At 59.5% G+C, this 54,425-nt stretch carries 59 protein-coding genes; 34 read left to right on the forward strand and 25 right to left on the reverse strand.

Translation table 11 applies throughout. From position 1 onward, the window contains the following. The first annotated feature begins 102 nt into the window (after positions 1-102). The 5 genes from Q9Q94_RS13100 to Q9Q94_RS13120 all read left to right on the forward strand — a co-directional run bounded on the left by Q9Q94_RS13100 (position 103) and on the right by Q9Q94_RS13120 (position 3,032). Positions 103-330: a DUF2788 domain-containing protein gene (locus Q9Q94_RS13100; RefSeq protein ID WP_305980534.1), complete on the forward strand. Its 228-nt coding sequence runs from the start codon at positions 103-105 to the stop codon at positions 328-330. Between the two features lie 69 nt (positions 331-399). Further along, positions 400-717, forward strand: a complete 318-nt coding sequence (locus Q9Q94_RS13105) for a pyrimidine/purine nucleoside phosphorylase (RefSeq protein ID WP_305980535.1) — start codon at positions 400-402, stop codon at positions 715-717. Between the two features lie 145 nt (positions 718-862). Then, positions 863-1,357 carry a YajQ family cyclic di-GMP-binding protein gene (locus tag Q9Q94_RS13110; RefSeq protein WP_305980536.1) on the forward strand — a complete coding sequence of 165 codons (495 nt, stop codon included), beginning with the start codon at positions 863-865 and terminating at the stop codon, positions 1,355-1,357. Between the two features lie 121 nt (positions 1,358-1,478). Next, positions 1,479-2,717, forward strand: a complete 1,239-nt coding sequence (locus tag Q9Q94_RS13115) for a nucleoside recognition domain-containing protein (protein ID WP_305980537.1) — start codon at positions 1,479-1,481, stop codon at positions 2,715-2,717. Positions 2,718-2,807: 90 nt separating this feature from the next. Further along, positions 2,808-3,032 carry a hypothetical protein gene (locus Q9Q94_RS13120; RefSeq protein WP_305980538.1) on the forward strand — a complete coding sequence of 75 codons (225 nt, stop codon included), beginning with the start codon at positions 2,808-2,810 and terminating at the stop codon, positions 3,030-3,032. Here Q9Q94_RS13120 and Q9Q94_RS13125 read toward each other — a convergent pair. The 6 genes from Q9Q94_RS13125 to Q9Q94_RS13150 all read right to left on the reverse strand — a co-directional run bounded on the left by Q9Q94_RS13125 (position 3,023) and on the right by Q9Q94_RS13150 (position 7,229). Continuing rightward, positions 3,023-3,976, reverse strand: coding sequence for a hydrolase (locus Q9Q94_RS13125; RefSeq protein WP_305980539.1), 954 nt, complete (start codon positions 3,974-3,976; stop codon positions 3,023-3,025). The genes Q9Q94_RS13120 and Q9Q94_RS13125 overlap by 10 nt on opposite strands. Positions 3,977-4,009: 33 nt before the next feature. Further along, positions 4,010-4,453, reverse strand: a complete 444-nt coding sequence (locus Q9Q94_RS13130; RefSeq protein WP_305980540.1) for a nuclear transport factor 2 family protein — start codon at positions 4,451-4,453, stop codon at positions 4,010-4,012. A gap of 44 nt (positions 4,454-4,497) precedes the next feature. Beyond that, positions 4,498-4,938 (reverse strand): YiiD C-terminal domain-containing protein, encoded by a 441-nt coding sequence (locus Q9Q94_RS13135; RefSeq protein WP_305980541.1) that lies wholly within the window; start codon positions 4,936-4,938, stop codon positions 4,498-4,500. A gap of 14 nt (positions 4,939-4,952) precedes the next feature. Continuing rightward, positions 4,953-6,002 carry a lipopolysaccharide heptosyltransferase II gene (gene waaF / locus Q9Q94_RS13140; RefSeq protein ID WP_305980542.1) on the reverse strand — a complete coding sequence of 350 codons (1,050 nt, stop codon included), beginning with the start codon at positions 6,000-6,002 and terminating at the stop codon, positions 4,953-4,955. Between the two features lie 44 nt (positions 6,003-6,046). Further along, positions 6,047-6,244: a zinc-finger domain-containing protein gene (locus Q9Q94_RS13145; RefSeq protein ID WP_305980543.1), complete on the reverse strand. Its 198-nt coding sequence runs from the start codon at positions 6,242-6,244 to the stop codon at positions 6,047-6,049. Between the two features lie 64 nt (positions 6,245-6,308). Further along, positions 6,309-7,229 (reverse strand): branched-chain amino acid transaminase, encoded by a 921-nt coding sequence (locus Q9Q94_RS13150; protein ID WP_305980545.1) that lies wholly within the window; start codon positions 7,227-7,229, stop codon positions 6,309-6,311. A gap of 131 nt (positions 7,230-7,360) precedes the next feature. Here Q9Q94_RS13150 and Q9Q94_RS13155 point away from each other — a divergent pair, with 131 nt between their 5' ends. The 3 genes from Q9Q94_RS13155 to Q9Q94_RS13165 are packed head-to-tail and all read left to right on the forward strand — an operon-like array spanning position 7,361 to position 9,893. After that, positions 7,361-7,810 (forward strand): NUDIX hydrolase, encoded by a 450-nt coding sequence (locus Q9Q94_RS13155; protein WP_305980547.1) that lies wholly within the window; start codon positions 7,361-7,363, stop codon positions 7,808-7,810. 11 nt (positions 7,811-7,821) lie between these two features. Further along, complete coding sequence (mnmA, locus tag Q9Q94_RS13160; RefSeq protein ID WP_305980548.1) at positions 7,822-8,949, forward strand: tRNA 2-thiouridine(34) synthase MnmA; 1,128 nt, start codon at positions 7,822-7,824, stop codon at positions 8,947-8,949. Further along, the gene (locus tag Q9Q94_RS13165) at positions 8,946-9,893 is read left to right on the forward strand and encodes a DMT family transporter (RefSeq protein WP_305980549.1); all 948 of its coding nucleotides are present in this window, start codon (positions 8,946-8,948) and stop codon (positions 9,891-9,893) included. Before mnmA ends, Q9Q94_RS13165 begins: the two co-directional genes overlap by 4 nt. Positions 9,894-9,916: 23 nt before the next feature. On the opposite strand, the gene Q9Q94_RS13170 is transcribed toward Q9Q94_RS13165, so the two are convergent. The 6 genes from Q9Q94_RS13170 to radC form a co-directional block, all read right to left on the reverse strand. Next, the gene (locus Q9Q94_RS13170; protein WP_305980550.1) at positions 9,917-10,519 is read right to left on the reverse strand and encodes a phosphatase PAP2 family protein; all 603 of its coding nucleotides are present in this window, start codon (positions 10,517-10,519) and stop codon (positions 9,917-9,919) included. Positions 10,520-10,694: 175 nt separating this feature from the next. Further along, complete coding sequence (locus Q9Q94_RS13175) at positions 10,695-11,933, reverse strand: DUF1015 domain-containing protein (RefSeq protein ID WP_305980551.1); 1,239 nt, start codon at positions 11,931-11,933, stop codon at positions 10,695-10,697. 41 nt (positions 11,934-11,974) lie between these two features. After that, positions 11,975-13,048, reverse strand: coding sequence for a 3-deoxy-7-phosphoheptulonate synthase (locus tag Q9Q94_RS13180; protein WP_305980553.1), 1,074 nt, complete (start codon positions 13,046-13,048; stop codon positions 11,975-11,977). 142 nt (positions 13,049-13,190) lie between these two features. After that, complete coding sequence (rpmG, locus tag Q9Q94_RS13185; RefSeq protein ID WP_305980554.1) at positions 13,191-13,358, reverse strand: 50S ribosomal protein L33; 168 nt, start codon at positions 13,356-13,358, stop codon at positions 13,191-13,193. Positions 13,359-13,396: 38 nt separating this feature from the next. After that, positions 13,397-13,633, reverse strand: coding sequence for a 50S ribosomal protein L28 (gene rpmB, locus Q9Q94_RS13190; RefSeq protein WP_305980556.1), 237 nt, complete (start codon positions 13,631-13,633; stop codon positions 13,397-13,399). 91 nt (positions 13,634-13,724) lie between these two features. Beyond that, on the reverse strand, positions 13,725-14,402 hold the full coding sequence (gene radC / locus Q9Q94_RS13195; protein ID WP_305980557.1) for a DNA repair protein RadC: 678 nt from the start codon (positions 14,400-14,402) through the stop codon (positions 13,725-13,727). An 88-nt stretch (positions 14,403-14,490) separates the two neighbouring features. Here radC and coaBC point away from each other — a divergent pair, with 88 nt between their 5' ends. Continuing rightward, positions 14,491-15,675: a bifunctional phosphopantothenoylcysteine decarboxylase/phosphopantothenate--cysteine ligase CoaBC gene (gene coaBC, locus Q9Q94_RS13200; protein ID WP_305980558.1), complete on the forward strand. Its 1,185-nt coding sequence runs from the start codon at positions 14,491-14,493 to the stop codon at positions 15,673-15,675. Positions 15,676-15,709: 34 nt separating this feature from the next. Further along, positions 15,710-16,159, forward strand: a complete 450-nt coding sequence (gene dut, locus Q9Q94_RS13205; protein WP_305980559.1) for a dUTP diphosphatase — start codon at positions 15,710-15,712, stop codon at positions 16,157-16,159. Positions 16,160-16,334: 175 nt separating this feature from the next. On the opposite strand, the gene Q9Q94_RS13210 is transcribed toward dut, so the two are convergent. Beyond that, positions 16,335-18,554 (reverse strand): NADP-dependent isocitrate dehydrogenase, encoded by a 2,220-nt coding sequence (locus Q9Q94_RS13210; RefSeq protein WP_305980560.1) that lies wholly within the window; start codon positions 18,552-18,554, stop codon positions 16,335-16,337. Positions 18,555-18,928: 374 nt separating this feature from the next. Between Q9Q94_RS13210 and Q9Q94_RS13215 the strand changes: the two genes are divergently transcribed. Continuing rightward, complete coding sequence (locus tag Q9Q94_RS13215; protein WP_305980561.1) at positions 18,929-19,510, forward strand: tetratricopeptide repeat protein; 582 nt, start codon at positions 18,929-18,931, stop codon at positions 19,508-19,510. Positions 19,511-19,590: 80 nt separating this feature from the next. Then, positions 19,591-20,979 carry a Si-specific NAD(P)(+) transhydrogenase gene (sthA, locus tag Q9Q94_RS13220; protein WP_305980562.1) on the forward strand — a complete coding sequence of 463 codons (1,389 nt, stop codon included), beginning with the start codon at positions 19,591-19,593 and terminating at the stop codon, positions 20,977-20,979. Between the two features lie 177 nt (positions 20,980-21,156). Here sthA and Q9Q94_RS13225 read toward each other — a convergent pair whose 3' ends face one another. The 4 genes from Q9Q94_RS13225 to Q9Q94_RS13240 all read right to left on the reverse strand — a co-directional run bounded on the left by Q9Q94_RS13225 (position 21,157) and on the right by Q9Q94_RS13240 (position 25,299). Then, positions 21,157-21,372: a hypothetical protein gene (locus Q9Q94_RS13225; protein WP_305980563.1), complete on the reverse strand. Its 216-nt coding sequence runs from the start codon at positions 21,370-21,372 to the stop codon at positions 21,157-21,159. Further along, the gene (locus Q9Q94_RS13230; RefSeq protein ID WP_305980564.1) at positions 21,369-23,162 is read right to left on the reverse strand and encodes a glutamine--tRNA ligase/YqeY domain fusion protein; all 1,794 of its coding nucleotides are present in this window, start codon (positions 23,160-23,162) and stop codon (positions 21,369-21,371) included. Before Q9Q94_RS13230 ends, Q9Q94_RS13225 begins: the two co-directional genes overlap by 4 nt. A gap of 145 nt (positions 23,163-23,307) precedes the next feature. Continuing rightward, positions 23,308-24,426: an alanine dehydrogenase gene (gene ald / locus Q9Q94_RS13235; protein WP_305980565.1), complete on the reverse strand. Its 1,119-nt coding sequence runs from the start codon at positions 24,424-24,426 to the stop codon at positions 23,308-23,310. 63 nt (positions 24,427-24,489) lie between these two features. Further along, positions 24,490-25,299 carry a helix-turn-helix domain-containing protein gene (locus Q9Q94_RS13240; protein ID WP_305980567.1) on the reverse strand — a complete coding sequence of 270 codons (810 nt, stop codon included), beginning with the start codon at positions 25,297-25,299 and terminating at the stop codon, positions 24,490-24,492. 100 nt (positions 25,300-25,399) lie between these two features. On the opposite strand from Q9Q94_RS13240, the gene Q9Q94_RS13245 reads away from it, so the two are divergent. Further along, positions 25,400-26,593 (forward strand): MFS transporter, encoded by a 1,194-nt coding sequence (locus tag Q9Q94_RS13245; RefSeq protein ID WP_305980568.1) that lies wholly within the window; start codon positions 25,400-25,402, stop codon positions 26,591-26,593. Positions 26,594-26,696: 103 nt separating this feature from the next. Here Q9Q94_RS13245 and Q9Q94_RS13250 read toward each other — a convergent pair whose 3' ends face one another. Next, positions 26,697-27,695 carry a 2-hydroxyacid dehydrogenase gene (locus Q9Q94_RS13250; RefSeq protein ID WP_305980569.1) on the reverse strand — a complete coding sequence of 333 codons (999 nt, stop codon included), beginning with the start codon at positions 27,693-27,695 and terminating at the stop codon, positions 26,697-26,699. Here Q9Q94_RS13250 and Q9Q94_RS13255 point away from each other — a divergent pair. Further along, positions 27,694-27,828, forward strand: a complete 135-nt coding sequence (locus Q9Q94_RS13255; protein WP_305980571.1) for a hypothetical protein — start codon at positions 27,694-27,696, stop codon at positions 27,826-27,828. The genes Q9Q94_RS13250 and Q9Q94_RS13255 overlap by 2 nt on opposite strands. Positions 27,829-27,940: 112 nt before the next feature. Beyond that, a complete protein-coding gene (locus Q9Q94_RS13260; RefSeq protein ID WP_305980572.1) occupies positions 27,941-28,969 on the forward strand; it encodes a patatin-like phospholipase family protein in 1,029 nt (342 codons plus the stop codon). A 19-nt stretch (positions 28,970-28,988) separates the two neighbouring features. Here Q9Q94_RS13260 and Q9Q94_RS13265 read toward each other — a convergent pair whose 3' ends face one another. Together Q9Q94_RS13265 and map are read right to left on the reverse strand one after the other, a co-directional pair. Further along, positions 28,989-31,565, reverse strand: a complete 2,577-nt coding sequence (locus Q9Q94_RS13265) for a [protein-PII] uridylyltransferase (protein WP_305980573.1) — start codon at positions 31,563-31,565, stop codon at positions 28,989-28,991. Between the two features lie 3 nt (positions 31,566-31,568). Then, a complete protein-coding gene (gene map, locus Q9Q94_RS13270) occupies positions 31,569-32,408 on the reverse strand; it encodes a type I methionyl aminopeptidase (protein ID WP_305980574.1) in 840 nt (279 codons plus the stop codon). 298 nt (positions 32,409-32,706) lie between these two features. Here map and rpsB point away from each other — a divergent pair, with 298 nt between their 5' ends. From rpsB to Q9Q94_RS13365, 19 genes are all read left to right on the forward strand, one after another. Then, positions 32,707-33,456: a 30S ribosomal protein S2 gene (gene rpsB / locus Q9Q94_RS13275; protein WP_305980575.1), complete on the forward strand. Its 750-nt coding sequence runs from the start codon at positions 32,707-32,709 to the stop codon at positions 33,454-33,456. 95 nt (positions 33,457-33,551) lie between these two features. After that, positions 33,552-34,451, forward strand: coding sequence for a translation elongation factor Ts (gene tsf, locus Q9Q94_RS13280; RefSeq protein WP_305980576.1), 900 nt, complete (start codon positions 33,552-33,554; stop codon positions 34,449-34,451). A gap of 14 nt (positions 34,452-34,465) precedes the next feature. After that, positions 34,466-35,179, forward strand: a complete 714-nt coding sequence (pyrH, locus tag Q9Q94_RS13285) for a UMP kinase (RefSeq protein ID WP_305980577.1) — start codon at positions 34,466-34,468, stop codon at positions 35,177-35,179. Positions 35,180-35,190: 11 nt separating this feature from the next. Further along, positions 35,191-35,748, forward strand: a complete 558-nt coding sequence (gene frr / locus Q9Q94_RS13290) for a ribosome recycling factor (protein WP_305980921.1) — start codon at positions 35,191-35,193, stop codon at positions 35,746-35,748. A 34-nt stretch (positions 35,749-35,782) separates the two neighbouring features. Continuing rightward, entirely contained in the window at positions 35,783-36,550 is a 768-nt protein-coding gene (uppS, locus tag Q9Q94_RS13295) for a polyprenyl diphosphate synthase (RefSeq protein ID WP_305980578.1), read from the forward strand. 11 nt (positions 36,551-36,561) lie between these two features. After that, complete coding sequence (locus Q9Q94_RS13300; RefSeq protein ID WP_305980579.1) at positions 36,562-37,386, forward strand: phosphatidate cytidylyltransferase; 825 nt, start codon at positions 36,562-36,564, stop codon at positions 37,384-37,386. Between the two features lie 15 nt (positions 37,387-37,401). Further along, positions 37,402-38,598, forward strand: coding sequence for a 1-deoxy-D-xylulose-5-phosphate reductoisomerase (gene ispC / locus Q9Q94_RS13305; protein ID WP_305980922.1), 1,197 nt, complete (start codon positions 37,402-37,404; stop codon positions 38,596-38,598). Beyond that, complete coding sequence (gene rseP / locus Q9Q94_RS13310) at positions 38,595-39,953, forward strand: RIP metalloprotease RseP (protein WP_305980580.1); 1,359 nt, start codon at positions 38,595-38,597, stop codon at positions 39,951-39,953. Before ispC ends, rseP begins: the two co-directional genes overlap by 4 nt. Then, on the forward strand, positions 39,953-42,298 hold the full coding sequence (bamA, locus tag Q9Q94_RS13315) for an outer membrane protein assembly factor BamA (protein WP_305980581.1): 2,346 nt from the start codon (positions 39,953-39,955) through the stop codon (positions 42,296-42,298). The genes rseP and bamA overlap by 1 nt, the downstream gene beginning before the upstream one ends. 10 nt (positions 42,299-42,308) lie before the next feature. Further along, positions 42,309-42,806 carry an OmpH family outer membrane protein gene (locus Q9Q94_RS13320; protein WP_305980582.1) on the forward strand — a complete coding sequence of 166 codons (498 nt, stop codon included), beginning with the start codon at positions 42,309-42,311 and terminating at the stop codon, positions 42,804-42,806. Between the two features lie 7 nt (positions 42,807-42,813). Continuing rightward, on the forward strand, positions 42,814-43,842 hold the full coding sequence (gene lpxD, locus Q9Q94_RS13325; protein ID WP_305980583.1) for a UDP-3-O-(3-hydroxymyristoyl)glucosamine N-acyltransferase: 1,029 nt from the start codon (positions 42,814-42,816) through the stop codon (positions 43,840-43,842). Positions 43,843-43,847: 5 nt separating this feature from the next. Then, entirely contained in the window at positions 43,848-44,285 is a 438-nt protein-coding gene (gene fabZ, locus Q9Q94_RS13330) for a 3-hydroxyacyl-ACP dehydratase FabZ (RefSeq protein ID WP_305980923.1), read from the forward strand. After that, a complete protein-coding gene (gene lpxA, locus Q9Q94_RS13335; RefSeq protein WP_305980585.1) occupies positions 44,282-45,052 on the forward strand; it encodes an acyl-ACP--UDP-N-acetylglucosamine O-acyltransferase in 771 nt (256 codons plus the stop codon). Before fabZ ends, lpxA begins: the two co-directional genes overlap by 4 nt. 10 nt (positions 45,053-45,062) lie before the next feature. Next, entirely contained in the window at positions 45,063-46,202 is a 1,140-nt protein-coding gene (lpxB, locus tag Q9Q94_RS13340) for a lipid-A-disaccharide synthase (protein WP_305980586.1), read from the forward strand. Beyond that, complete coding sequence (gene rnhB, locus Q9Q94_RS13345) at positions 46,199-46,801, forward strand: ribonuclease HII (RefSeq protein WP_305980587.1); 603 nt, start codon at positions 46,199-46,201, stop codon at positions 46,799-46,801. Before lpxB ends, rnhB begins: the two co-directional genes overlap by 4 nt. Position 46,802: 1 nt before the next feature. After that, positions 46,803-47,600: an RNA methyltransferase gene (locus tag Q9Q94_RS13350; RefSeq protein WP_305980588.1), complete on the forward strand. Its 798-nt coding sequence runs from the start codon at positions 46,803-46,805 to the stop codon at positions 47,598-47,600. 123 nt (positions 47,601-47,723) lie between these two features. After that, complete coding sequence (locus Q9Q94_RS13355; protein ID WP_305980589.1) at positions 47,724-48,500, forward strand: formate/nitrite transporter family protein; 777 nt, start codon at positions 47,724-47,726, stop codon at positions 48,498-48,500. A gap of 42 nt (positions 48,501-48,542) precedes the next feature. Continuing rightward, the gene (locus tag Q9Q94_RS13360) at positions 48,543-49,181 is read left to right on the forward strand and encodes an AP2 domain-containing protein (RefSeq protein WP_305980590.1); all 639 of its coding nucleotides are present in this window, start codon (positions 48,543-48,545) and stop codon (positions 49,179-49,181) included. 100 nt (positions 49,182-49,281) lie between these two features. Then, positions 49,282-50,034 (forward strand): molybdopterin-synthase adenylyltransferase MoeB, encoded by a 753-nt coding sequence (locus tag Q9Q94_RS13365; RefSeq protein WP_305980591.1) that lies wholly within the window; start codon positions 49,282-49,284, stop codon positions 50,032-50,034. A gap of 126 nt (positions 50,035-50,160) precedes the next feature. On the opposite strand, the gene ribD is transcribed toward Q9Q94_RS13365, so the two are convergent. The 5 genes from ribD to Q9Q94_RS13390 form a co-directional block, all read right to left on the reverse strand. Beyond that, positions 50,161-51,252 carry a bifunctional diaminohydroxyphosphoribosylaminopyrimidine deaminase/5-amino-6-(5-phosphoribosylamino)uracil reductase RibD gene (ribD, locus tag Q9Q94_RS13370; RefSeq protein WP_305980592.1) on the reverse strand — a complete coding sequence of 364 codons (1,092 nt, stop codon included), beginning with the start codon at positions 51,250-51,252 and terminating at the stop codon, positions 50,161-50,163. Continuing rightward, entirely contained in the window at positions 51,252-51,731 is a 480-nt protein-coding gene (gene nrdR, locus Q9Q94_RS13375) for a transcriptional regulator NrdR (protein WP_305980593.1), read from the reverse strand. The genes ribD and nrdR overlap by 1 nt, the downstream gene beginning before the upstream one ends. Positions 51,732-51,766: 35 nt before the next feature. Then, positions 51,767-52,381: a glycosyltransferase gene (locus tag Q9Q94_RS13380; RefSeq protein ID WP_305980594.1), complete on the reverse strand. Its 615-nt coding sequence runs from the start codon at positions 52,379-52,381 to the stop codon at positions 51,767-51,769. Positions 52,382-52,441: 60 nt separating this feature from the next. Then, a complete protein-coding gene (gene glyA / locus Q9Q94_RS13385; protein WP_305980595.1) occupies positions 52,442-53,692 on the reverse strand; it encodes a serine hydroxymethyltransferase in 1,251 nt (416 codons plus the stop codon). Positions 53,693-53,769: 77 nt separating this feature from the next. Next, positions 53,770-54,408: a histidine phosphatase family protein gene (locus tag Q9Q94_RS13390; RefSeq protein WP_305980596.1), complete on the reverse strand. Its 639-nt coding sequence runs from the start codon at positions 54,406-54,408 to the stop codon at positions 53,770-53,772. Positions 54,409-54,425: the final 17 nt, after the last annotated feature.

The raw sequence follows: 54,425 nt of genomic DNA on the forward strand, positions 1-54,425 counted from the left end.
CGCGGGGTTTTTGTTTTGGGGCGCAGGTCGTAGCATGCAGACTGTGTCCGACGAGCGGCAGTCGGGCCTTTTCCCACTACATGCCGTAAGGACCCCGACAAAATGAACCAAGCAGTGATTTTCGGCCTGACCGAACCCGAGTTCGGCGAGCTGTGCCTCAAATTTCTCCTCTCCGGCTTGATCGCCTACATGGTGTTCATCATCTGGAATCTGGCGCGCGAATCGAAAGCCGGCAAATACGGCATGATGTGGCTGTTTCTCGGCCTCGGCCTGGGCATGTTCGGCTTCATTGCGAAGGAGCTGATCATCAAGATTCTGGCTGCACACTGAGCGTCAGTTCGGCCAAACGACGGGCTCCGGCTATAATCCGGAGCCTTTTTCTTTTCCGGAACTCCTGCAATGAGCCAAGCCCAGTTCGACGCCGTTTCGGTCGTCACCAAAGCCAATGTGTATTTCGACGGCAAGTGCGTCAGCCACAGCATCGTGCTGGCAGACGGTACGAAGAAGTCGGTCGGCGTGATCCTGCCCGCCAGGCTGACCTTCAACACCGGTGCTGCCGAAATCATGGAAACCGTGGCCGGTTCCTGCCGCGTGCTGCTCAAGGGCGAAACCGAGTGGAAGAGCTATGGCGAAGGCCAGAGCTTCAACGTACCCGGTAACTCCAGCTTCGAGATCGAAGTGAGCGAGCCTTATCACTACATCTGCCACTTTGCATAAAACGCCGGGCTGCGCTACTGCGCGGCGGCCTGGCTGCCTTGGCGTGCTCGACGTACAGGCGTACGTCTGTGCGCTGCTGCCTTGCCAGACCTCCGCTCGCTACGCGCCTCAAGAAATTTCGATCCACTGAGATTGGGAGCACAACATGCCTTCATTTGATTTCACTTCCGAAGCCGACATGGTCGCCCTGAAGAACGCGATCGACGTGGCTTCGCGCCAGATCGACAACCGCTACGATTTCAAGGGCACCAGCGCCAAGATCGAGCTGAACGAGAAGGATAAACAGGTCACCCTGTGGGGCGACTCGGATTTCCAGCTCGACCAGATCAAGGACATCCTCTTCCCCGCGATGGAGAAGAAGGAAGCCGAGAGCTCCAAGCGTTTCGATGCGCAGAAGATCGAGACGATCTCGGGCAACAAGGTCAAGCAGCTGTTCAAGATCAAGAATGGCATCGAGACCGAGCTGGCGAAGAAAATCGTCAAGCAGATCAAGGATGCCAAGCTCAAGGTGCAGGCCGCGATTCAGGGCGATGCGGTGCGCGTAACCGGCGCCAAGCGTGATGACCTGCAGGAATGCATCGCGCTGATCCGCAAGAGCATCAACGACTTCCCGATCAAGGCCGAAAACTTCCGGGATTGAGTGGCATCATGAAGAGTCGCATCCAGTCTTGCTCTGCGGGCATGTGCCTTGCAGAGCAAGACGCTGCGCAGGTTTCCGGCATGCCTGCCCGGAGAAGTCCGCCGCATGCGGCTCTTCAGCCATGATCCTTAACGTCGTCTGGCTGTTCTTCTTCTTTGCCGCGTTTCTGGCCTGTCTCGTGCAATGGCTGGCCTTTGGCGATGCCGCGATCTTCAGCCGCGTGCTGCAGGAATCCTTCGGCATGTCGAAGACCGCCTTCGAGATCGCGCTGGGTCTGACCGGTGTGCTCACCTTCTGGCTCGGCATCATGAAGGTGGGCGAGAAGGCCGGGGCCGTAGCGATGCTTGCGCGCCTCGTCGATCCGCTGTTCCGGCGTCTGTTTCCGGGCATTCCGGCAGGGCATCCGGCGGCCGGGGCGATGGTGATGAACATCGGCGCCAACATGCTCGGGCTGGACAACGCGGCTACGCCCATGGGCCTGAAGGCCATGCAGGCGATGCAGGAACTGAACACGGACAAGGACACCGCGTCGGACGCGCAGATCCTGTTTCTGGTGCTCAACGCCAGCGGGCTGACCCTGATTCCGGTCAGCATCATGACTTACCGTGCCCAGCTCGGCGCGGCCAATCCGGCGGACGTGTTCCTGCCGATTCTGCTCGCCACTTTCTTCTCGACGCTGGCCGGCCTGCTGGCGGTGAGCTTCGTGCAGAAGATTTCGCTGCGTCACCCGGTGGTGCTGGCCTGGTTGCTCGGTTTGTGCGCCGCGGTGTCTGGCACGTTGTGGTATTTCGCGCGCCTCACGGCGGCAGAAATGTCGGCGGCGAGCGCTTTCGTCAGTGGCTTCGCGCTCTTCGGCATCATCATCGCTTTCCTCGCGCTGGCGGTGTGGCGGCGTGTGCCTGCTTTCGAAGTCTTCATCGAAGGCGCGAAGGAGGGCTTCAATACCGCAATCATGGTGCTGCCCTATCTGGTGGCGATCCTCGTCGGCATTGCGGTGTTCCGCGCCAGCGGCGGCATGGATTTCCTGATGCGGGGTGTAGCTATCGGCCTGGGCTGGTTCGGCGTGCCGGCCGACATCGTGCCGGCCTTGCCGACTGCGCTGATGAAGCCGCTCTCCGGCAGTGGCGCGCGCGGCATGATGATCGACGTGATGAAGACCTACGGCGCGGACAGCTTCGCCGGGCGGCTTGCCTGCATGTTTCAGGGCGCGGCAGACACCACTTTCTACATCGTGGCCGTGTATTTCGGCTCTGTGGGTGTGCGCAAGACGCGCCACACCATCCCGTGCTGTTTGATCGCCGATGCGGCGGGCGTGGCGGCGGCGATTGCGATCGCCTTGCTGTTCTTTCCGCCGGCCTGAATCAGCGCTAAATATTGTTACGGCGCCCCGGACGCGCTTTGCGTGGACTAGGCTGAAGGTGCGCCAATGTCCGGCGCGAAGGAGTTCCTTATGGCCGTAACCTCAGTCAATTCGTCCGCTACCGCACAAAATCTGCAAACAGCACAAAGCCAGGCGCAATTGGGCATGCTCAAGAAAGCCAATGATCTGCAGGCTGATCAGGTGAAGCAATTGCTGGATGCGCAGCAGGCCCAGCAGGCACAGGCGCAGCAAGTGCAGACCCAGAAAGCTGTCGAACCGACGCAACGCAGCGGACGGATCGATACCTACGCCTGATAGCTGTCGAAGTAGTGCAGCACGCGCTTGGGCATCCACTCCAGATTGCCCGGGAAAGGGCCGCTGACGAAACCGACGTGTCCCCCTTCGGCGGGTTGTTCCAGTCGCACGAAGGGCGAGACGTGGCGTGCCTTCGGTAACGCCTCGCTGGGCAGGAATGGATCATTTCTGGCGTTCAGTACCAGTGTTGGCACCGTTATGCTGCCTAGCAAGGGCTTGGCCGAGGCACGCCGCCAGTAATCCTCCACATTCTTGAAACCGTGCAGCGGCGCGGTGTAAGCGTCATCGAATGCGGCCAGAGTCCTGGCCTGACGAGCTTTCTTCGCATCGAAACGTCCCGGAAAGCGAATGGCTTTCTCTGCTGCAGCGGGGCGCATGGTGTAGAGAAAATACCGGGTGTAGACCTTGTTGAACCCACGTTCCAGTTCATGGCCGGAGACGAAGAGATCCAGCGGCGCAGAGATGGCAGCGGCACGCGTGATCAGCTCTTGAGCTTCATTGCGGCGAGTGCCCAGCCAGCACAGCAAGGCATTGCCGCCAAGCGAAACACCTGCCGCGTAGCGCGGCACGCCCGGATATTTGGCCGCAAAACGGCGCAGGATCCAGTCAATCTCCTTGACGTCACCCGAGTGATACGCGCGCGGCAACAGATTCGGCTCGCCCGAGCAGCCGCGAAAATGTACGACCGCGCCGTTCCAGCCGCGCGCAGCCACCTCGCGCATCAGCGAACGGGCGTAATGACTGCGGCTGGAGCCCTCCAGTCCGTGGAACAGGATCACCAGCGGCTGCTCGTCCTGACGCGGCAGAAAATCTACGTCGATGAAGTCGTTGTCGGGGGTCTGCCAGCGCTTGCGGCGGAAAACGGGTTTCTCGCCCTTGATGGCCAGTGGCCAGATGGTTTGGGCGTGTCCGCCCTTGAGCCATGATGGGGCTACGTATTGCATGCCGATTCGTCTGGAGTCCGGGAAAGCCCGAGTTTAGTGCACCGTGCGAGGGGATTCCTGCATCATCAGACCGTTGGTGTCCGGTGCCGGAGAAGTGTGATGTACCAGCAGTTGCCAGCCGCGCGGGCCGCGCATATACACGTTGGTGGTGATCAATGGCGGAGTAATGGTGTCGTCACCTTCCACGCTCACATGCTGCAGCAGACTGTGCACGGCGACGAGTGCGGAGTGCGTCTTGAGCACGTTGCTGATGCGCACCTGGAATTTCATGCCGGTTTCGAAGAGCTGCTTCCAGGATTCGCGGATCGCGCCGATGCCGTTGAAGCGCGAGCCACCCGGGTGCACGCAGACGGTCTCTTCATCCTCGGCCCATACGGCCATCAGTGCCTCCAGATCGCCACGCGTGAAGGCGTCATAGAAGGCCTGTTCGGCATCGTCGGGAGTCGGGTAGGACAACAGATTGGCAGCAGGACTCATGGGCGGCGAGTGTACTCCCGAATTCGCGTGAGGGCGTGCCGGCGTCAGCGCATCGCGACAAATTCGCCGTGGAAATGCGCGGCGATGGTGTCTCCCGCGAGCACTTCCGCATCGAGCTTCACGCGGGCTCGTCCTTTGCCGGCATAGGCAGCAAGGAAACCAGCCCAGTCTGTCTCCGTCGGGAAGCGCACAATCGCACGGATTTCCCCTTGGGCAGGCGCGATGTATTCGACGTTGTTGCGGCGCACGACCAGATGTGGGGCCGGCTGCAGACCATCCGTACGCACCCGCAGCAGACTCCAGCAGGCCAGCGTCGCCAGGGTGGAGATGCTGCCGCCGAAAGCGGTACCGCGATGATTGATGTTCGGCGCCAGCGGTGCGGCGAGTTCGATGATATCCGGCGTGGCCTGGACGACTTCGACCTGCATCGCCTTTGATAGCGGGATGTGGGTGTGGAGGTAGGTCTGAAGTTCAGAAGGGGTCATGGATGTTTCTGTTATCAGGAACTGCTGTGGTCTCTCGCGGCCATCGCTGTGCCCGCTGTTTGGGTTTGCAGGATGCTTGTCAGTACTTGCTCCGGCGCAATCTTGTTCAGGCAATCCAGATGCCCCAGCGGGCACTCGCGCTTGAAGCAAGGGCTGCATTCCAGTTTCAGCGAGATCACCTGCGCCGTGGCCGACAGCGGTGGGGTGTAGCCGGGGCTGCTGGAACCGAACAGCGCGGTGAGCGGCGTGCCCAGCGCGGCGGCGACGTGCATCAGGCCCGAGTCGTTGGTCACGACGTGGCGCGCGAGGGCAATCAGGTGAATGGCCTGGGTGAGGTTGGTGACTCCGCACAGGTTGCGTGCATATCCCTCGGACAGGCGCACGATTTCCTCGCCGACCGCCGCATCCTTCTTCGAGCCGAGCAGCCACACCGGAATGCCCTGCGCGCCAAGCTGGCGGGCCAGCGTGGCGAAGTGCTTCTCCGGCCAGCGCTTGGCCGGGCCGAACTCGGCACCGGGGCAGAAGATGACGGGGGCTGGCGAGCCGCTCAGGGCAAGGCTCTCCAGTGTGCCTGCCTGAAGAGCCGCATCCACAGCCAGTTTCGGCAGGGGGTAGGGGCGGGGCAAGGCTGCGTGCGGCTCTTCAGCCAGCACCGCGTAGCGCTCGACTTGCAAAGGTGTAGCGGCGGTGTCCAGCGTGTGGCGGACATTGATCAGGCCGTAGCGCGACTCCCCGGTAAAGCCCATGCGGCGCGGGATGCCGGCAAAGGCCGGGATCAGCGCGGACTTGAGCGAATTCGGCAGCACGTAAGCGGCGTCGTAATGGCGCGCCTTGAGCGAACGTGCCAGCGCCCAGCGTGCCTTCAGGCGCAACTGGCCGTGGGCGAAAGGGTTGTCCAGTACCTCGCCGTTGATTTCCGGCATGGCGTGCAGCACGGCCGCCACCCAGGGCGGCGCCAGTGCGTCGATTACCGCGTCCGGGTGATAGGCGCGCAGGCGCATGAACAGAGTCTGGGCGGCGACGGTGTCGCCGATCCAGGAGGGGGCGATGATCAGGATGCGCATGGGCTCAAATGATAAGGGCCGCAGTGCGGCCCGTGCGGTCTGGCTCAGTGACCTTTGGGTGCATCACCGTGCAGCACGTACAGCGCGCCGCAGTAGGGGCACCTGGCTTCGCCGGTATGTGCCACATCGAGGAACACACGCGGATGACGCGCCCATAGCGGCGCATCCGGCTGCGGGCAATGCAGTGGCAGGTCCTTGGCTTCGACGGTGATGGGCTGGTCCTTGTTGGTGTTCTCGGCCATGTTCATCTCTTTCTCTGTGATGGGAGTTTCGCCGCCCCTGCGGGAGCAGGGGCGTGACCAGCTTTTAGACGTAATGCAACCAGGCGTCATGCTCCGGCAAGCGACCATTCACCAGATCAAAGAAGCGCGCCTGGATGGCGGCGGTGATCGGGCCACGCGAACCGATGCCGATGGTGCGGTTGTCCAGCTCGCGGATCGGGGTCACTTCGGCGGCGGTGCCGGTGAAGAAGGCTTCGTCGGCGATGTAGATGTCGTCGCGGGTCAGGCGACGGGTCTGCACGGTGTAGCCAAGTTCCTTTGCCAGTGTATGGATGGTGTTGCGGGTGATGCCCATCAGCGCCGAGGCGATTTCCGGTTCGTAGATCACGCCATCCTTGACCACGAACAGGTTCTCGCCAGCGCCCTCAGCCACAAAGCCGTCCGTGTCCAGCAGCAGGGCTTCGTCGTAGCCGTCCTGGGTGGCTTCGAGGTTGGCGATGATGGAGTTGGCGTAGGTTGAGGCAGCCTTGGCGCGGGCCATGGTCACGTTCACGTGGTGGCGGGCAAAGGACGAAGTCTTGACGCGGATGCCCTTTTCCAGACCTTCAGCACCCAGATACGCGCCCCAGGGCCAGGCGGCAATCGCCACGTGCACGGTGGCGCCACGCGTGGAGATGCCCATCTTTTCGGAGCCGTAGAAAGCGATCGGGCGCAGATAGCAGGATTCGAGTTTGTTGGCGCGCACGACTTCCTTCTGGGCTTCGTTGATCGTTTCCTTGTCGAAGGGGATCTTCATCATGTAGATGTGAGCCGAGTTGAACAGGCGGTCGGTGTGCTCCTTGAGGCGGAAGATCGCGGTGCCGCGCTCGGTGTTGTAGGCACGTACGCCTTCAAACACCGACAGGCCGTAGTGCAGGGAGTGGGTCAGAACGTGGGTGGTGGCGTCGCGCCAGGGCACCAGCTTGCCATCCATCCAGATGAATCCGTCGCGATCAGCCATCGACATAGCAGAACTCCGTAAACCGTTGTGAGAAGCCGCTGATTTTAGCGCATGGAGGCCTGCTCTGCCCATCGTTGCCGGGATGCTGGCATGCGTATCCGGGCTACAATCCAGCTTTTGCTGCCCCGCATTGCATCATGTCAATCTGGAAACCCCACGTTACGGTAGCCGCCCTCGTCGAGCGCGACGGGCGCTTTCTGCTTGTCGAAGAACACACGGTGGATGGCGTACGCCTGAATCAGCCCGCCGGCCATCTCGACGAAGGCGAGTCCTTGGTCGCGGCCTGCGCGCGCGAGGCGCTGGAAGAAACGGCCCACCACGTGAAGGTTGAATCACTGGTCGGTATCTACCAGTGGCCGCGTCCGAGTGGCGACATCACCTACCTGCGCTTTGCCTTTGCCTGCAGCGAAGCGAGCGTTGAGGCGGGGCGTGCGCTGGATGAAGGCATCATCCGCGCTGTGTGGCTCACACCTGCGGAGCTGGCCGCTCAGCCCGAGCGCTGGCGCAGCCCGCTGGTGATGCAGTGCATCGAGGATTATCTGGCCGGCCGGCGCTTTCCGCTGGAACTGATCCGGCACTACGGTTGAAGGATTGAATGATGATGGGTACGAGCTTGAAGGACGGTGAAGGCATGAAGGTCGTCGTCGGCATGTCTGGCGGTGTGGATTCGGCGGTCGCCGCGCTGCTGTTGAAACAGCAGGGTTACGCCGTTACCGGCCTGTTCATGAAGAACTGGGAAGACGACGACGACGACGAGTACTGCTCCACGCGGCAGGATCTGGTCGACGTCGCCTCGGTCTGCGACGTGCTGGGCATCGATCTGGAAGTGGTGAATTTCAGCAAGGAATACAAGGACCGCGTCTTCGCCGATTTCCTGCATGAATACGAGGCCGGCCGCACGCCGAATCCGGACATCCTGTGCAACAGCGAGATCAAGTTCAAAGCCTTTCTCGACCACGCCGTCGAGCTGGGTGCGGACAAGATCGCCACCGGCCACTATGCCGGCGTGCGCGAATGGAGCAGTGATGGCCGCACGGAGTTTCAGCTCTTGAAGGCCGACGATGGCACCAAGGATCAGAGCTACTTCCTGTATCGCCTCAATCAATCGCAGCTGTCGAAAGCCATCTTCCCGCTGGGGGACGTGTACAAGCGTGATGTGCGCGAGATCGCCGAGCGAGCTGGCTTGCACGTGCACGACAAGAAGGATTCCACCGGCATCTGCTTCATCGGCGAGCGTCCCTTCCGCGAATTCCTGATGCGCTACCTTCCGACCAAGCCGGGCGAAATCCGCTCGCTGGACGACAACCGCCTGCTTGGCGAGCATCAGGGCCTGATGTATCACACCATCGGCCAGCGCAAGGGCTTGAACATCGGCGGTATCAAGGGCAATGACCATGCTGGCGAGCACGAAGCCTGGTACGTCGCAGCCAAGGACATGCAGGCCAATGTGCTGTATGCCGTGCAGGGGCACAACCATCCGGCGCTGCAGCGTGAGCGCCTCATTGCCGGTGACCTGAACTGGATCAGTGGCCGCGCGCCGCGCACCAACTGGGTCTACACCGCCAAGCCGCGCTACCGCACGAGTGATCAGCCTTGCGAGATCGATGCGCTGAGCGACGCGCAGGCCGAAATCGCCTTTGCCGCGCCGCAGTGGGCGGTCACGCCAGGGCAGTCGGTGGTGGTCTACGAGAGCCGGGTCTGTTTGGGCGGCGGCATCATACTTTGAGCGCCAACAACTTTTTCACCCGCCGTCCCGTCGTCTTCGCACTCGCAACCCTGTGCTGCCTGCTGTGGGGCAGCGCCTACCCGGCGATCAAGAACGGCTACACGTTGCTGCATATCGCCGCAAATGACATTCCCGGCAAGCTTCTGTTTGCCGGTTGGCGTTTCTTGTTCGCGGGGCTGGTGTTGCTGGTCTTTGCTCGATTCACTGGCAAATCTTTGCGCCTGAAATCCCTGCGCGAGACGGGAGAAGTCTGTTTGCTGGGGCTGACCCAGACATCGCTGCAATATGTTTTCTTTTATCTTGGGCTGGCTTATACGACCGGGGTAAAGGGTTCGATCATGAATGGCACCGGCACCTTTTTCTCGGTGCTGCTGGCGCACTTCATCTATCACAACGACCGTCTCTCTGCGCCACGCATCACCGGCTGCCTGGTTGGCTTTGTCGGTGTGCTGGTGGTGAATTTCAGCCCTGAGTTGATCGATTTCAATTTCGCTCTGGCGGGCGAGGGGAGTGTCGTGCTGGCGGCTTTCATCCTTTCGGCCGCCTCGATTTATGGCAAACGGCTCTCACAGCACATTGACTCCGTGGTTCTGACCGGCTGGCAACTTGGCATCGGCGGTCTGGCCTTGCTTGTCGCCGGCTGGGGCACGGGTGGGCAGCTCGAAAGTTTTTCGCTGGCTGCGACGGCGCTGATGGCCTATATGGTGCTGCTGTCCTCAGTGGCCTTTGCGTTGTGGACCATTCTGCTCAAATACAACCGGGTCGGCATCGTCACGGTCTTCAATTTTCTGATTCCGGTGTTTGGCGCCGGTCTGTCTGCATTGTTCCTTGACGAGAGTATCTTTGAATTGAAAAACCTGCTGGCGCTTGTTCTGGTGTGTGGCGGCATCTGGCTGGTGACCCGCGAAGCCTCGCCGGACAAGGTTCTTCAGAAGCCTGCCTGAAGAAGCCCGTCAGACGGCCGTGATCAGGCCACGATGGAAGCACTCTGATTGACGATCTGGAACACGCCCCAGCCGAGCAGTGCGCCGCAGGGCAGATCCAGCAGGTAGTGCTGCTTGGTGAACATGCAGCTGATCGCGATCAGTGCCGGGAAAAGCAACGCCCAGGCGCCGAAGTAGGGCCAGGCAAACATGGCGGTGAGCATGGCGACCGAGGTGTGCATGCTCGGGAAGCAGTTCGAGGATTTGTCGTAGTACTGCACGAACTTGAGGAAGCGGATCGACCAGCTTTCTGACTCCGGCAGATCGCGCCAGTGATCAGGGGTTTCTACCGGATAGACCAGGAAGAAGAACATCTGGCAGAAAAGCAGCAGGATGAAGCTGATCGCCATGTAGTTGAACTGCCGGTGATCCTTCGCCAGCAGATTCAGATAGATGATGGCAGGGTAATACAGGAAGCTGTAGATCCACACCCAGCCGGACCAGAACGGGATCTTTTCATCCAGTGGCGAGTGAAACTTGCGCGGTGTGACCCATTGGCGGCGCTGGCACCAGAAATAGAACTGGTAGGCACCTACGATCAGGATGATGGAAAGGGTGATGTTGACCAGATAATCCAGCGTACTCATGCGCCTGCCCCGATGTTTCTAGTTGAAATTGGAGAGCCGGTTTCGTTGCCCGGCTTTTTTGTGGCGAAATTGTGTCGCTGGCATGACAGTGATGCAAGTTTTTTCTACGCAGGGCTCTCCTGAAAAACACAAAGCCGGCATATGCCGGCCTTGTAATGTGGTCGATCCAGCTTGCTCAGTCGATCACGTGCGAAGCCATGCCGTCGGCCAGTTTCGGCTCGAACCAGGTCGACTTGGGCGGCATCACCTGACCTGCGTCGGCTACCGACATCAGGTCATTCATGGTGGTGGCGCACATGGCGAAAGCCACGGCCATCTCGCCACTGTTCACACGCTTTTCCAGCTCCGGCAGACCGCGGATGCCGCCGACGAAGTCGATACGCTTGTCGCGGCGCAGATCAGCGATGCCGAGGATCGGAGTGAGAATGTGGGTGGTGAGCAGGCTTACATCCAGACGCTCGACCGGGTCGGCCGGAATCAGTTCGGGCTTCACGTTGAGCTTGTACCACTGGCCGGCCAGATACATGCCGACTTCGCCATGGGCGGCCGGCTTTACCGGGCTGGCAGATGGCGCGATGGTGTAGGCGGCGGCAATCTTTGCGACCAGCTCGTCTTTGCTCAGACCATTCAGGTCGCAGACCACGCGGTTGTAATCCATGATCTTCAGCGCGTGGGCGGGGAAAATCACCGACAGGAAGTAGTTGTAGCTCTCGTTACCGGTGTGGTTCGGATTGGCCGTGCGGCGAGCGGCGGCGACGCGCGAGGCGGCAGCGCTGCGATGGTGACCGTCTGCGATGTAGAGCGCGGGCAGGGCGTCGAAACCCTTGGTGATCTGCTCGATGGTGGCGGCGTCACGGATCACCCACAGGGTGTGGCGGATGCCGTCGTCAGCCGTTGCGTCAGCATCCGGTGTGCCGGCAATGGTGGCGGCGAGGATGGCGTCAATCGAAGGTGCATCCGGATAGGCGAGAAACACCGGGCCGGTCTGGGCGCTCAGCGCTTCGATCTGGCGTACGCGGTCGTCTTCTTTGTCCGGACGGGTGAACTCGTGGCGCTTGATGCGGTTGGTGTCGTACTCGACAACCGAGGCTGCCGCGACGATGCCGGTCTGCACATGACTGCCCATGATGATGCGGTATACGTAGTAGCAGGCTGATTCGTCACGGGCGATCACGCCTGCGTCGAGCATCTTGTGCAGGTTTTCGGCAGCCTTGGCGTATACGGCCGGCGAATACACGTCGGTACCAGCCGGCAGGTCGATTTCCGGCTTGGAAATGTGCAGGAAGCTCCAGGGCTTGCCCGCCGCACGCTCGATGGCCTCACTGGATGAGAGTACGTCATACGGTGGTGCAATGATGTCGGCAGCACGGCCGGCGGCCGGCCGCAAGGCTTTGAATGGGGTGATCAGGTGCATGCTTGTGTACCTTTTACTGAAGGGGGAAGGGAATAAAGGGGTCAGGCCTTGCGGCTGGCGATGGCTTCGCGCAGAGCGGAGCGGGCGTCACGCAACATCTGCGCCGTCGTGTTCCAGTCCACGCAGCCATCTGTAACCGAGCAGCCATAACGCAATTCTGCGAGGTTCGCCGGAATGGGCTGATTGCCCGCCTCGATGAAGCTTTCGATCATTACGCCGACGATCGAACGCTGGCCATCGCGGATCTGGTTTACCACGTCTTTCATGACGAGAGGCTGAAGTTCGGGCTTTTTCCACGAGTTGGCGTGCGAGCAGTCGATCACGATGTTTTGCGGCAGCCTGGCTTTGGCCAGTGCCTGCTCGGCCAGTGAGACAGATACTGTGTCGTAGTTCGGACGGCCACCGCCGCCACGCAGTACGACATGACTGTAGCGATTGCCATGGGTGCGCACGATGCAGGTATCGCCGGCGTCGTTCATGCCAAGGAAACTGTGCGGATTGGAGGCGGACAGGCAGCCGTTGACGGCGGCTTCCAGCGATCCGTCCGTACCATTTTTGAAGCCGACCGGGGTGGACAGGCCGGAGGCGATTTCGCGGTGGGTTTGCGATTCGGCCGTGCGAGCGCCGATGGCTGCCCAGGACAGCAGGTCGCCGTAGTATTGCGGGGCTATCGGGTCCAGTGTTTCGGTGGCAGCGGGCAGACCGAGTTCGGCAACGTCCAGCAGGAACTGACGCCCGCGCTGCATGCCTTCCTCGATGCGGAAGGAGTCGTCCATGTGCGGATCGTTGATGAAACCCTTCCAGCCCACGGTTGTGCGCGGTTTCTCGAAATACACGCGCATCACCACGTACAGCGTATCGGCGACTTCCTCTGCGAGGACTTTCAGGCGGCGAGCGTAATCCAGGCCAGCGACCGGGTCATGGATCGAGCATGGCCCGACGATCACCATCGGGCGTGGATCCTTCCGATCTAGAATCGCCTTGATCGTGTTGCGCCCGGTTTCTACTGTAGCGGCCGCAGCGTCGGAGAGCGGTGCGCGCGCCTTGATGTCGGCGGGTGAGGGCATCGCGTCAAAAGAGGCGATGTTGAGATTTTCAGTCGACGCGTGGGTCATGGCAGGGATGACGGCTAGGGGCAGGCGGGGGCTGAAAACGATAAAGCCCGCATGCGCGGGCTTTGTCGATACAGCAACAGGTACAGCAGGTCGGAACCAGCTTTGCGGGGATCAGGTGCGGGCCGCGCCGCGCACCAGAGCCTTACTTGAGCTTGGTTTCCTTGTATGCGACGTGCTTGCGCACAACCGGATCGTACTTGACGAATTCAAGCTTTTCCGGGGTGGTGCGCTTGTTCTTGTTGGTGGTGTAGAAGTGGCCGGTTCCTGCAGAGGATTCCAGCTTGATTTTTTCACGTCCGCCTTTAGCCATTTTTAATCTCCGCTAATCTTGTGTGTGGTTGCAGGCGCTTAGAGCTTCTCGCCGCGAGCACGCAGCTCGGCCAGAACGACTTCGATGCCCTTCTTGTCGATGGTGCGCAGACCGGCGTTCGAGACGCGCAGGCTGACCCAGCGGTTTTCGGCTTCAACCCAGAAACGACGGTTCTGCAGGTTCGGCAGGAAACGACGCTTGGTGTGGTTGTTTGCGTGGGAAACGTTGTTCCCCACCATCGGGCGCTTGCCCGTTACTTGACATACTCGAGACATTTCTCGCTCCGGTAACTGGTTCCGTAAAGCACGCGATTTTAGCCTGAAACCGTACGGTATTCAAGTGCAGCGCACTGCTAGAAGCCCACTACTATAACAGCCCTTTCTCGGCAAAGGAAATGGGCGTCTGGTTTCCGGCCACGATGAAGTGATCCAGGACCTGCACATCCACCAGCGCCAGCGCCTGTTTCAGGGCTTTCGTCAGCATTTCATCGGCACGACTGGGTTCGCTGGCGCCGGAAGGGTGGTTGTGGGCGAGGATCACGGCAGCGGCATTTTGAGCCAGTGCCAGCTTGACCACTTCTCTCGGGTATACCGATGTCTGGGTCAGGGTTCCGCGGAACAGTTCGCGGGCTTCGATCAGGCGGTTCTGTGCGTCGAGCAGCAGCACCATGAAGACTTCGTGCGGCAATTGGCCCATATGCAGGCGCAGCCAGTCGCGCACGGCACCTGGCGAACCGAGCATGTCGCGATCTTTGAGGGTTTCGCCCAGCGCCCGGCGGGCCATTTCCAGTACGGCTTGCAACTGCGCGTACTTGGCGTCGCCCATGCCGGGAAAGGCGCTGAACGCCTCGCGCGGGGCCGTGCACAAACGGCTCAGGCTGCCAAAGTGATTGATCAGGTCGCGAGCCAGATCAACTGCGCTTTTGCCGCGGATGCCGACGCGCAGGAAGATTGCCAGCAGTTCTGAATCCGACAATACGCCTGCTCCCTTGCTCAGCAGGCGTTCGCGTGGACGTTCATCTTCAGGCCAGTCGGTGATTGCCATGTTTTTTCGGGAAGGGTTGGGAGTGGGCGGGAAGGGCGGCAGGCGCGCTAGAATCCGGAACTCATTCTTACTTGATCCGGTGTCGTCCATGACTGAACTGACGGGCAAGACCATCGTGCTGGGCGTTTCCGGCGGTATCGCGGCCTACAAGGCGGCCGAGCTGACGCGTCTGCTGATCAAGGCTGGCGCGCGGGTGCATGTGGTGATGACGGAAAACGGCGCACGCTTCGTGACGCCGACCACCTTTCAGGCGCTCTCTGGCAACCCGGTGTGGACCGAAGCCTGGGATGAACGACGCGCCAACAACATGAGCCACATCGATCTGACCCGTGCTGCCGACGCGCTGCTGATTGCGCCGGCCACGGCGAACATCCTCGCCAAGCTGGCCAATGGCCTCGCGGATGATCTGCTGTCGACGCTGACGCTGGCGCGAGACTGCCCGCTGCTGGTGGCCCCGGCAATGAATCGGCAGATGTGGAGCAATCCGGCCACGCAGCGCAACGTTGCCCAGCTCAAGACGGATGGTGTCCGCATCATCGGGCCGGATGCTGGCGAGCAGGCTTGTGGCGAAGTGGGCGAGGGGCGCATGAGCGAACCGGCGGATATCGTCGAAGCGCTGATCAGCTTCCTGCAGCTCAAACCTCTGGCCGGCAAGACCGTGCTGATGACGGCTGGGCCGACTTACGAGCCGATTGATCCCGTGCGCGGCATCACCAATATTTCCTCCGGCAAGATGGGCTATGCGCTCGCCCGTGCGCTGGTGCATGCTGGGGCGCAGGTGCAACTGGTCAGCGGACCGGTGGCGCTTGCAGCACCGCAGGGCGTGGAGCGGATTGGCGTGCAGAGTGCCCGCGAAATGCAGCAGGCGGTGATGCTGCGGGTGGCACAGGCGGACATCTTCATTGGCGTAGCGGCTGTGGCGGATTACCGTGTGGCGAATGTTGCAGCCGACAAGATCAAGAAAACCGGCGACACGCTGACGCTGGAGCTCACCCGCAATCCGGATATCCTTGCCGAAGTCGCCTCGCTGCCTGCCGCGCCCTTCTGTGTGGGGTTTGCCGCAGAGAGCCAGAATCTCGACGCCTACGCCAGTGGCAAGCTCACAGCCAAGCGCCTCAAGCTGGTGGTGGGGAATCTCGTGCAGGATGGCATGGGTGGCGACACCAATCAGGTGGTGCTGTATGACGCTGAAGGTGCGCACCCGCTGCCGCGCGCCAGCAAGACCGATGTAGCCGCTGGCATCGTCGCGCATCTGGCGCGGATGCTGGGCTGATCCCTTTTCCTTAACCTTTTCCCGTATTCAGAAAATGCACCAACTCGACATCAAGATTCTCGACGCCCGCCTGCACGACAACCTGCCTCAGTACGGCACCGCCGGCGCTGCCGGGCTGGACCTGCGCGCCTGCCTCAGCGAGCCGCTGACCATCAACCCGGGCGACACCCATCTGATTCCGACCGGCATGGCCATGCATCTGGAAGATCCGCGTCTGGCCGCGATGATCCTGCCGCGCTCCGGTCTGGGTCACAAGCACGGCATCGTGATGGGCAATCTCGTGGGCCTGATCGACTCGGATTACCAGGGTCAGGTTTTCGTCTCCACCTGGAATCGCGGCAAGGAAGCCTTCACGATTCAGCCGATGGATCGCATCGCGCAACTGGTGGTGGTGCCGGTGGTGCAGGTGAAGCTCAACGTGGTCGAGGACTTCGAAGCCACCGAACGCGGTGCGGGCGGGTTTGGCAGCACGGGGCGTAGTTAAGCAGGCTGGAGAGTCGCTTCTGGCTTGGGTCTTCGGGGTGGATGTCTGAAGATTCAGGCGGGGTAAGGCTCATCAGCCAGATGTGCTGAAGAAACATGCTGCATGCGGGTTTTCAGCCTGATGTGAAATGAAAAGCCCCGGCCGAGACCGGGGCTTTTGCTTGGGCGGGCCTTGCTTACTGGATGCTCGCCAGCACTGCGTTCAGCGTGGCGCTGGGGCGCATGGCTGCGGAGCACTTTTCCGGCGACGGGTGGTAGTAGCCACCGATATCCGCCGGCTTGCCCTGAGCGGCGATCAGTTCGCCAGCGATCTTGGCTTCGTCAGCGGTGAGTTTGTCCGCAACCGGTTTGAACTTGGCCTGCAGGGCGGCATCCTTGCTCTGGGTGGCCAGTGCTTGTGCCCAGTACAGCGCAAGGTAGAAGTGGCTGCCGCGGTTGTCGGTCTGGCCGACCTTGCGGGCCGGTGACTTGTCGTTTTCAAGGAACAGGGCGTTGGCGGCATCCAGTGCTTCCGCGAGCACGGCGGCGGCCTTGTTGCCGGTTTTGACGGCGAGCTCTTCGATGGAGACCTGCAGGGCGAGGAATTCGCCGAGCGAATCCCAGCGCAGGTAGTTCTCTTCGAGGAACTGCTGCACATGCTTCGGGGCCGAGCCGCCGGCGCCGGTTTCGTACATGCCGCCACCGGCCAGCAGCGGGACGATGGAAAGCATCTTGGCGCTGGTGCCGAGTTCGAGGATCGGGAACAGGTCGGTGTTGTAGTCGCGCAGCACGTTGCCGGTGACCGAGATGGTGTCCTGCCCGGCGCGGATGCGCTTGAGCGACAGTTTGCAGGCCTCGACCGGCGACAGGATCGGCATCTCCAGACCGGTGGTGTCGTGCTGCTGCAGACAGGCCTTTACCTTGCTGATCAGGTTGCGGTCGTAGGCACGGGCTTCGTCCAGCCAGAACACGGCCGGAGTGCCGGTAGCGCGGGCGCGGGTGACGGCGAGCTTGACCCAGTCCTGCACGGCGATGTCCTTGGTCTGGCACATGCGCCAGATGTCGCCTGCTTCGACCTTGTGCTCGGTGAGCACGCTGCCGTCCTCATTGATGACACGCACCGCACCGTCGGCGGCGATTTCAAAGGTCTTGTCGTGTGAACCGTATTCTTCGGCGGCTTGCGCCATCAGACCAACATTGGGCACGGTGCCCATGGTGGTGACGTCGAACTTGCCGTGGGCCTTGCAATCGTCGATGACGGCCTGATACACACCGGCGTAGCAGCGGTCCGGGATGGTGAACTTGGTGTCCTGCAGTTTGCCAGCGGCATTCCACATCTGGCCGGAGCTGCGGATGGCGGCGGGCATGGAGGCATCAACGATCACGTCGCTGGGCACATGCAGGTTGGTGATGCCCTTGTCGGAGTCAACCATGGCGACCGGCACGGCGGCTTCAGCGGCGCGCAGATCGGCTTCGATGGCGGCCTTTTCGGCAGCCGGCAGGCTCTGGATCTTGGCGTAAGCGTCGCCGATGCCGTTGCGGACATTGACACCCAGCCTGGCGAAAGTGTCGGCGTGCTTGGCAAACACATCCTTGTAGAAGGCCGTCACGGCGTAGCCGAACATGATCGGATCGGAGACCTTCATCATCGTGGCCTTCAGGTGCAGCGAGAACAACACGCCCTTGGTCCGGGCATCCGCAATCTGGACTTCATAGAAGCTGCGCAAAGCCTTGCTGCTCATGTAGGTGGCGGCGATCAGCTCGTCCTGCTGTACCTTCACTTCCTTGAGGAGTTTGGTGTTGCCGGCGTTGTCGGTGAATTCGATCTTCACGCTGCCGGCCTTGGCGATCACGGCGGATTGTTCGTTGCCGTAAAAGTCGCCGTTGTGCATGTGTGCGACGTGGGACTTGGAGTCCGCCGTCCAGGCGCCCATTGAGTGCGGATGCTTGCGGGCATACTGCTTGACGGCCTTGGCGACGCGACGGTCCGAGTTGCCTTCACGCAGCACGGGGTTGACCGCGCTGCCCAGCACCTTGGCGTAGCGCGTCTTGATCTTCTGTTCTGCTTCGTTGCCAGGGGCATCGATGTAATCCGGCACGGCGTAGCCCTGTGACTGGAGTTCCTTGATGGCGGCCTTGAGCTGCGGAACGGAGGCACTCACGTTCGGCAGCTTGATGATATTGGCTTGCGGGGTTTTGGCCAGTTCGCCCAGCTCGGCCAGAGTGTCGGGCTGTTGTTGCTCGGGTTTCAGTGCTTCAGGAAAAGTGGTCAGGATGCGGGCAGCAACCGAGATGTCGCGGGTTTCGACTGCGATACCGGCGGTTTTAGTGAAGGCCTGAACGATCGGCAGAAATGAATACGTGGCCAATGCGGGGGCTTCGTCAGTCAGGGTGTAGATGATCTTCGTTTCGTTCATGGTTTTCTCTCGGGGCTCTCGGGGGACGGCGGTTCGCGCCGCAGTAAAGATGGAAGTATATCAATCTGCCCGGGTTTTCAAGCATGCAGGGCTCTCTGCCTCCGGATTGCGTCTGCCACCGCCACCCGTGTGATGCCCTGTTGGCATCCCGCATCCCGAAAAATGGTGTGGGTGACCGAAGGCCTGTTTGCGGGGGTTGAGAAGCAGGCGCGTGCGGTGGTTTGGCAAGAAGTGTCTGGCTGTCGGCGACGAAATGATCCGGCCCATGTAAGATTTCGTGGAAAAATGAGGCAGGATCAGTGAAAGCCCCTCTCGCAGGGTGGGCTGTTTGGGCGGACAATCCGTCAGCCAAACAAGTTTCTGGAGTTCATCGAGTGGATTTTGATTTCGTGTGGTCGCGAGCCTGCGCAGGGTTCTGTCAGGTCTTTGGTCTGAACGCTCAGGCCCTTTCCCTCTATCGCAAGATTCTGGAGACCCGCCAGGATGCTCCTTGCGCGCGCGTGGCCGCCATTCTTTCTGCCAAGGAAGGCAAGCTTGACGAAGCCGAGAGCTGGTACAGCAAGGCGTCAAAGTGGGATGGCGGCGATATCGAGACCTGGTTCAATCTCGGGTATCTGCGCGATGCATTGGGCCGCAAGCGTGAAGCCATCGAGGCCTTTCGCCATGCCGTGCTGCTGGCGCCGCACTTTGACCGTGCCTGGCATGGCATCGGCTCCATGCACATGGCGCTGGGCGAGCATGCCCAGGCGATAGAGCCTTTGCGCAAGGCGCGCGAGCTGCAGCCGCAGAATGCACAGCTGCTTTACCTGATCGGCCAGTGTCAGCAGGCCTGCGGCAATGATCGCGGAGTGCATGACGCCGTGAAAGAACTGGTGGCGCTGGATGCCAATCGTGCCCGGCTACTGGTCGAGGAGTCCGGTCGCAAGGAATTGAAGCGCCTCTTGCCGGAAGACTGAGTTCGCCAACTCTGGCAGTGCGAGTGTTTACCGGGCTTTCTGCACAGAATCAGAAAGCCGGCCCAATAGCGGAGAGAGTCATGCAGCAATACGATGTAATCATCATCGGTTCAGGTCCGGGCGGCGAGGGTGCTGCCATGAAGTGTGCCAAGGCCGGCAAGAAAGTTGCCGTCATTGAGGCGTACGCACAGGTGGGCGGCGGCTGTACCCACTGGGGAACAATCCCGTCCAAGGCGCTGCGACAAGTCATTTCAGGCCTGCGCGAAATGCGTGACAGCCCGCAGTTCCATGACTCTGTTGATTTGCAGGTCAGCTTCCCCGCACTGCTGCGCACGGCTGAAGGTGTGATCCGCAAGCAGGTCAGCATGCGGCAGAATTTTTATGACCGTAATGGCGTGCAGCTCATCCACGGGCGTGCCCGGTTTCGCGATGCGCACACGCTGGATGTCTCTCTGAACAATGGCGGGCAGGAAGTCTGCAGGGCAAAGCAGATCGTCCTCGCGACAGGCTCGCGCCCTTACCACCCGCCTGAAATCGACTTCAAGCACCCGCGCATTCATGACAGTGACAGCATCCTGCGCCTGACCCAGTCGCCGGAGTCGATCACGATTTACGGCGCTGGCGTGATCGGCTGCGAGTACGCCTCGATCTTCCGCAACCTGGGTTGCAAGGTCAATCTGATCAATACGCGCGATCGCCTGTTGTCCTTCCTGGATGACGAAATCGTCGATGCGCTGGCTTACCATCTGCGCGAGCAGGGCGTGCTGATTCGCCATAATGAAGAAGCCGAGCGTGTGGTGGTCGAGGACGATGGCGTGGTGCTGGAGCTCAAGTCCAACAAGCGCATCAAGACGGATTTCCTGCTCTGGGCCAACGGTCGTCAGGGCAATACCGACGATATGGGGCTGGAGGCGCTGGGCATCGTGCCGGACAAGCGGGGTGCCGTCGCCGTCAACGAGAACTACCAGACCGCGGTGCCCCACATCTACGCCGTGGGCGACGTGATCGGCTGGCCCAGTCTGGCCTCGGCCGCTTATGACCAGGGCCGCCATGCCGCGGCGCATCTGGTTGATGGCAAGAGCGGCGCCGAACTGGCGCGCGACATTCCCACCGGCATCTACACCCTGCCGGAAATCAGCTCACTCGGCCGCACCGAGCGCGAACTGACCGAAGCCAAGGTGCCCTACGAAGTCGGCCACAGCCTGTTCAAGAGCCTTGCGCGTGCCCAGATCACCGGCCAGACCACCGGCATGCTGAAGATCCTGTTCCACCGCGAAACGCTCGAAGTGCTGGGTATCCACTGCTTCGGCGCGCAGGCCTCCGAGATCATCCACATCGGCCAGGCGATCATGCTGCAGCCCGCGCCGCACAACACGATTACCTATTTCGTGAACACCACCTTCAACTACCCGACGATGGCGGAAGCCTATCGCGTGGCAGCCTTGAATGGCCTGAACCGGATTTACTGAGCAGGGTTGATCGGAAATTGAAAAGGGAAGCACGTTGTGCTTCCCTTTTTTGTGGGTGCTCGCAGAGCTGCTTGTGGATTGGCTCTTCAGCACGCATAGCTGGAGAGTAGCGCCTGACGGGTCTCTCCAGTATGCAGTCCTGAAGAGGTCCGCCCGATGCGGCTCTTCAGGCTGGTGTCAGAACGGCAGGCGCCGCCGGGGTTTGGCTGCAGGCTTTTCGGACTCCGCTGGCGGCTCGGCCTTCACGGGCTTGTGCGGCAGATTCATCGCGTCGTTGGCAAAGCGCACCTTGCCTTCCATCACGCAGCCGCGCATGCCGGGCGCGCAGACTGCTCCCAGCACGCGCTGGCAGATGCCGTTCAGATCGTGCGGGCAACCCCAGGCGCCGGTCATTTTGTCCAGCTGTCCTTCAAAGTTGTCGTGCGGTTGAACACGAGCTTGCCGTCCTGACCGTGATCCTTGCGGTCGGCGACGAAGTAGCCGTGGCGCTCGAACTGGAAGCTGGTGCCGGCGGAAGCGGTCGCCAGAGAAGGTTCCACCCAGGTCTGGATGACACGCTTGGCGTCCGGGTTGATCACGTCGAGGAAGTTGCGGCCACCGGCATCCGGCTGGGCTTCGGTGAACAGGCGGTCGTACAGGCGGATTTCTGCCGGGACTCCTTCCGAGGCCGAAACCCAGGTGATCACGCCCTTGACCTTGACACTGTCCGCGCCCGGCGTGCCGCTCTTGGTGTCCGGTACGATCTCGGCGAGCACGGTGGTGATCTGGCCGGCGGCATCTTTCTCGCAGCCTGTGCACTTGATGACGTAGCCGTATTTGAGGCGCGCCATGTTGTCCGGGAACAGGCGGCGGAAGCCCTTCTCCGGTACTTCCTGGAAGTCTTCACGCTCGATCCACACTTCGCCGGTCAGATTGAACTGACGCTTGCCCATGTCCTCATGGTGCGGGTGCACCGGGGCGGAGCAGGGCTCGGCGTGGCCCGCGCCGAACAGAACCTCCCAGTTGGTGAGTTTGAGTTTCAGCGGGTCGAGCACGGCCATGCCGCGCGGGGCCTTTTCGTCGAGATCATCGCGCAGCGCGCCTTCGAGGATGCTGTAGTCGATCCAGCTATCGCCCTTCGATACACCGATGCGCTCGCAGAACAGGTGGATCGCGCCCGGCGTGTAGCCGCGGCGACGCAGGCCGACGATGGTGGGCATGCGCGGGTCGTCCCAGCCGTCCACGTGCTTTTCGGTGACGAGCTGCATCAGCTTGCGCTTGCTGGTGATCACGTAGGTCAGGTTCAGGCGTGCGAACTCGTACTGGTGCGGCAGCGGGTCGGCGAACATGCCGGCGTCGCGCAGCTGGCCGAGCAGCCAGTCGTAGAACGGGCGCTGATCCTCGAATTCCAGCGTACAGATCGAGTGAGTGATGCGCTCGAGCGCGTCCTCGATCGGGTGGGCAAAGGTGTACATCGGGTAGATGCACCACTTGTTGCCGGTGTTGTGGTGTTCGGCGAAGCGGATGCGGTAGATCGCCGGGTCGCGCAGATTGATGTTGGGCGAGCCCATGTCGATCTTGGCGCGCAGGATCATGCTGCCCTCGGCGTGCTTGCCGTCGCGCATCTCGCGGAACAGGCGCAGATTCTCCTCGACCGCGCGATCCCGCCAGGGCGAGTTCTTGCCCGCTTCGGTCAGCGTGCCGCGATTGGCGCGCATCTCATCAGCCGTCTGCTGGTCGACGTAAGCCATGCCACGCTCGATCAGCAACTCGGCGGCGTGATACATGAAGTCGAAATAGTCGCTGGCCTGATACTGGTGGTGGGTGCCGTTGGCATCCCACGAGAAGCCCAGCCACTGGATCGCGTCCAAAATCGAGTCGACGTACTCCTGATCTTCCTTTTCCGGGTTCGTATCGTCGAAGCGCATGTGGCAGACGCCGCCGTAGTCGCGCGCCAGACCGAAGTTCAGGCAGATCGACTTGGCGTGACCAACGTGCAGGTAGCCGTTCGGCTCCGGCGGGAAACGCGTGCGGATCTTCGCAGGGTCCGGCTGGCCGGCGGCGTGCAGGCTGGCTTCGCCAGGCATGCCGGCCCAGCCGCGGCCGGCGAACTTGTTGGCGGCCAGATCGGCGTCGATGATGTTTCTGAGGAAATTCGTGGTTTGCGCTGCGCCAGGGGCAGCGTTCTTGTCAGGTGCGCTCACGGGGTTCGGTTCCGAAGGTAATGCCGCGTTGATTCAGCGAAATTTCGCAAAGCAGCATTCTACCTGCCGGGCAGGCTTGTGAGGCATAGGGCGTATCAGCTTGCTGCAGCAATTCCCTCTCCGGCGGGGAAGGATTTTTGCGGCTTCAGGCCCGCAGCAGTTGCTCCGCCGGACTATGAGGGTAGTGCAGCGCTTCGGCCACTTCCGCGCAGGCTATCTGACCGGCGCAGACATTCAGGCCGTTGCGCAGATGGATGTCGGCACGCAAGGCCGCTTGCCAGCCTTTGTCGGCCAGCGCGATGACGAAGGGCAGGGTGGCTGCGGTGAGGGCGTAGGTGGCGGTGCGGGCCACGGCCCCCGGCATGTTGGCGACGCAGTAGTGCACGATGCCATCGACGATATAGCTCGGCTCGGCGTGCGTGGTGGGGCGGGAGGTTTCGCAGCAGCCGCCTTGATCGATGGCGACATCGACGATCACGCTGCCCGGCTGCATGCCGGAGAGCATGGCGCGGGTGATCAGTCGTGGGGCCGTAGCGCCGGGCACCAGCACGGCACCGATGACGAGGTCCGCCGCATGAATGGCGGCGGTGATGCTGTCCGTGTTGGCATACAGGGTTTTGATGCGTGGACCGAACTGGGCGGCCAGCCGGCGCAGGACGGCGGGCGAGCGATCCAGTACGGTGACGTCGGCACCCATGCCTGCAGCGACAAGCGCGGCGCCGCTTCCCACGACACCTCCGCCGAGAATGGCTACCCGCGCGGGTTCCACGCCGGGCACCCCGGAGAGCAATACCCCACGCCCGCCTTGCGCCTTCTCCAGACAGTGCGCCCCGGCCTGTACGCTCATGCGTCCGGCCACTTCCGACATCGGGGCAAGCAGCGGCAGGCTGCCATCGGCGGCCGTGACCGTTTCGTAGGCGATGCATACGGCGCCGCTGGCCATCAGATCGCGGACCTGCTCGGGGTCCGGCGCCAGATGCAGATAGGTGAACAGGATCTGGCCGGGGCGCAGGCGGGTGCGCTCAATGGCTTGTGGCTCTTTTACCTTGACGATCATCTGCGCGCTGCCGAAAACCTCTTCACCCGATGCGGCAATGCGCGCGCCGGCTGCGCGATAGGCATCGTCACTGGCCGAGATGCCTTCGCCGGCACCCGTTTCCACCAGCAGTTCATGCCCTCGCGCGACCAGTTCGCGCACAGCTGGCGGCGTGAGGCCGACGCGGTATTCGTGATTCTTGATCTCTCGTGGAACGCCGATCAGCATGGGGCTGCCTCCTTGTATCTCTACGGGATAACGGCCTGGCTGCGCGTGGACTGAACCGGAAAATCAGGTTTCGGCCACGGGTGCCGGGTCGCGGAACATCTCCATCGGCGTGACGCCGAAGTTGCGACGGAAGGCGGCAATGAAGGCGGACGGCGAGTTGTAGCCGCTGTCCAGCGCCACACGATTGACGCGTTCGCCACGCTCAAGCCGGGCCAGTGCCAGCAGCAGACGCAGGCGCTGGCGCCAGTCACCGAAGCTGAGCCCGGTCTGCTGCATGAACAGGCGGCTCAGGCTGCGTTCGCTGAGCCCTGCGAGCTGACTCCACTCCGGAACCGAGCGCGAATCGTCGGGATTGGCCTGCAAGGCGCTGCAGATGCGAACCAGGCGTGGATCAACCGGCATCGGCAAGTTGAAGGCCACTTCCGGCAGATGCTGAAGCTGATCGATCAATACCTGCACCAGCCGCCCGGCTGCGCCGGCTTCGTCGTAATCGGCAGGCAGGCTGCTCAGGGCGAGGATCAGTTCGCGCACCAGTGGCGTGATGCTCACGACACGGCAGCGTGCAGCCGCCCAGTTCATCAGCTCGCGGGCAACGTACAGACTGCGCATTTCAGTCAGCGCGACATTGGTGGCCTGATGCTCGGTGTCGGGTGGGATCCAGATCGCCCGCGCCGGTGGGGCCATGAAGCTGCCCTGGCGGGTTTCGATGGCCAGCACGCCACTTTGCGCCCAGGTCAGTTGCCACCAGTCATGGCTGTGCCAAGGGGTGAAGGCGCCTGGCTGACGGTCGTCGACCCGCGCCACGATGGGGCGTGGCAGGCGTGCGTAGGTCGGTGGCTTGAGGATGTGCGAATTTTGACTGTTTTGCGACATCTTGTGGCTTTCTGTTGTTAGACGGCATTGTCGCTGCCGCCTATAGTGGCCTGCAAGTCTGCAGCAAGGCAGAGCCGTGTTTTTCTTCAGGAGAGTCGTTTTGAGCAGTCAGGCCGTAAAGCAGGAAACTTCGTATCGCGTGCTGGGGGCGATCAGCCTCTCGCATTTCCTTAACGACATGATGCAGTCGCTGATCCTGGCGATGTATCCGCTGCTCAAGGGCGGCTTCAATCTCTCCTTCGCGCAGATCGGCCTGATCACCTTCACCTTTCAGGCCACGGCCTCGCTGCTGCAGCCGCTGGTGGGGATGTACACCGACAAGCATCCGAAGCCGTATTCCTTGATGTTCGGCATGTGTTGCACTTTGGTGGGCCTGCTGCTGCTGGCCACTGCCTCGAATTACCCGATGCTGCTGTGTGCGGCGGCGCTCGTCGGCAGCGGCTCTTCGGTGTTCCATCCGGAGTCTTCGCGCGTGGCGCGGATGGCGTCGGGTGGCAAGTTCGGGCTGGCGCAATCGGTGTTCCAGGTTGGCGGTAACGCTGGCACGGCGCTCGGCCCGCTGCTCACCGCGCTGATCGTGATTCCGAACGGGCGCGGTTCGGTCGCCTGGTTTTCGCTGGCTGCGCTGCTGGCGATTGCCGTGCTGTGGAAAGTCGGTCAGTGGTATGCGCATCAGCAGGCCACCGGGCACTTCAAGGCCAAGCTGCGCCAGGGTGCGACGGAGACCGGCCTGTCACGCGGCAAGGTGATCGCCTCGATCGGCATTTTGCTGGCCCTGGTGTTCTCCAAGTATTTCTACCTCGCCAGCCTGTCGAGCTATTTCACTTTCTATTTGATGCACAAGTTCGGGCTGGACATGCAGGCCGCGCAGATTCACCTGTTCGTTTTCCTGTTCGCCGTGGCACTCGGCACCATCATCGGCGGGCCGATTGGTGACCGCATCGGCAGGAAACGTGTGATCTGGGTGTCGATCCTCGGCGTGGCGCCTTTCACGCTGATGCTGCCGTATGTGGGGCTGACGGCAACCACGATCCTGAGTTTCGTCATCGGCCTGATCCTCGCCTCGGCCTTCTCGGCGATCATCGTGTATGCGCAGGAGCTGCTGCCGGGCCGCGTCGGCATGGTCGCCGGGCTGTTCTTCGGTTTCTCGTTCGGCATGGGCGCGGTGGGGGCGGCGCTGCTCGGCAAGCTGGCCGATCTGCAGGGCATTGAATACGTCTACAAGGTCTGCGCCTTCCTGCCGCTGCTCGGGTTGCTCACCGCCTTTTTGCCTGATGTAAAGAAGAAGGCCTGAAGAGCCGCTTGTGGCGGCGTTCTTCAGTAGGGGCTGCCTGAGAGTGGCGACTGGCAAGGCTTGAGCGATAGCCTGCTCGAAAAGCCTTGCCGGGAGCGGGTCTTCAGGATGCCTTGACCTGGTTGACCACGGGCTCACCCCGCGCGAAGGCGCTGGCATTGCCCAGCGTTGTTTCGGCAATCGCGCGCAGCGCCTCGCGGGTGAGGAAGCCCTGATGCGAGGTGATCAGCGCGTTCGGGAAGATCATCAGGCGCGCCAGCGTATCGTCCTGCAAGGGGCGATCCGACAGGTCATGGAAGAACACGCCTTCCTCCATTTCGTACACGTCCAGTCCAACACCACCGACCTGGCCGCTCTTCAGTGAATCAATCAGCGCGCTGGTGTCGATCAGGCCGCCCCGGCTGGTGTTGATGAGGATGACGCCACGCCGGGTCTGTGCCAGCGCAGCGGCGTTGATGATGTGGTGGCTCTGCTCGGTGAGCGGCAGGTGCAGCGAGATCACGTCCGCCTCCTGCAGCAGGCGCTCCAGCGTGACATATTCGAAGCCCGTGTCGGCGGCGATCTGCGGGTTCTGGTACGGGTCGTAGGCGATCAGCTTGCAGCCGAAACCTTTGGCAATGCGCATGGCGCACTGGCCGATGCGGCCGGCGCCCAGCGCACCGAAGGTCTTGCCGTGCAGGGTGAAGCCTTCCAGACTGTCCAGCGAGAAGTTCTGCTCGCGCACCCGGTTGTAGGCGCGGTGCGTCTTGCGTACCAGAGTGAGGAGCAGGGCAAAGGCATGCTCGGCGACCGCCTCGGGCGAGTAGGCCGGCACACGTGCCACCACGATGCCTTCACGTTCGGCCGCAGCGATATCGATGCCATTGAAGCCGGAGGCACGCAGCACCACCAGACGCACGCCGATTTCGGCCAGACGATGCAGCACGCTGGCGGTGAGGCGGCAATTGACGAAGGGACATACGGCGTCGAAACCGTTGGCGAGTTCCACCGTCTTGTCGTGCAGACGTTCCTCGAAGAATTCCAGTGTGTGTTCGCCGGTGCCGTTGGCTTCGGTGAGCGCGCGTTCATCATAGGGGTGAGTATCGAATACGGCGATGCGCATGATGGTCAAGCCTCTCTGTGAAATGTTGAAGAAAGTATGCCGTGTGGAGGCGGGCGCGGAACGCCTTGCGACCATCGTTTGTTTGGATGCCGGCAGCAAAATGCCTGATGCTGCAGATGCGAAACAGGGCTGATCAGGGCTCATTGCAGGCGGTCGCCTGATGCTTGAAACGTTTGACGGAGGATGCTTGTTTTGCAGTGCAGCATGCGGCACACTGAGGTTAATCAAGCAGCCGGTTCACCCTCATGTTTGCGCATCGTGATTCCGCTTCGCCGTCCCTGAATCTGGCCCTGCAAGGTGGTGGGGCGCACGGGGCTTTCACTTGGGGCGTGCTGGATGCGCTGCTGGAGGATGGACGTTTCCGGTTTGACGGCATCAGCGGAACCAGTGCGGGTGCGATGAATGCCGTGGCGCTGGCCAACGGCTGGGTGCAGGGCGGGGCAGAGGGCGCACGTGAATGCCTCGCGAAGTTCTGGGAGGGGGTGGCTTTGATGAGCAGCCCGGATCTGCTGCCTCCGGTACTCGACTCCTCGCTGATGACGCCCGGCACCGCCTGGATGATGCAGCTGACACGCTGGTTTTCGCCCTATCAGCTCAATCCGATGGACCTGAATCCGCTGCGTGATCTGGTGGTGGAGCTGTTTGATTTCGAGCGTCTGCAGCGAGAGTCACCCTTTGAGCTGTTTGTCGCAGCGACGCATGCCAATAGCGGGCATCTGAAGCTCTTCCGCAATGCGGACCTGAGCGCGGATGCCCTGCTTGCCTCGGCGTGCCTGCCAAGCGTGCATCACGCCATCATCATCAATGGCGAGCCCTACTGGGATGGGGCTTACGCAGCCAATCCGGCCGTGTTTCCGCTGTTCCGGTTCTGCGACAGCCGGGATGTGCTGATCGTGATGCTGGCGCCCCTGTTGCATGAGCGTACGCCGCGCGGCGCCGAAGAAATCCAGCAGCGCACCCTTGAACTGGGTTTCAATAATTCATTTCTGCGCGAGATGCGCCTGTTGGCGGCGATGCGCGACATGGCGGAGGAAAGCGGCTGGCTCAGTGGCTCGCTGGAGCAGCGTCTGCGCAGTGAGCGTTTTCATCTGATCGAAGGTGAGGCGGCGCTGGGGAGTCTGGCTGCGACCAGCAAGATCGTGGCGAATCAGGCTTTTCTGCATCGCCTGCGGGATGCCGGCCGTGTGAATGCCAAACGTTGGCTGGTTGTACATGGTCCGGCGGTGGGGCACCGGCCCAGTGTGGATATCCACAAGCTGTTTCTGCCCCAGTGAGCCGGCGATTGTCGGTCGCTCAGATTTTCAGGCGCTCGATCAGGGCGGATTCCAGTTGTACGGTTTTTGCGCTGTTGCCCAAGTCCGGGCTGCTGACGAGGAAGGTGTCTTCTGCTCGCTCGCCCAGCGTTGCAATCTTCGCGGTGTGCAGGTTGATGTGATGCTCGGTGAGGGTTTTTGCAATCAGAAATAGCAGGCCCGGCCGGTCTGCCGCGACGACCGACAGGATGAAATGCTGGCCGCGCTCGTCCGGTTGCAGACTGACGGAAGGGGCGATCGGAAAGTGCTTGAGCTGGCGTGACAGGCGGCCGGCGGCTGGAGCATCAATGGGTGCTTCGCTGCGCAGCTTTTCGCTCAGGCCATGTTCAATCAGGCTGATCACATCGCGATAGTTGCCGTTTTCGTTCGGGTCCATCACCACGAAACTGTCCAGCGCGTAGCCGTTGCCGGTGGTGTGAATCTTGGCGTCGACGATGCTGTACCCCATGCGTGCAAAGAAGCCGCAGAGCCGCACGAACAGATCGTTCTGGTCGCGGGTGTAGACCATGACCTGGATGCCAGTGTCGACCTGGCTCGGGCGTGCTTTCACCACGGGCTCTTCGCTGCGCGGGCGGTAGTAGAGCATGCGGGTGTGCCAGGCGATCTCATCGGCATCGTGGCGCAGGAAATAGAGGGTATCCAGCTCTTTCCAGAAGGTTTCTTCCGTGCCGCTGCGCAGACCGAAGAAGCGCAGTTTTTGCCGTGCGACTTCCTGGCGCTCGGAGATGCCCAATAGCTGATCAGGCGTATTGCCGCGCAGCAACTGGCGCGTGGCGAGAAACAGCTCCTCGAGCAGTTTGGCCTTCCAGCCGTTCCACACCTTCGGGCTGGTGCCACGGATGTCTGCATGGGTCAGGAGATAGAGGGCGGTGAGGCGGCGCTCGGTCTTGACCAGTGCGGCAAAGCGATGGATGACATCCGGGTCGGCCAGGTCCTGTTTCTGCGCCACTTGTGACATGGTCAGGTGGTGCTGCACCAGCCAGACAACCAGTTCGATATCGTCTTTCGCCAATCCGTGTTCGCGGCAGAAGCGGCGCGTATCAACCATGCCCAGTGTGGAGTGGTCGCCACCGCGGCCTTTGGCGATGTCATGGAACAGGGCTGCAATGAAAATCAGCCAGTAGCGGTCGAATTCATTGATCAGCCGCGTCATCAGCGGGTATTCGTGAGCGTGCTCCTCCATCACGAATCGGCGTACGTTGCGCAGCACCTGCAGGATGTGCTGATCGACCGTGTAAACATGGAACAGGTCGTGCTGCATCTGGCCGACAATGCGGCCGAATGCCGGGATGTAGGTGCCGAGGATGCTGTACTGGTTCAGCCGGCGGAATTCGTGGGTCTGGCCACGCGGCTCCTGCAGAAGGCGCAGAAACAGTTCCCGGTTGGCCGGGTCACGGCGGAAAGCCGGCGTGATCAGGCTGCGTGCGTGCCACAGGGCCCGCAGTGTCCGGACCGTCATGCCCTTGAGCTCGGGGCGCTGCTCCATGAGCAAAAAGCTCTCCAGGATCGCACTCGGCGTGCGTTCGAAAACCTGTTCGTCGACGATGTCGAGCTGATCACCGACGCTGTGAAAGCGCTCGTTGATCGGCCGTGCCTCGTAAGCCGAGAGCGGCATGTACTGTGCGCCGAGATTCTGCAGCAGGATGGTGTTGAGCTGGGTGATTTTCTTGGCGGCAAGATAGTAGCGCTGCATCATCACTTCAGACGCGCGGCGTGCCTTGGTGGACTTGACGGCAAAAGCCCTGGCCAGTGCCTCCTGGTGATCGAATATCAGCCGGTCCTCGCGTCGTCCGGCGATGTAGTGCAGGCGTATGCGGACCTGCTGCATAAGACGTTCGTTCTTGCGCAGGGCGGCTACTTCTTCATGGGTGATCAGGCCGTGTCGGGCGAGGTCGCTCCAGCGGGTACCGAGGCCTGAGGCCAGGGCAATCCAGATGATGTTCTGCAGATCACGCAAGCCCCCGGGACTTTCCTTGCAGTTCGGTTCGACCGAATAGGGGGTGTGGTTGAAACGGTTATAGCGCTGCTCCTGCTCGGCGCGCTTGGCGTGAAAAAAGGCTTCAGGATCAAAGCAGCCTGTGGTGCTGGCGATAAAACGGCGATACAGGGAAAGGCTGCCTGTCAGGCGTCGGGATTCCAGAATGTTGGTCTGGATCGTGACGTCGCGGGATGCTTCTTCGACGCAAGCCTCGACGGTGCGTACGCTGTGTCCGATATCCAGCCCCAGGTCCCATAACTGGCCGATGAAGTGCTGGATGCGTTCGCCAAGCGCGTGATCCGGTTCGGCGGAGAGCAGTACGAGAAGGTCTACATCCGAATATGGATACAGTTCGCCACGACCGTAGCCGCCGACGGCGATCAGCGCTGCATCCGCCGGCAGACCTGCGTGTTGCCAGAGGTCGATGAGGGTGCTGTCGACCAGTCGGGCGCGACCGTGCAGCAAGCGGTTCGGGCTGGCATCAATTTCATAGGCTGCACGGAGCGCGCGTTGACCGTCTTGCAGGCGGCTGCGCAACGCGTCGAAAACCGCGCGGCCGGTTTCGGCAGGCTTGTTCACGGTTCAGGCTATCGGCGGATAGGTCGGGATGATGATGGGTTTATCGGCATACCAGTCCGGAGCACGGGGAGCGCCGGCGGAAAAAGTCAGTATTTCTGCGCCGGTCGCCGTGACCAGAATGGTGTGTTCCCACTGTGCCGAGAGTGAGCGATCTTTGGTCACGATCGTCCAGCCATCAGGCAGTTCCGAAATGGCGGCTTTGCCGGCATTGATCATCGGTTCGATGGTGAAGATCATGTTTTCCTTGATCTCGATGCCGGTGCCGGGGCGACCATAGTGAACAACCTGCGGGTCTTCGTGGAACTTGCGACCAATGCCATGACCGCAGAATTCGCGCACGACCGAGAAACCGGCGCCCTCGGCATGCTGCTGGATGGCGTGACCAATATCGCCCAGGCGCGCTCCGGGCTTGACCTGCGCAATACCCAGCCAGAGGCACTCCAGCGTGATCTGACACAGCCGTTTGGCCTGGATGCTGGCATCGCCAACGATGAACATGCGACTGGTATCGCCATGGAAACCGTCTTTGATGACGGTAATGTCCAGATTGACAATATCCCCTTTTTTCAGCGCCTTGTTGGCCGGGACTCCGTGGCAGACCTGATGGTTGATCGAGGTGCAGATCGACTTCGGGTAGGGCGAGTAGCCGGGCGGCGCGTAGTTCAGCGGGGCCGGAATGCATCCCTGTACGTTGACCTGATAGTCGTGGCAGAGACGATCAAGCTCCTCTGTGGTGACTCCCGGTTTTACAAAAGGCTCGATGTAGTCGAGGACTTCAGAGGCCAGGCGACCGGCGATGCGCATTTTTTCGATTTCTTCAGCGCTCTTGATGACAATGCCCATGCTGTATGTACGTTTGTTCTGTTAGGGGATGAACAAGGCTATCGTAGAAGGGCTGGGCGGGCAAATGCCTTCAGTTCCACGCAGGTGGCTTGGATCGGGTGTCTTGAGGCAGGAGCCTCCTCGCGCTATAATCGCTGGCTAAGTCCATGTCCGGACTTGGCTGGATGTGTGATTAAGCATCCGGAAATCCACACGTTCGTCGGAAATGGGTCTGTCTCCCGCGGGAGGCAGCTAGCGTGCAGGCTCTTGATCCTGCAGCACGGCGGGCGGAGGCTAACCCTGAAATTTGGAGTATCAAATGGCTGTAACCATGCGTCAAATGCTGGAAGCCGGTGTCCACTTCGGCCACCAGACCCGCTTCTGGAACCCAAAGATGGCCCCGTACATTTTCGGGCACCGCAACAAGATTCATATCGTTAACCTCGAAAAGACCCTGGCCAAGTACAACGAAGCCATGGCTTTTGTGAAGAAGCTGTCCGCCAATCGCGGCAATGTGATGTTTGTGGGCACCAAGCGCCAGGCTCGCGAGATTCTGGCTGAAGAAGCACAACGTGCTGGCATGCCTTTCGTTGACGAGCGCTGGCTCGGCGGCATGCTGACCAACTTCAAGACCGTCAAGGGTTCGATCAAGCGTCTGAAGGAAATGGAGCAGATGTTTGAAGACGGCTCCATCGAGCGTCTGTCCAAGAAGGAAGCCTTGCTGGCCAAGCGCGAGCTGGAAAAGCTGACCAAAAGCCTGGGCGGCATCAAGGATATGAGTGGTCTGCCTGATGCGATTTTCGTGATCGATGTCGGCTACCACAAGATCGCCATTACTGAAGCCAAGAAGCTTGGCATTCCGGTCATTGGCGTGGTGGATACCAACCATTCACCGGAAGGCGTGGATTATGTGATCCCGGGTAACGACGATTCAAGTCGTGCCATCCGTCTGTATGCACAAGGTGTGGCGGATGCCGTGCTCGAAGGCAAGAACAATGCGGTGCAGGATGTTGTTGCTGCCGTTTCTGACGATTTTGTCGAAGTTCAAGACGGCGCCGAACAAGCGTAACAACCGCATTGCAAGCTCGCCGTCGTGATTGCGTTTGCGCGGTTGCGGTGGCGAGTCTTTCGTTTTCAAGTCAATTTCAGAATTCAGGAGTAAGCATGGCGGCTATTACCGCAAGCATGGTTGCTGAACTGCGCGGCAAGACTGACGCGCCCATGATGGAATGCAAGAAAGCTCTGACCGAAGCCGATGGCGATATGGTCAAGGCCGAAGAAATCCTGCGCGTGAAGCTGGGCAACAAGGCCAGCAAAGCTGCTGCCCGTGTGACCGCTGAAGGCATTGTTGGTACTTACATTTCTGCTGACGGCAAACTGGCCGCTCTGGTGGAAGTTAACTGTGAGACCGACTTTGTTGCCAAGAATGACGACTTCCTGGCTTTCACAAAGAGCGTTGCTGAACTGGTAGCAATCCAGAATCCGGCTGACGTTGCCGCTGTTGGCTCGCTGGCTCTGGATGGTTCGACGGTCGAAGCCGTGCGTACGGCTCTGGTTGGCAAGATTGGCGAAAATCTGAGCATTCGCCGCTTCCAGCGTATCGAGGCCCAAGGCAAGGTCGCATCCTATATTCACGGCGGCGCCAAGATTGGCGTGCTGGTGGATCTGGTTGGTGGCGAAGAAGCCTTGGCCAAGGATATTGCTATGCACATCGCAGCTTCCAAGCCGAAGTCTCTGGATGCTTCAGGCGTTGATGCAGCACTGATCGACAGTGAGCGTCGTGTGGCGATCGAAAAGGCCAAGGAAGCTGGCAAGCCGGAAGCCATGATTGAGAAGATTGCTGAAGGTTCGGTCCAAAAATTCCTTCGGGATGTGACCCTGCTGGGGCAGGTTTTCGTGAAAGCTGAAGATGGCAAACAAACCATCGAGCAACTGTTGAAGTCCAAATCTGCTTCCATCGCATCTTTCTCCCTTTTTATCGTGGGTGAAGGTATCGAGAAAAAGGTGACAGACTTTGCTGCTGAAGTGGCTGCTCAAGCCGCTGCCGCTGCTCAAGCGCGCTGATCGGAGAACGAAAAATGCCCACTGCCTACAAGCGAATCCTGCTGAAACTGTCCGGTGAAGCCCTGATGGGCGACGGTGCCTATGGTATCGATCAAGGGGTCGTCTCCCGCATCGTGGCTGAGGTGGCAGAGATTTCGCGTCTCGGTGTCGAGGTTGGCATCGTGATAGGTGGTGGGAATATTTTTCGCGGTATGGCTGGCGCGGCTTCCGGAATGGACCGCGCCACGGCCGACTACATGGGCATGATGGCGACCATCATGAATGCGATGGCGCTGGGCGACGCGATGCGCGTTGCTGGTGTGGCTGCCCGTGTGCAGTCGGCCTTGAATGTTGAGCAGGTTGTTGAACCATACATCCGTAACAAGGCGATTCGCTATCTCGAGGAAGGCAAAATCGTTATTTTTGCGGCGGGTACGGGCAACCCGTTCTTTACCACCGACACCGCTGCCGCTTTGCGCGGTACGGAAATGGAAGCCGAGATCGTGCTCAAGGCGACCAAGGTGGATGGCATTTACAGCGCAGATCCGAAAAAGGATTCTGCTGCCACGCGGTTTTCGAAGATTTCTTTTGATGAAGCGATTTCGCGCAATTTGCAGGTCATGGATGCCACTGCGTTTGCATTGTGTCGTGACCAGAAGCTTCCTATCAAGGTTTTCAGCATTTTCAAACCTGGTGCACTGCTGCGTGTAGTCAAGGGTGAAGATGAAGGCACGTTGGTGCATATCTGAAGGGGTTTATGATGATTCCCGAGCTGAAGAAAACAACCGAACAAAAGATGCAGAAGTCGCTTGAGGCACTCAAGAACGACCTTGGCAAGGTGCGTACTGGTCGTGCTCATACGGGGCTGTTGGACCATGTGATGGTTGATTACTACGGAACCCCGACCGCCATCAATCAAGTGGCCAACGTAACGTTGCTTGATGCGCGAACGATCGGTGTTCAGCCGTGGGAGAAGAACATGGTTGCCAAGGTTGAAAAGGCAATTCGTGATTCGGATCTTGGCTTGAATCCGGCGACCATGGGAGATGTCGTGCGAGTCCCGATGCCCATGCTGACAGAGGAGCGCCGCAAGGATCTGATCAAAGTCGTGCGCAGCGAGGCAGAAAATGCCCGTGTGGCAATTCGTAATTTGCGTCGTGACGCCAACAACAGCCTGAAAGAAGCGGTCAAGGCCAAGGAAATTTCCGAGGATGACGAGCGCCGTACCCAGGATGATGTGCAAAAGCTTACGGATAAATACATTGCCGAGGCGGACAAGCAACTTGCTCAGAAAGAGCAAGAGCTGATGCAGGTTTAATGCGCGCGCCGCTCACTGAACGGTTCGCCATTTCATGTTATCAAGATTGATCAGCTCCACGCGTGGCATCCCCGAGCGTGGCGATGTGCCTCAGCACATTGCCATTGTCATGGATGGTAACGGTCGATGGGCGCGCCAGCGCTTTCTGCCGCGTGTTGCGGGGCACAAGCGCGGCCTTGATACGGTGCGCGATGTTGTCAAGCTGTGCATTGATCATGGAGTGGCGCATCTGACCCTGTTTGCCTTCAGTTCAGAGAATTGGCGGCGCCCCCAGGAAGAAGTGTCATTTCTGATGCAACTTTTCATGCAAGCCCTGCGTGAAGAGGTAAAAAAGCTTCACAAGAATAATATTCGTCTGCGCGTGATTGGTGACCTGTCACGGTTTGACGCAAAACTAGTGGAGACAATTTCCCAAGCCGAACAGCTGACTGCGGGGAATTCTGCATTGAGCCTGTCTATCGCTGCCAATTATGGCGGACGCTGGGATATTCTTAATGCCATGAATCAGATGCTGGCCGCCGACGATAGCAAGCGCAAAGGATTTTCCGAAGAAGATCTGGCTCCCTATCTGTGCTTGGCCAATGCTCCTGAGCCTGATCTTTTCATTCGCACGGGTGGCGAACAGCGAGTCAGCAATTTCCTGCTCTGGCAGCTGGCCTATACCGAGTTTTACTTTACCGATTGTCTGTGGCCGGACTTCAATAGCGCCGAGTTTGATCTGGCCATTGCTTCCTATCGTCAGCGCGAGCGGCGCTTTGGCCGAACAAGTGAGCAGTTGTCGAGTGTTCGACCTCAGGAATAACAGGATTAAAAATGCTGAAACAGCGTGTGGTAACCGCAGTATTGTTGGGTCTGGCTATCCTGTTCGCATTGTTTTTCCTGTCTGACTGGGCTTGGGGCTCCTTGATTTCTCTGGTTGTCGTACTGGCCTTGCATGAGTGGTGTGCCCTCGTAAAAATCAACCGGATTGGTCAGACTGTGCTGAGCCTGCTGTGCATGATTCCCATCATGTATCTTGCCGTGTTTCCTCCGGCTGCAGAGAGTGATGTGCTGATGTTGATCGGGGCTGGCTATGTTCTGAGTATTTCTTTCTGGCTATTGTCTGTACCGACTTTTCTGTATTTTCACATCGAGCCCGTAGGTTGGTACTGGCGTTATGGAGTTGCTGCAATTCTGACGGTTCCGAGCGGGATTGCATTACTGGAATTACGTCGGGCTGATTCCCTGCTGATGCTCGCCGCCCTTTTGCTTGTCTGTGTGGCGGATATTTCGGCGTTCTTTGTCGGACGTTCTTTTGGTAAACGCAAGCTGGCTCCCGAAATCAGCCCTGGGAAAACATGGGAAGGCGTGTATGGGGCGATTGGCGGCGTTCTCCTGTTCTGCGTGGGTATCTGGTTTTTTGTCCCGACGATCCACCAATCACTCGGTCTGATTTGGGTGATTGTGCTGGCACTGATATATGTACTGGTTTGCGTAATGGGCGATCTTTTCGAGTCTCTGGTAAAGCGCGAAGCTGGAGTCAAGGATAGTGGAGCCCTGTTGCCGGGACATGGCGGGGTATTGGATCGGGTGGATGCAATGCTGGCGTTTTTCCCGTTTGCAGGAGCTACCCTGTTGTTGCTTCAGTTGCTGGCTTGAGTGTGAGGCTGTGTGATGATAAGCAAGCAAGTGCTGACCGTTCTGGGTGCAACGGGTTCTATTGGATTGAGTACGCTGGATGTTGTCGCACGGCATCCCGAGCGCTACGAGGTCTTCGCGTTGTCTGCGCATCGACAGGTCGGAAAACTCGCTGAGTTGTGCCGTCGTTTCAGGCCCCGGCATGCAGTGGTTGCTGGCGAGCAAGAGGCTGTTGAGTTACGCCGGATGTTGTCTGATTTGCCGGCGCTTAGCATCATGTATGGTCCTGAAGCTCTGGGGCAGATAGCCTCCGCTTCTGAGGTCACGACAGTAATGGCTGCGATTGTTGGTGCTGCAGGTCTGGGCTCATCGCTTGCGGCGGCGCGTGCGGGGAAGCGAGTGCTGCTGGCCAACAAGGAGGCACTGGTCATGGCAGGGGACCTGTTCATCGCCAGCTTGAACCGGGCAGGGGGTTCTCTTCTGCCGATAGACAGTGAGCACAACGCGGTTTTCCAGTCGTTGCCGGCAGGTTTTGACTATGGCTTGAAGCATTGTGGTGTGCGTAAAGTAGTGCTGACAGCATCTGGTGGCCCTTTTCGTGAGACGCCTCTCGAAAAATTTGCTTTTGTCACCCCTGAGCAGGCCTGTGCGCATCCGAACTGGTCCATGGGGCGGAAGATTTCAGTCGACTCAGCCACCATGATGAACAAAGGGCTGGAAGTCATTGAGGCTAGCTGGATTTTTGGGGTTGAAGCAGAGCGGATTGAAGTGCTTATTCATCCTGAAAGCGTGATCCATTCGATGGTGCAATACGAAGATGGGGCCGTGCTTGCGGAGCTTGGTCACCCGGATATGCGTACGCCCATTGCGCACGCTCTTGCCTATCCGGAGAGAATCGCTTCGGGTGTGGCGAGCCTGGATCTGGTGAAAATCAGCAAGCTTTCTTTTGAAGCCCCCGACCTTTCCCGGTTCCCGTGTCTGCAGCTTGCCTATGACGCATTGCGCGCAGGCGGTAGCGCCCCGGCGATTCTGAATGCGGCAAATGAAGAGGCTGTGGCAGCCTTTCTGCAAGGCAATCTGCGGTTTGATCGCATTCCTGTCGTGATTGCGGAAACATTGGAGCAGGTACCTACGTGCCCGCTTTCCTCTCTCGAAGAAGTGTTTCATGCAGATGCCCGTGCGCGGGACGCGAGCCGCCACCTTCTGGCACGTGAACGTGCCTTTTGCGCATGAATTCCATCTTCTACATGGCAGCCTTCTTGCTGGCGATCGGCATCCTGATCGTGGTGCATGAGTTTGGCCACTATCTGGCCGCACGTTTGTGCGGAGTTCGGGTGCTGCGTTTCTCGTTGGGTTTCGGCCCGGCATTGTGGACACGAATAGCCGGAAAGGATCGCACTGAATGGACACTCTCGGCGGTTCCCCTTGGTGGCTATGTAAAGATGCTTGACGAGCGTGAAGCGTCAGTAGATGCCCATGAGTTGCATCGCGCTTTCAATACTCAATCTCTGTTGAAACGCTGTTTCATCGTCGCTGCCGGCCCGGTGTTCAATTTATTGTTGGCAGTGGCGATCTACTGGGGAATAGCGTGCGTTGGTGGCCGGGATATGGGGCCACAATTGGGGAGGATCGTTGCCGGTTCTCCAGCAGCTCAAGCCGGTCTGCTTGAAGGAGACATGATATTGCGCTTTGGTGAGCGGGATACCCGAGGCTGGAGTGACCTGCGCTGGGCTGTCATGCGCAATGCACTGCGGACTGATGAGGTGACCGTTACGGTGCGTCACGCAGACGGGGGGCTGGACGATGTGCGACTGGCCTTGAGCGGGGTGAAAATTGAGGAAAAAGCCGCCGATCCAATGCAGCAGCTTGGGCTCAGCATACGCCCGACGCTGCCTGCTGTCCTCGGCCAGCCCTTGCCTGGAGGGGCTGGTGCACAAGCCGGTTTGCGAGCAGGAGACCTAGTGCGCAGTGTTGATGGCAAGCATGTGCAGTACTGGCATGAGCTGGTTGAGTTGATTGCTGCTGCCCCTAGGCGTCCTTTGCTGTTTTCCGTCGAGCGGGACGGTGCTTTGGTCAATGTGAGTGTCACCCCGGAAGGCGTGGGGCCGGCGCCCCAGCGAGGCCTCATTCGTGTTCCTCAGATCAATGATGAGGCTTTTTTTGTGAGTCACATGACTGAGATTCGCTATGGCCTTCTTGCCGGCGCTGGCTACTCTGTCCGTCACACGGCAGACATGGCGATTTTTCAGCTTCGCGCCATGTGGCATATAGCGACTGGAAAGATGTCTTGGCGAAACATCAGCGGTCCTGTTTCGATTGCCGATGCGGCAGGGCAAAGTGCCAAGACGGGGGTTGATGTGTACCTGGGGCTGATTGCCGCATTGAGCGTTAGTCTTGGTGTGCTTAATCTCCTGCCTATCCCGATTCTGGATGGGGGGCACATACTGTATTATGTGATCGAGCGTATCCGGGGACGGGCTTTGTCGGCGGCCGCTGAGGCGTTTTCGCAGCGGGTTGGTCTGGCTATTCTTGCTTTGCTGATGTCTCTGGCTTTTTTTAACGATCTCAATCGGGTTCTCTTCGGCTGATGTCCAAGACTTTCACTGCAATTCAGATCGGGGTGCTGGCGCTCCTGTCTCCTCTGGCATTTGCCTACTCTCCGTTTGTTGTCAAGGATATCCGTGTAGAAGGGATCCAGCGGACCGAGGCAGGGACTGTATTCAATTATCTGCCGATTCGGATTGGCGATTCCGTTGGTGAAGATCAGGTAGCTAAGGCAGTCAAAGCCCTGTATGCAACCGGTTTCTACCGCGATGTACGCATTGATGTCGACAAGGATGTTCTGGTTGTGATCGTTGATGAGCGACCCGCCATTGCACAGGTTGATTTCTCCGGGAACAAGACGTTTGATTCCAAAGATCTTCTGAAAGGTCTGAAGGAAATCGGGGTCGTCGAATCCCGTACGTTTGATCGCTCCCAGCTTGACAAGGCGGAGCAAGAGATCAAGCGGCTGTATCTGACCCGCAGCTATTATGGTGTGTCGGTCAAAACCACTGTATCGCCGCTGGAGCGAAATAGGGTTGCCATCAATTTCGAAATCATTGAAGGCGATGTTGCGAAGATAAAGAGCATCCGCGTCATTGGTGCGAAGGCTTTTCGTGAAAGCCGTCTGCTCGATCTGATGACACTCGAGGAGTCAGGGGGGGTGTTTAACTGGTTCCGCCACGACAAGTATTCAAAGCAGGAATTGCAAGCCGACGTCGAGGAGTTGAAATCGTGGTATCTGGATCGCGGGTACCTGAATTTCGCCATTGAGTCGACACAGGTTTCCATTACCCCCGACAAGAAAGACGTTTACATATCCATTGCGATTAATGAAGGAGAGCAATACAAAATCTCTTCCGTGAAAATGGCTGGCGAATTGCTGTTGCCTGAAGCGGAGCTTCGCAAGCTGGTGACGCTTAAAAGCGGAGAGATCTATTCGCGTTCGCGAGTTAATGAGACAACCCGAATCATTTCGGATCGCTTGGGGAACGATGGTTATGCGTTTGCCAATGTTAATGCAGCGCCGGAACTTGATGAAGAAAAAAGAGAAGTGGCACTGACTCTTTTCGTCGATCCGGGACGTCGTGCCTACGTTAACAGGATCAATGTCGTGGGCAACAACCGTTCTCGTGACGAAGTGATACGGCGTGAAATGTTGCAGATGGAAAGTGCTTGGTTTGATCGGCAGAAAGTAGATCGTTCCAAGGTTCGTGTTGACCGCACCGGTTTTTTTGAGGATGTGTCCATCGATACTGTCCCGGTCACGGGGGCTGCAGATCAAGTGGATCTCAATGTCAGCGTGAAGGAACGTGCAACGGGGTCACTGTCGCTGGGTGTTGGTTATTCGGCAAGTGAAAAACTGGGTTTGATGGGCTCCATCGCCCAGAACAACCTGTTTGGTTCCGGTAATGCGTTGTCGTTGTCCGTCAATACAGGCAAGGTCAATCGAGCTGCTACGATTTCGTTTGAGAATCCATACTGGACAGAGGATGGAGTAAGCAGGGGCTTTGACGTGTACTCCCGCCGCACGGACACCCGATCTCTGGCCGTGGCTGGTTACAAGTCCGACTCTCTAGGAACCGGTATCAGATTCGGAGTGCCGATTGCTCTGGACGATCGGGTCTTCCTTGGCCTGTCTGTTGATCAAACTAAAATTGAGACTTACTCTGACAGTCCTCAGTTGTATAAGGATTTCATCAAGGAGTTCGGGTGTAAATCCGCAGATGATTGCACCAAGACTTCGGTCACAACTGCCACCTTGTTGTCTACGCTTGGCTGGATGAGTGATAAGCGAAACAGTGCAACGTATCCGACTAGCGGAACGTATCAGCGCTTCAATTTTGAACTGGCCATTCCCCCCGCGGATATGCGATACGGACGCCTGAGTTATCAGTGGCAGCGCTATATTCCGCTCACCAGCACCTATACTTTAATGTTCAATTCCGACTTCGGTTTTGCTGAAGGTTATGGAGGCAAGCCGGTGCCTTTTTACAAGAACTATTATGCTGGTGGGATTGGTACCATCCGGGGCTACAAGGATAATTCCATCGGGCCGAAATCTGAGTCCTTTTACTCCGATGGATCGACGTCTTCGGTTGCGTTGGGCGGCACTCGGCGTGCTACTGGCGGGCTTGAGTTTCTCTTTCCCATGCCCGGGGTGAAGGAAAAGGACCGGAGCCTGAGACTGAGTGCGTTCCTAGATGCAGGCATCCTCTGGGATGACAAATATTCCAGCTTCACCGTGTCCGATATTCGCTACAGCACTGGGTTCGGGATGAGCTGGTTGTCCCCGATCGGCCCGTTGAAATTCAGCCTTGGTTTCCCGCTGAGGAAACAGACTGGAGATGAGGTGCAACGCTTCCAGTTCCTTATCGGATCGGTCATGTAGGAGTGATGGCATGCGCAGGATTGCTGTTTTTTCGTTGTTTTTCTTGTTGGCAGTTCCGGTAAGCGCTTGGGCGCAGATGCGGATCGGTTTTGTGAATGCTGAGCGGGTAATGCGTGAATCTGCCCCTGCTGTGAGGGCGCTGAAGAAGCTTGAAAAAGAGTTCGAGCGACGCGAGCAAGAGTTGCAGCGAACGGGAAAGACCTTGCAGAGCATGCAGTCGTCTCTGGAGAAAACGAGTCCGTCTTTGCCAGAGCTTGAGCGCAAGGCCAAGGAGCGTGAATTTTCCGATATGAGCCGCGATTTCCAGCGTAAAGAGCGCGCCTTGCGTGAAGATTATGCGCAGCGTCAACATGAAGAATTGGCCGGTATCCAGGAGCAGGCTAACCGGGTAATCCAGCAGATTGCCGAAAGGGAAAAGTACGACCTGATCCTGCAGGAGGCTGTGTATGCAAATCCGGGCATTGATATTACTGACAAGGTCATCAAGGCCTTAGTCGATATGAAGTGAGCTAACAGTGTCTTTGAGTATTCGTGAGATCGTTGATCAACTTGGTGGGGAGCTGATTGGCAACGGGGATGTGGACATCAAGCAGATTGCGCCGCTCGATCGCGCCCTTCCTGAGGAGATCGGCTTTGTTGCCCATGCCAAATATCGTCAGGCTCTGGAAACAACCTCTGCAGGAGCCGTCATCATTCCGCCGTCACTGGCAGACGTGACGCACTTGCCGCGAATTGTTGTTCGTGATCCTTACCTGTATTTTGCGCAAGTAGCCCAATTGCTCAACCCGAGCAAGCTTTCGTACTGCGGAGTGCATGGCAGCGCTGTTGTTCTCTCCCCTCTGCCGTCCTCCGTTACCGTAGCGCCTCTTGCGTTTGTGGGTGAACACTGCGTGATCGGCGAGGGGGTGGTGATCGGGCCCGGATGCGTGATTGAGTCGGGTTGCCATATCGGAGCAGGTACTATCCTGCATGCGAGAGTGACGCTCTACCCCGATTCGGCTGTGGGAGATCGTTGCGTGCTTCACACGGGTTGTGTTGTGGGCAGTGACGGGTTCGGTTTTGCCCCCAGACGTGACGGCAGTTGGGAGAAAATTCCGCAAATTGGTCGGGCCGTGATCGGCGACGATGTTGAGATTGGTGCCAACACCACGATTGATCGTGGGGCATTGAACGACACCGTGATCGAGAATGGCGTGAAGCTGGATAACCTCATCCAGATTGCCCATAACTGCCGCGTTGGTGAAAACTCCGCGATGGCTGCATTTTCAGGAATGGCGGGCAGCTCCACATTGGGCAAACGTGTGCGTGTGGGTGGGCAGGCTGGCATCATGGGGCATATTGATGTGTGTGATGATGTCGTTGTCTCGGCACGTTCATTCATCAGCAAATCGGTGAGTGAAAAAGGGATGTATACCTCTGTGATTGCTTCGCAGCCTCATCATGAATGGTTGCGCAATGCGGTGCACTTGAAGCATCTCGACGAGATGGCAGATAGAATCCGGGCGCTTGAGAAAAAATTGAAAGAACTGGAGAGTAAAGCGTGAGTGGGATGGATATTCATGAGGTCATGAAGTACCTGCCGCACCGTTACCCGTTTCTACTGGTCGATCGCGTGCTGGAAATGACCTTGGGTGAGCGGATCGTTGCAATCAAGAATGTCACGATCAACGAGCCGTTTTTTGTCGGCCATTTTCCGCATTCTCCCGTCATGCCTGGCGTCCTGATTATTGAAGCGATGGCGCAGGCGGCCGCGCTGCTGTCTTTCAGGACACGCGGAGCCATGCCGGACGAGAACACCATTCTGTATTTTGCGGGCATCGATAATGTTCGCTTCAAGCGTCCGGTGCTGCCGGGCGACACCCTGACATTCGACATGCAGCTTGTGCGCGAGATGAGGGGCGTCTGGAAATATACCGGGGTCGCCCGTGTTGGTGACGAAGTGGCCGCCCAGGCCGATCTGATGTGTGCCGTCAAGCAAATCGCATGATCCATCCTGCAGCCATCATTCATCCGGGCGCCAAGATCGCTGCGGATGTCGAAATCGGTCCATTCTGCGTAATCGGCGAGCATGTCGAAATCGGGGAAGGCACCGTTGTTGCCTCACATTGCGTAATCAAGGGGCACACCCGGATCGGGCGTGAGAACCGGATTTTCCAGTTTGCGTCGATCGGTGAAGTCCCGCAGGACAAAAAATATGCTGGAGAGCCTACGCGGCTTGAAATCGGTGATCGCAATACCATTCGCGAGTACTGCAATTTCAATATCGGCACAGCTCAAGATGCAGGCGTGACGCGCATTGGCAATGACAACTGGTTCATGGCCAGCGTGCACATCGGGCACGATTGCCAGGTGGGTAACAACACCATCATGGCCAATAACGTTACGCTTGGCGGGCACATCCACGTTGGCGATTTCGCAATTCTTGGTGGTATGGCCGCTTTCCACCAATTCTGCATCATCGGTGCGCACTGCATGGTCGGTGGCGGATCGATTGTTACGCAGGATATTCCGCCTTACCTGATCTGCAATGGCAACCCCTGCACGCCTCATGGAATCAACAGCGAAGGCCTGAAGCGTCGCGGTTTTTCGTCTGAAGCGATCATGGCGATCAAACGGGCTTACAAGGCTATCTATCGCCAGAACCTTACGCTGGATGAAGCCAAAGCTGCGATCAAGGAAGCGCTGGCCGTGACGCCCGAACTCCAGTTGTTCCTCGATTTCTTCGCGGCGTCCAAGCGCGGCATCATTCGCTGAGGGGGCGGTCATGCGTATTGCCATAGTGGCGGGGGAGCCCTCTGGCGATTTGTTGGCAGCACATCTGATCCGGGCTTTGCGTGAGAGATTTCCGACCGCCACGTTTGTCGGAATCGGTGGCCCGAGAATGCAGGCGGAAGGGTTTGAGGCTTGGTGGCCTTGCGAGACCCTTTCTGTCATGGGGTATGTTGACGCCATCAAACGGCTGCCTGAATTGTTGCGTGTGCGGCGAGGTCTGCTTCGGAGGCTGAAAGCCTGTCCTCCGGATGTATTCATTGGCGTTGATGCTCCTGACTTCAATCTGGGCGTGGAGACTCGTCTTCGCCGTGCCGGAATTCGCACCATGCATTATGTCAGCCCGTCGATCTGGGCGTGGCGTGGTGGGCGAGTCCACAAGATCGGACGGGCCGCCGAGCACATTCTCTGCCTGTTTCCGTTTGAACCCGAGATTTACGCCAGGCATGGCATTCCGGCGAGTTTTGTCGGCCATCCTCTGGCGGATGTATTTCCTGTCGAGTCACAGACCGTCAGCGCGCGCGAAACCTTGCAAATTGAGGAGGACGCCCAGGTCGTGGCCATCCTTCCTGGCAGTCGGGAAGGCGAAGTTGGCAGGCTGGCAGCTACTTACGTCGAAACCATCAAGCAACTGGCCGAACAACGTCCGGGTGTGCAGTTTCTGGTGCCGCTGATCACGCGGCAGACCCGCTCGCTCTTTGAGCAAGCCTTGTATCTGGCTGGCGCGCAGAATCTGCCGGTACGCTTGCTTTTTGGTCATGCACATGAAGCCATGGCTGCTGCAGACGTAGTGCTGGTTGCCAGTGGTACGGCGACACTCGAAGCTGCATTGCTCAAGCGCCCGATGGTGATCGCCTACAAGGTGGGCAAGCTGACCTACCGGATGGCGAAATGGCTGACTTATCTGCCGTGGGTCGGACTGCCGAATATTCTGGCCCGGGAATTTCTGGTGCCTGAGCTGATTCAGCAGGATGCGACGCCGGAGAAGCTGTCTGCCGCATTGATCAAATGGCTCGATGACAAGGATGCCCGCGAGCAGGTTGTGGCTCGTTTCGAGCAGATGCATCTGAGTCTGCGCCAGAACAATGCCGAGAAAGCGGCCGACGCTGTGGCCGCCATTCTGGGGCAGGCATGAGCACCGCCCAGCCCATGGTCTGCGGTGTGGATGAGGCCGGGCGTGGCCCGCTCTGCGGTGCAGTCGTTGCAGCAGCGGTGATTCTGGATCCGGCGCATCCGATAGCCGGGCTCGCCGACTCCAAGAAACTGAGTGCTGCGACGCGTGATCGACTGGCTGTCGAGATCAAGGCACATGCACTGGCCTGGACGGTTGCCGAGGCGAGTGTGGAGGAAATTGACCGTCTCAACATCCTGCACGCCACGATGCTGGCAATGCGTCGTGCTGTTGAGGCTTTGAAGATCAAGCCGGGCGAAGTGCTGATCGATGGCAATCGGGTCCCGACTGGTTTGCTGCTGCCTGCCCGAGCCATCGTCAAGGGCGATGCACTGGAGCCCGCCATTTCTGCTGCTTCGATACTTGCCAAGACACATCGCGACGCACAGCTGCTCGAAATGGATAAACGCTATCCCGAGTATGGTTTTGCCGGGCACAAAGGCTACCCGACTGCTGCACATCTTCGGGCACTGGCACTGCACGGGGTAACGCCGGAGCATCGGCGCAGCTTCGGGCCTGTCGCGAGCCTGCTGGCGCAGGCATCGCTGTTTGGTGATGACTGAGATGAAATATATATCCTCGCGTGACAATCCCGGCTTCAAGCGGCTGCGGGCCTTGGTGGATGAGGCCAAGTCCCGTCGCGAGGAGCGTGCCAGCATCATTGATGGCGAACATCTGCTGCATGCGGCGCTGGATGCTGACTGGCCGATTCGCCAACTGGTGCTGCGCGAAGACGTTGTGGCCTCGGTTGCCGTGGGGGGCATTCTGCAGCGTCTCAAAGCCAGCAATACCGAAGTTGTGACCATGGCTCCGGGTTTGTTCAATGCGCTGAGCCCCGTGGTGACCCCAACTGGCATGCTGGCGGAAATTCCCTTGCCGGATACTGTCTCTTCAGGGGATGACTGGGCAGGAGACGTTCTCGCGCTGGCGGGCGTGCAGGATGCCGGTAATCTTGGCAGCCTGCTGCGTACGGCTGTCGCGTCCGGGATAAAACGCGTCTGGCTGGATCCTCAGACCACCCAGGCTTGGTCGCCCAAGGCACTGCGTGCCGGCATGGGGGCGCAGTTCTGTCTTGCAATAGAAGAAGGGTGTGAGCTCAGGCAGAAGCTGGGCGCTTGCCGGCAGCAGATTCTGGTCACCAGCCTTGCCGCTGATTCCATCTCGCTGTATGCACTGGATTTGCTGCAGTCCAACGTCTGGGTCTTCGGCTCGGAGGGGCAGGGCGTGCCTGCGGAACTCCAGGCACTGGCACAGCGGCGTGTGCGCATTCCCATGCCGGGGCAGATCGAATCGCTGAATGTGGGGGCTGCGGCAGCTGTCTGTTTGTTTGAGCAGGTACGGCAACGCGAAATACCCTACTGACGGCAGTGCCTGTGAGTCCATGCTTTTGCATGGGTCAACAACTAGTGAGAAGGGATGTGGTGCAATGCCGCACCTTCCGGCCCGAATCCCGGGGCTGGAGTGAATTTCTCCGGAGTCCGCTGCATGATTGATCGTCCCCTCGTTGAAAAATCCGCGGCCAGTGGCCAGCGCAAAATGACCCTGCTGGAACGCGACCCGTCGCGTTACCTGATGCGCTCAGTTCTGGCGGGCATGTATCTGTCCATCGTGGTTTTCGTGTTCTGGTCCTTGTCGCACAATCTGCATGAGTCGCCATTTGGAAAAGTCATCGCTTCGGCCTTTTTCGGGGTAGGTCTGTCGATCATCGTATTTACCAATGCCGAGCTGTTTACCAGCAACAACATGTACCTGGCGGTTTCCACGGCCGAGGGCCACACGACCTGGACGCAAAGCACGGTGCTGTGGACAGTCTGCTATGCCGGTAATCTGGTTGGTGCGCTGATCGTCGCGGGCCTTCTCTATGCAGCAGGAACGCTGGCTGAGCTGCCGCTGGATCACGCTCTGTATTCCGGTGCTGCACACAAGGTACATCAGGGGGCCTTGGCCATATTCGTCAAAGGCATCCTTGCCAACTGGATCGTCTGCCTGGCGGTGCGTCTGGCGCTGACGATGAAGGAAGACATCGCCAAGATCGCGATCATGATCTGCGTGGTTTTCATCTTCCTGTACCTGAGCTTCGAGCACTCGATTGCCAACATGGGCCTTTTCTCGATGTCCCTGCTCGGCAATGGCAGCATCACCATCCGGGACGCCTTGTACAACCTCGTGTTCAGTACGGCAGGCAACATCGTTGGTGGTGCCCTGTTCGTCGGCATCCCTTTCCGCTACATCAATCCGGTCGAGCAGCGCCCGGGCGCCTGATTCGCCCTGTCTCAAACCCCGCTCTTGGCTGAAGGAGCGGGGGTGAGAAAAATTCAGGGCTGGCTGCGTATGGCAGCCAGCCCTAAAGTTTCCCGATTTCCCGCCGAGAATTCCTCTATCGCCGCCGTTACCCCGACAGCAGGATGGAGGATTGAAGTGAGCCGAGGCAGTGTCTACGGGATCAGCCGTGTTGATAACGAAGTCAGTCGTACCCACGGCTGGCTCGTGACCGTTCAGCGGCGCGGCGTGATCTTCCGCAAGCATTTCAGTGATGGCGTGCACGGCGGCAAGCAGAAGTCTTTCCTTGCAGCCAAGTCCTTCCGGGACGAAGTCATCGCCAAATATCCACCGTTTTCCATGCGCGAGTACTCCAACATCGTCAAGAAGAACAACCGTTCTGGCGTTGTCGGTGTATGCCGGTATTGCGCGTCAGAAACCCGCGACCTGCCCGAGGAAAAGCAGCGCTGGTTCTGGGTCGCATCCTGGCCATTGCCTGACGGGCGGCGCAAGAGGGTGAAATTCTCCGTCAAGAAGTACGGCGAAGAAGGAGCCTTCAAGATGGCGCTCAAAGCACGCAAGGATGCACTCAAGTCACTTGATGGCGAATTCGATCCGGGCGCGGTACGCCGCAAGCCAGCGCGTCGTCGCAAGGTGGCCGAAGGCAGCGTCGTCAGCCCCTGAGCGCTCCGGGAAACTGCCACAAGCCCGCCGGCTCATGCTGCGCGGGCTTTTTCCTGTCTACCGGCTACACTGGCGGCTGTCCATTTCTCCGTTGTCTGCCATGAATGATGACCAGCTCCTGCGTTATTCCCGCCATATCCTGCTGCCCGAAATCGGCGTGGAGGGTCAGGAGGCGATTGCTGCCAGCAAGGTGATGGTTGTCGGTGCCGGCGGTCTGGGCTCGCCCGCCTCAATGTATCTGGCCGCTGCCGGCGTCGGCGAAATCGTGCTGTGTGATGGCGATACCGTCGATCTGACCAATCTGCAGCGCCAGATCCTGCATTCACTCGAAACCGTGGGGCACAACAAGGCGGCATCGGGGCAGGTGACGCTGGCACGGGTCAATCCGCTTGCCCGGGTAAGGGCGGTTGAGCAGCGTCTGAGCGGCGAAGAACTGGCTGCTTTGGTTGCTGACGTCGATCTGGTGCTGGACTGCACCGACAACTTCGCTACGCGCCACGCCATCAATCGCGCCTGTTTCCTGCATCACAAACCGCTGGTTTCAGGGGCTGCCGTGCGGTTTGACGGGCAGGTTTCGGTTTTTGACCTGCGCCATGTCGAAAAACCCTGCTATCACTGTCTGTTCCCGGAAGGCGAGGACGTCGCCGAGATGCGTTGTGCCGTCACGGGTATCTTCGCTCCACTCACCGGCATCATCGGAGCCATGCAGGCGGCGGAGGCGCTCAAGCTCATTGCCGGTTGCGGTGAAGTGCTGGCCGGGCGCCTGCTGATTCTGGATGGTCTGGCAATGCGTTGGCGCGAGATGCGCTATGGTCGCGATCCGCATTGCGCGGTGTGTGGCACACCACACTAGGATTGCTGGAAAGCCGCTTGTGGCAAGGCTCTTCGGGCAGGGTGCCGGCTCATTCAGGCGGAAAGCCCCTATCCCGCATGCCTACCCGAAGATCGCCGTCCGGCGCGGGTTTTCGGGCTATCTGTCTCAGATGTTGTGGAATTGCGCCAAGATGCGCAGATCGCTGCCCACCGGGCTGACATTCAGGATGTGCAACTGCTGGCGCTGCGCCAGACTGTCCAGATCGGGCAAAGCGAACATGCCGCGTGCGGCATTGCCCAGCAGGCTGGGCGCCAGATAGAGCAGCAGGGCATCGGCACAGCCGGCTCTGATCAAGGCTCCGTTGAGCTGTGGACCGGTTTCTGTGAGGACTTCATTGATGCCGCGATGGCCCAGTTCGACCATCAGGCGCGGCAGGTCCACGCCGTCCGGGCCGGGCAGGCTGACCACCTCCGCTCCCAGCGTCTGATAGGGCGCAAAGCGCGTAATGTCCGTAATGGCCGTCGCAATCAATGCATGTCCGTCGGCCAGCACGGAGGCCTCCAGCGGGGTGCGCAACTGGCTGTCGACGATCACGCGTAAGGGCTGGCGGGCGCCCGGGATCCCACGCACCGTCAGGCGTGGATTGTCGGCCAGCACCGTCCCGATGCCGCTCAGGATGGCGCAGGAGCGGGCGCGCCAGTGCTGGGCATCGGCACGGGCTTCGGCGCAGGTGATCCATTGGCTCACTCCGTTGGCCAGTGCGGTGCGTCCATCCAGTGAGGCGGCTGATTTGATGCGCAGCCAGGGCCGGCCGCGCTCCATGCGCGAGATGAAACCCTCATTGAGGCTGCGTGCCCGTGCTTCAAGGATGCCGCTGACGACTTCAATGCCGGCTTCGCGCAGACGCGCAAGGCCGCGCCCGGCAACCAGCGGGTTGGGGTCCTGCATGGCACAGACCACGCGCCGGACGCCTGCCTTGATCAGCGCATCACAGCAGGGCGGAGTGCGGCCGAAGTGCGAACAGGGTTCCAGCGTGACATAGGCTGTGGCTCCCTGCGCCAGCGGGCCTGCAGCGCGCAGGGCGTGAACTTCTGCGTGCGGCTCACCGGCACGTTCATGCCAGCCTTCGGCGACAGGCTTTTCATCCCGCACGATCACACAACCGACGCGCGGGTTGGGCATGGTCGTGTACATACCGCGCTCGGCGAGCGTCAGGGCCTGAGCCATGTGCGTTTCGTCGAAAGGGTAGAACATCATCAGACCTTGCTGCGGGTTTTTGCGCGTGGATGAGGGCTGACTTCGCGGATGGCTTCGGAAAACTCCTCGGCATCCTCGAAGTTGCGATAAACCGAGGCAAAACGGATATAGGCCACCTTGTCGAGTTTTTTCAGCTCGCGCATGACCAGCTCGCCAAGCTTTTCGCTGGGGATTTCACGCTCGCCGAGTGACAACAGCTTGCCTTCGATGCGGTCCAGTGCGGCTTCCACGCTTTCTACGGTGACCGGGCGCTTGCGCAACGCGAGCCGCATGCTGCCAAGGAGTTTCTCGCGTTCATATTCGGCGCGACTGCCGTTCTTCTTCACGATCAGCGGCATCTTCAGTTCGATGCGTTCGTAAGTCGTGAAGCGTTTGTCGCAGTCATTGCAGCGGCGGCGGCGGCGGATCAGATCCCCTTCGTCGTTTTCACGCGTGTCAGTGACCTGGGTGGATTCGGCATTGCAAAAAGGACATTTCATGATGGCTCTATCATATTTGCAATATCGAAACAGGTTTAATTATGTACCAAAAGGACTCTGTTGATTTTAACGCCTTGCGTAGCAGCCCCTTTGATTGCCAACACACGAGAAAAATAAGTGGCATCACCAGCAAAAGACTTGTCAGGAAAACCTGCAGTTTGCGCCAGCTCGCGTTTAATGACTGCCGCGCCCATGTCAATATTGCTGTGTGAATAGTCTGTCTTGAAATACGAGTACGAAGGAGCATCCCGCCCCCCTGGGTTGTGATGGCTGTGCACCATGTCATACATCACAACATCAACATCGCCTTGCTCGATTACCCCCAGGATGAATTCGAGGAATTTCGGAACATAGTAGTTGTCTGCGTTTGTGATCAGAATGTAATCACCTGTTACATCACGTAAACCGATCTCCCTCAAAGAGTGCCCGTAATCGTTATAGCGCCGCTCCGACGATGAAAACGAAATCTGCTCTGGGGCCTGCCGGCAGAAATCTTGCATGATCTGTTCGAATTCTTGATTTGGGCCATCATGAATGACATGAAGTTTCCAGTTGTCACGGGTCTGGTTCAAAATCGATTGAACAAAAACCTTGAGCTCCCCGAAGCGCTCGAATGCGACAGCAACTATTTCAATGCAGCAGGAATTCATGGTGCGGGTTATTGCAGCAATGGAATGAAGCGAGGGGGCAAAAGCCCCCTCTAAGGTTGATTACGCGCCGTAAACCGGGAACTTCTTGCACAGCGCGGAGACTTCGTTGCGTACGCGCTCCAGCACGGCTTCGTCGTTCGGCGCATCCAGCACATCAGCCACCAGATGTGCCACTCGCTCGGCTTCGATTTCGGTGAAGCCGCGGGTGGTCATGGCCGGGCTGCCGATGCGGATGCCGCTGGTCACGAAGGGCTTTTCCGGGTCGTTCGGAATGCCGTTCTTGTTGACCGTGATGTGGGCTTTGCCCAGCACGGCTTCGGCGGCCTTGCCGGTGATGTTCTTGGCGCGCAGATCGAGCAGGAATACGTGGCTTTCGGTACGGCCGGAAACGACGCGCAAGCCGCGCTCTTCACCCAGCACACGCGCCATGACGCGGGCGTTGGCCACCACTTGCTCCTGATAGCGGCGGAATTCCGGGCTGGCGGCTTCCTTGAAGGCGACTGCCTTGGCGGCGATCACGTGCATCAGCGGGCCGCCTTGCAGGCCGGGGAAAATGGCCGAGTTGATGGCCTTTTCGTGCTCGGCCTTCATCAGGATGACGCCACCGCGCGGGCCGCGCAGGGTCTTGTGGGTGGTGGAGGTCACCACATCGGCGAAAGGCACCGGGTTCGGGTAGTAGCCTGCTGCGATCAGACCGGCGTAGTGGGCCATGTCGACCCAGAAAATCGCGCCGACTTCCTTGGCGATCTTGGCGAAACGCTCGAAATCGATGCGCAGCGAATAGGCCGAGGCGCCAGCGATGATGATCTTCGGCTTGTGCTCGCGAGCCAGCGCTTCCATCTTGTCGTAGTCGATCTCTTCCTTGGCATCCAGACCATAGGCGACGACGTTGAACCACTTGCCCGACATGTTCAGCGGCATGCCGTGGGTGAGGTGACCGCCTTCGGCCAAGCTCATGCCCATGATGGTGTCGCCGGGCTTGGCGAAGGCCATCAGCACAGCCTGGTTGGCCTGCGAGCCGGAGTTGGGCTGCACGTTGGCGCAATCAGCACCAAACAGCGCCTTGAGGCGGTCGATGGCGATCTGCTCGGCCACGTCCACGTACTCACAGCCACCGTAGTAACGCTTGCCCGGATAGCCTTCGGCGTACTTGTTGGTCAGTTGCGAGCCCTGGGCTTCCATGACGGCACAGCTGACGTAGTTTTCGGAAGCAATCAGTTCGATGTGATCTTCCTGGCGCTGGTTTTCGTCAGAGATCGCGGCAAACAACTCGGGGTCAATGCGGGAGAGGGTGTCTTTTCTGGAAAACATGGTCGTGGCGGTAGCAAAGGAGGAAAGAACAAGGGTGCGGAATGATAACCCGGACGACGGCTCAGCCGCAGCCGGATTCAGGCGGAAATCTCGTCAAAACAGTCGGATAGATGATCTTTTTCGTCCCAGACGCGCAGATTCCAGCGCTGATCCTGCCATTCGACCCAGTTCAGGGTGGCATTGCCAAGGGCAAAATCGCGCGCTTCGGTGAGCGGTTTGCCGGTCACGATGCGGTACATGATGTCCATGCAGCCGCCATGACTGACGATCAGGACGCTTTGCCCGGCATGGCGTGCGGCAATCGCGTGCAGCGCCTGGCTGATGCGCTGGGCGAACGTGTTCAGGGATTCGCCGTTGCCGGGCGGACCAGCGAAGGGCTCACGGGTGCGGACCTTGCCGTAGATGCCGGGATAGTGCTGTTCCGCTTCGTCGCGGGTCAGGCCTTGCAGTGCGCCGAAATGGCGTTCGCGCAGTGCCGGTTCGGCAATCACCGGGAAGGGGCGGTGTGCAGCGATGGTGCGTGCGGTCAGGGCGGCGCGCTGCAGATCCGAGTGATAGGCCGCCGCAAATTCGCAAGATGCCAGCGCCGTGGCGACGGCTTGAGCCTGGGCCAGTCCACGCGGATTGAGGGGAATGTCTTCGTGTCCCTGAAGACGGTGCTGGGCGTTCCAGGCCGTTTCGCCGTGGCGAACGAGGCAGATTCGGGTGATGGGCATGAACAGACTGTTGACCG

Origin of the sequence: Uliginosibacterium sp. 31-16 (assembly GCF_030730865.1) — a bacterium.
GTDB lineage: Bacteria > Pseudomonadota > Gammaproteobacteria > Burkholderiales > Rhodocyclaceae > Uliginosibacterium.

What these genes read in the sequence shown, in the direction of transcription:
- Q9Q94_RS13100 (WP_305980534.1), top strand. Translation starts at nt 103, where the DNA reads ATGAACCAAGCAGTGATTTTCGGCCTGACCGAACCCGAGTTCGGCGAG.
- Q9Q94_RS13105 (WP_305980535.1), top strand. Translation starts at nt 400, where the DNA reads ATGAGCCAAGCCCAGTTCGACGCCGTTTCGGTCGTCACCAAAGCCAAT.
- Q9Q94_RS13110 (WP_305980536.1), top strand. Translation starts at nt 863, where the DNA reads ATGCCTTCATTTGATTTCACTTCCGAAGCCGACATGGTCGCCCTGAAG.
- Q9Q94_RS13115 (WP_305980537.1), top strand. Translation starts at nt 1,479, where the DNA reads ATGATCCTTAACGTCGTCTGGCTGTTCTTCTTCTTTGCCGCGTTTCTG.
- Q9Q94_RS13120 (WP_305980538.1), top strand. Translation starts at nt 2,808, where the DNA reads ATGGCCGTAACCTCAGTCAATTCGTCCGCTACCGCACAAAATCTGCAA.
- Q9Q94_RS13125 (WP_305980539.1), bottom strand. Translation starts at nt 3,976, where the DNA reads ATGCAATACGTAGCCCCATCATGGCTCAAGGGCGGACACGCCCAAACC.
- Q9Q94_RS13130 (WP_305980540.1), bottom strand. Translation starts at nt 4,453, where the DNA reads ATGAGTCCTGCTGCCAATCTGTTGTCCTACCCGACTCCCGACGATGCC.
- Q9Q94_RS13135 (WP_305980541.1), bottom strand. Translation starts at nt 4,938, where the DNA reads ATGACCCCTTCTGAACTTCAGACCTACCTCCACACCCACATCCCGCTA.
- waaF (WP_305980542.1), bottom strand. Translation starts at nt 6,002, where the DNA reads ATGCGCATCCTGATCATCGCCCCCTCCTGGATCGGCGACACCGTCGCC.
- Q9Q94_RS13145 (WP_305980543.1), bottom strand. Translation starts at nt 6,244, where the DNA reads ATGGCCGAGAACACCAACAAGGACCAGCCCATCACCGTCGAAGCCAAG.
- Q9Q94_RS13150 (WP_305980545.1), bottom strand. Translation starts at nt 7,229, where the DNA reads ATGTCGATGGCTGATCGCGACGGATTCATCTGGATGGATGGCAAGCTG.
- Q9Q94_RS13155 (WP_305980547.1), top strand. Translation starts at nt 7,361, where the DNA reads ATGTCAATCTGGAAACCCCACGTTACGGTAGCCGCCCTCGTCGAGCGC.
- mnmA (WP_305980548.1), top strand. Translation starts at nt 7,822, where the DNA reads ATGATGGGTACGAGCTTGAAGGACGGTGAAGGCATGAAGGTCGTCGTC.
- Q9Q94_RS13170 (WP_305980550.1), bottom strand. Translation starts at nt 10,519, where the DNA reads ATGAGTACGCTGGATTATCTGGTCAACATCACCCTTTCCATCATCCTG.
- Q9Q94_RS13175 (WP_305980551.1), bottom strand. Translation starts at nt 11,933, where the DNA reads ATGCACCTGATCACCCCATTCAAAGCCTTGCGGCCGGCCGCCGGCCGT.
- Q9Q94_RS13180 (WP_305980553.1), bottom strand. Translation starts at nt 13,048, where the DNA reads ATGACCCACGCGTCGACTGAAAATCTCAACATCGCCTCTTTTGACGCG.
- rpmG (WP_305980554.1), bottom strand. Translation starts at nt 13,358, where the DNA reads ATGGCTAAAGGCGGACGTGAAAAAATCAAGCTGGAATCCTCTGCAGGA.
- rpmB (WP_305980556.1), bottom strand. Translation starts at nt 13,633, where the DNA reads ATGTCTCGAGTATGTCAAGTAACGGGCAAGCGCCCGATGGTGGGGAAC.
- radC (WP_305980557.1), bottom strand. Translation starts at nt 14,402, where the DNA reads ATGGCAATCACCGACTGGCCTGAAGATGAACGTCCACGCGAACGCCTG.
- coaBC (WP_305980558.1), top strand. Translation starts at nt 14,491, where the DNA reads ATGACTGAACTGACGGGCAAGACCATCGTGCTGGGCGTTTCCGGCGGT.
- dut (WP_305980559.1), top strand. Translation starts at nt 15,710, where the DNA reads ATGCACCAACTCGACATCAAGATTCTCGACGCCCGCCTGCACGACAAC.
- Q9Q94_RS13210 (WP_305980560.1), bottom strand. Translation starts at nt 18,554, where the DNA reads ATGAACGAAACGAAGATCATCTACACCCTGACTGACGAAGCCCCCGCA.
- sthA (WP_305980562.1), top strand. Translation starts at nt 19,591, where the DNA reads ATGCAGCAATACGATGTAATCATCATCGGTTCAGGTCCGGGCGGCGAG.
- Q9Q94_RS13225 (WP_305980563.1), bottom strand. Translation starts at nt 21,372, where the DNA reads ATGACCGGCGCCTGGGGTTGCCCGCACGATCTGAACGGCATCTGCCAG.
- ald (WP_305980565.1), bottom strand. Translation starts at nt 24,426, where the DNA reads ATGCTGATCGGCGTTCCACGAGAGATCAAGAATCACGAATACCGCGTC.
- Q9Q94_RS13240 (WP_305980567.1), bottom strand. Translation starts at nt 25,299, where the DNA reads ATGTCGCAAAACAGTCAAAATTCGCACATCCTCAAGCCACCGACCTAC.
- Q9Q94_RS13255 (WP_305980571.1), top strand. Translation starts at nt 27,694, where the DNA reads ATGATGGTCAAGCCTCTCTGTGAAATGTTGAAGAAAGTATGCCGTGTG.
- Q9Q94_RS13250 (WP_305980569.1), bottom strand. Translation starts at nt 27,695, where the DNA reads ATGCGCATCGCCGTATTCGATACTCACCCCTATGATGAACGCGCGCTC.
- Q9Q94_RS13260 (WP_305980572.1), top strand. Translation starts at nt 27,941, where the DNA reads ATGTTTGCGCATCGTGATTCCGCTTCGCCGTCCCTGAATCTGGCCCTG.
- map (WP_305980574.1), bottom strand. Translation starts at nt 32,408, where the DNA reads ATGGGCATTGTCATCAAGAGCGCTGAAGAAATCGAAAAAATGCGCATC.
- rpsB (WP_305980575.1), top strand. Translation starts at nt 32,707, where the DNA reads ATGGCTGTAACCATGCGTCAAATGCTGGAAGCCGGTGTCCACTTCGGC.
- tsf (WP_305980576.1), top strand. Translation starts at nt 33,552, where the DNA reads ATGGCGGCTATTACCGCAAGCATGGTTGCTGAACTGCGCGGCAAGACT.
- pyrH (WP_305980577.1), top strand. Translation starts at nt 34,466, where the DNA reads ATGCCCACTGCCTACAAGCGAATCCTGCTGAAACTGTCCGGTGAAGCC.
- frr (WP_305980921.1), top strand. Translation starts at nt 35,191, where the DNA reads ATGATTCCCGAGCTGAAGAAAACAACCGAACAAAAGATGCAGAAGTCG.
- uppS (WP_305980578.1), top strand. Translation starts at nt 35,783, where the DNA reads ATGTTATCAAGATTGATCAGCTCCACGCGTGGCATCCCCGAGCGTGGC.
- Q9Q94_RS13300 (WP_305980579.1), top strand. Translation starts at nt 36,562, where the DNA reads ATGCTGAAACAGCGTGTGGTAACCGCAGTATTGTTGGGTCTGGCTATC.
- ispC (WP_305980922.1), top strand. Translation starts at nt 37,402, where the DNA reads ATGATAAGCAAGCAAGTGCTGACCGTTCTGGGTGCAACGGGTTCTATT.
- rseP (WP_305980580.1), top strand. Translation starts at nt 38,595, where the DNA reads ATGAATTCCATCTTCTACATGGCAGCCTTCTTGCTGGCGATCGGCATC.
- bamA (WP_305980581.1), top strand. Translation starts at nt 39,953, where the DNA reads ATGTCCAAGACTTTCACTGCAATTCAGATCGGGGTGCTGGCGCTCCTG.
- Q9Q94_RS13320 (WP_305980582.1), top strand. Translation starts at nt 42,309, where the DNA reads ATGCGCAGGATTGCTGTTTTTTCGTTGTTTTTCTTGTTGGCAGTTCCG.
- fabZ (WP_305980923.1), top strand. Translation starts at nt 43,848, where the DNA reads ATGGATATTCATGAGGTCATGAAGTACCTGCCGCACCGTTACCCGTTT.
- lpxA (WP_305980585.1), top strand. Translation starts at nt 44,282, where the DNA reads ATGATCCATCCTGCAGCCATCATTCATCCGGGCGCCAAGATCGCTGCG.
- lpxB (WP_305980586.1), top strand. Translation starts at nt 45,063, where the DNA reads ATGCGTATTGCCATAGTGGCGGGGGAGCCCTCTGGCGATTTGTTGGCA.
- rnhB (WP_305980587.1), top strand. Translation starts at nt 46,199, where the DNA reads ATGAGCACCGCCCAGCCCATGGTCTGCGGTGTGGATGAGGCCGGGCGT.
- Q9Q94_RS13350 (WP_305980588.1), top strand. Translation starts at nt 46,803, where the DNA reads ATGAAATATATATCCTCGCGTGACAATCCCGGCTTCAAGCGGCTGCGG.
- Q9Q94_RS13355 (WP_305980589.1), top strand. Translation starts at nt 47,724, where the DNA reads ATGATTGATCGTCCCCTCGTTGAAAAATCCGCGGCCAGTGGCCAGCGC.
- Q9Q94_RS13365 (WP_305980591.1), top strand. Translation starts at nt 49,282, where the DNA reads ATGAATGATGACCAGCTCCTGCGTTATTCCCGCCATATCCTGCTGCCC.
- ribD (WP_305980592.1), bottom strand. Translation starts at nt 51,252, where the DNA reads ATGATGTTCTACCCTTTCGACGAAACGCACATGGCTCAGGCCCTGACG.
- nrdR (WP_305980593.1), bottom strand. Translation starts at nt 51,731, where the DNA reads ATGAAATGTCCTTTTTGCAATGCCGAATCCACCCAGGTCACTGACACG.
- Q9Q94_RS13380 (WP_305980594.1), bottom strand. Translation starts at nt 52,381, where the DNA reads ATGAATTCCTGCTGCATTGAAATAGTTGCTGTCGCATTCGAGCGCTTC.
- glyA (WP_305980595.1), bottom strand. Translation starts at nt 53,692, where the DNA reads ATGTTTTCCAGAAAAGACACCCTCTCCCGCATTGACCCCGAGTTGTTT.
- Q9Q94_RS13390 (WP_305980596.1), bottom strand. Translation starts at nt 54,408, where the DNA reads ATGCCCATCACCCGAATCTGCCTCGTTCGCCACGGCGAAACGGCCTGG.